The 56,301-nt window shown below is 55.5% G+C and carries 59 protein-coding genes and 1 pseudogene (2 of these 60 cut by a window edge); 24 read left to right on the top strand and 36 right to left on the bottom strand.

All coding sequences use genetic code 11. The annotated features are described in order from the left end of the window. The 9 genes from SP99_RS10980 to sad form a co-directional block, all read right to left on the bottom strand. Nucleotides 1-438 carry the 5' end (the start) of a bestrophin family protein gene (locus tag SP99_RS10980; protein WP_047958591.1) on the bottom strand. 477 nt of this gene lie to the left of the window's left edge, so only the first 438 of its 915 coding nucleotides appear in the window; the start codon lies at nt 436-438; its stop codon lies beyond the left edge, outside the window. Between the two features lie 201 nt (nt 439-639). Then, on the bottom strand, nt 640-2,091 hold the full coding sequence (locus SP99_RS10975; RefSeq protein WP_047958590.1) for a tagaturonate reductase: 1,452 nt from the start codon (nt 2,089-2,091) through the stop codon (nt 640-642). A 117-nt stretch (nt 2,092-2,208) separates the two neighbouring features. Further along, nucleotides 2,209-2,736 (bottom strand): GNAT family N-acetyltransferase, encoded by a 528-nt coding sequence (locus SP99_RS10970; protein WP_047958589.1) that lies wholly within the window; start codon nt 2,734-2,736, stop codon nt 2,209-2,211. An 81-nt stretch (nt 2,737-2,817) separates the two neighbouring features. Continuing rightward, nucleotides 2,818-3,783, bottom strand: a complete 966-nt coding sequence (locus SP99_RS10965) for a sensor domain-containing diguanylate cyclase (RefSeq protein ID WP_025756429.1) — start codon at nt 3,781-3,783, stop codon at nt 2,818-2,820. Between the two features lie 100 nt (nt 3,784-3,883). Next, nucleotides 3,884-5,329, bottom strand: coding sequence for a GGDEF domain-containing protein (locus SP99_RS10960; RefSeq protein WP_047958588.1), 1,446 nt, complete (start codon nt 5,327-5,329; stop codon nt 3,884-3,886). Between the two features lie 107 nt (nt 5,330-5,436). Continuing rightward, nucleotides 5,437-5,799, bottom strand: a complete 363-nt coding sequence (locus tag SP99_RS10955; protein WP_045284389.1) for a DUF4186 domain-containing protein — start codon at nt 5,797-5,799, stop codon at nt 5,437-5,439. Continuing rightward, on the bottom strand, nt 5,799-6,725 hold the full coding sequence (gene glsB / locus SP99_RS10950; RefSeq protein ID WP_047958587.1) for a glutaminase B: 927 nt from the start codon (nt 6,723-6,725) through the stop codon (nt 5,799-5,801). Before glsB ends, SP99_RS10955 begins: the two co-directional genes overlap by 1 nt. Before the next feature lie 62 nt (nt 6,726-6,787). Continuing rightward, on the bottom strand, nt 6,788-8,377 hold the full coding sequence (locus tag SP99_RS10945) for a methyl-accepting chemotaxis protein (protein WP_047958586.1): 1,590 nt from the start codon (nt 8,375-8,377) through the stop codon (nt 6,788-6,790). Between the two features lie 106 nt (nt 8,378-8,483). Then, nucleotides 8,484-9,872, bottom strand: coding sequence for a succinate-semialdehyde dehydrogenase (gene sad, locus SP99_RS10940; RefSeq protein ID WP_047958585.1), 1,389 nt, complete (start codon nt 9,870-9,872; stop codon nt 8,484-8,486). Between the two features lie 98 nt (nt 9,873-9,970). Here sad and ptrR point away from each other — a divergent pair, with 98 nt between their 5' ends. Further along, entirely contained in the window at nt 9,971-10,849 is an 879-nt protein-coding gene (gene ptrR / locus SP99_RS10935) for a putrescine utilization regulator PtrR (protein WP_025756424.1), read from the top strand. Here ptrR and SP99_RS10930 read toward each other — a convergent pair. The 3 genes from SP99_RS10930 to SP99_RS10920 form a co-directional block, all read right to left on the bottom strand. Next, nucleotides 10,803-11,285 carry a GNAT family N-acetyltransferase gene (locus tag SP99_RS10930; protein ID WP_047958584.1) on the bottom strand — a complete coding sequence of 161 codons (483 nt, stop codon included), beginning with the start codon at nt 11,283-11,285 and terminating at the stop codon, nt 10,803-10,805. The two genes, ptrR and SP99_RS10930, sit on opposite strands and share 47 nt — an antisense overlap. A 95-nt stretch (nt 11,286-11,380) precedes the next feature. Continuing rightward, on the bottom strand, nt 11,381-12,172 hold the full coding sequence (locus SP99_RS10925) for a PhzF family phenazine biosynthesis protein (RefSeq protein ID WP_047958583.1): 792 nt from the start codon (nt 12,170-12,172) through the stop codon (nt 11,381-11,383). A gap of 27 nt (nt 12,173-12,199) precedes the next feature. Continuing rightward, entirely contained in the window at nt 12,200-12,988 is a 789-nt protein-coding gene (locus tag SP99_RS10920) for a PhzF family phenazine biosynthesis protein (protein ID WP_047958582.1), read from the bottom strand. A 177-nt stretch (nt 12,989-13,165) separates the two neighbouring features. On the opposite strand from SP99_RS10920, the gene SP99_RS10915 reads away from it, so the two are divergent. Then, nucleotides 13,166-14,362 (top strand): sugar transporter, encoded by a 1,197-nt coding sequence (locus SP99_RS10915; protein WP_047958581.1) that lies wholly within the window; start codon nt 13,166-13,168, stop codon nt 14,360-14,362. An 84-nt stretch (nt 14,363-14,446) separates the two neighbouring features. Here SP99_RS10915 and SP99_RS10910 read toward each other — a convergent pair whose 3' ends face one another. Then, on the bottom strand, nt 14,447-15,112 hold the full coding sequence (locus tag SP99_RS10910) for a MarC family NAAT transporter (protein WP_025756419.1): 666 nt from the start codon (nt 15,110-15,112) through the stop codon (nt 14,447-14,449). A gap of 255 nt (nt 15,113-15,367) precedes the next feature. Between SP99_RS10910 and marR the strand changes: the two genes are divergently transcribed. The 3 genes from marR to marB are packed head-to-tail and all read left to right on the top strand — an operon-like array spanning nt 15,368 to nt 16,457. Further along, a complete protein-coding gene (gene marR, locus SP99_RS10905; RefSeq protein WP_025756418.1) occupies nt 15,368-15,802 on the top strand; it encodes a multiple antibiotic resistance transcriptional regulator MarR in 435 nt (144 codons plus the stop codon). Nucleotides 15,803-15,824: 22 nt separating this feature from the next. Next, on the top strand, nt 15,825-16,205 hold the full coding sequence (gene marA / locus SP99_RS10900; protein ID WP_008502237.1) for an MDR efflux pump AcrAB transcriptional activator MarA: 381 nt from the start codon (nt 15,825-15,827) through the stop codon (nt 16,203-16,205). A gap of 33 nt (nt 16,206-16,238) precedes the next feature. Then, nucleotides 16,239-16,457: a multiple antibiotic resistance protein MarB gene (gene marB / locus SP99_RS10895; RefSeq protein ID WP_047958580.1), complete on the top strand. Its 219-nt coding sequence runs from the start codon at nt 16,239-16,241 to the stop codon at nt 16,455-16,457. Nucleotides 16,458-16,495: 38 nt separating this feature from the next. Here the strand turns inward: marB and eamA are convergent, their stop codons facing one another. Beyond that, nucleotides 16,496-17,395, bottom strand: a complete 900-nt coding sequence (eamA, locus tag SP99_RS10890) for an O-acetylserine/cysteine exporter (protein ID WP_047958579.1) — start codon at nt 17,393-17,395, stop codon at nt 16,496-16,498. Between the two features lie 193 nt (nt 17,396-17,588). Between eamA and ydeE the strand changes: the two genes are divergently transcribed. Beyond that, entirely contained in the window at nt 17,589-18,782 is a 1,194-nt protein-coding gene (gene ydeE / locus SP99_RS10885; protein WP_047958578.1) for an efflux MFS transporter YdeE, read from the top strand. A 55-nt stretch (nt 18,783-18,837) separates the two neighbouring features. Here ydeE and zinT read toward each other — a convergent pair whose 3' ends face one another. The 8 genes from zinT to SP99_RS10845 all read right to left on the bottom strand — a co-directional run bounded on the left by zinT (nt 18,838) and on the right by SP99_RS10845 (nt 26,854). Next, the gene (gene zinT, locus SP99_RS10880) at nt 18,838-19,479 is read right to left on the bottom strand and encodes a metal-binding protein ZinT (protein WP_047959807.1); all 642 of its coding nucleotides are present in this window, start codon (nt 19,477-19,479) and stop codon (nt 18,838-18,840) included. A gap of 52 nt (nt 19,480-19,531) precedes the next feature. Next, nucleotides 19,532-20,230, bottom strand: a complete 699-nt coding sequence (gene urtE / locus SP99_RS10875; RefSeq protein WP_047958577.1) for an urea ABC transporter ATP-binding subunit UrtE — start codon at nt 20,228-20,230, stop codon at nt 19,532-19,534. Between the two features lie 9 nt (nt 20,231-20,239). Further along, the gene (gene urtD, locus SP99_RS10870; protein WP_047958576.1) at nt 20,240-21,037 is read right to left on the bottom strand and encodes an urea ABC transporter ATP-binding protein UrtD; all 798 of its coding nucleotides are present in this window, start codon (nt 21,035-21,037) and stop codon (nt 20,240-20,242) included. Then, nucleotides 21,037-22,110 (bottom strand): urea ABC transporter permease subunit UrtC, encoded by a 1,074-nt coding sequence (gene urtC / locus SP99_RS10865; RefSeq protein WP_047958575.1) that lies wholly within the window; start codon nt 22,108-22,110, stop codon nt 21,037-21,039. Before urtC ends, urtD begins: the two co-directional genes overlap by 1 nt. Beyond that, nucleotides 22,110-23,684: an urea ABC transporter permease subunit UrtB gene (gene urtB / locus SP99_RS10860; protein WP_047958574.1), complete on the bottom strand. Its 1,575-nt coding sequence runs from the start codon at nt 23,682-23,684 to the stop codon at nt 22,110-22,112. Before urtB ends, urtC begins: the two co-directional genes overlap by 1 nt. Before the next feature lie 23 nt (nt 23,685-23,707). Then, complete coding sequence (urtA, locus tag SP99_RS10855; protein WP_047958573.1) at nt 23,708-24,979, bottom strand: urea ABC transporter substrate-binding protein; 1,272 nt, start codon at nt 24,977-24,979, stop codon at nt 23,708-23,710. A 201-nt stretch (nt 24,980-25,180) separates the two neighbouring features. Continuing rightward, nucleotides 25,181-26,284 carry a cobalamin-independent methionine synthase II family protein gene (locus SP99_RS10850; protein WP_047958572.1) on the bottom strand — a complete coding sequence of 368 codons (1,104 nt, stop codon included), beginning with the start codon at nt 26,282-26,284 and terminating at the stop codon, nt 25,181-25,183. 156 nt (nt 26,285-26,440) lie between these two features. Next, complete coding sequence (locus SP99_RS10845) at nt 26,441-26,854, bottom strand: rhodanese-like domain-containing protein (protein ID WP_045284372.1); 414 nt, start codon at nt 26,852-26,854, stop codon at nt 26,441-26,443. Nucleotides 26,855-26,927: 73 nt separating this feature from the next. Here SP99_RS10845 and ftrA point away from each other — a divergent pair, with 73 nt between their 5' ends. After that, nucleotides 26,928-27,935, top strand: a complete 1,008-nt coding sequence (ftrA, locus tag SP99_RS10840) for a transcriptional regulator FtrA (RefSeq protein ID WP_047958571.1) — start codon at nt 26,928-26,930, stop codon at nt 27,933-27,935. Between the two features lie 47 nt (nt 27,936-27,982). Beyond that, the gene (locus SP99_RS10835) at nt 27,983-28,519 is read left to right on the top strand and encodes a dihydrofolate reductase family protein (protein WP_047958570.1); all 537 of its coding nucleotides are present in this window, start codon (nt 27,983-27,985) and stop codon (nt 28,517-28,519) included. Nucleotides 28,520-28,684: 165 nt separating this feature from the next. Here the strand turns inward: SP99_RS10835 and SP99_RS10830 are convergent, their stop codons facing one another. Next, nucleotides 28,685-29,047, bottom strand: coding sequence for a hypothetical protein (locus SP99_RS10830; RefSeq protein ID WP_047958569.1), 363 nt, complete (start codon nt 29,045-29,047; stop codon nt 28,685-28,687). Between the two features lie 244 nt (nt 29,048-29,291). Here SP99_RS10830 and SP99_RS10825 point away from each other — a divergent pair, with 244 nt between their 5' ends. Further along, on the top strand, nt 29,292-29,519 hold the full coding sequence (locus SP99_RS10825) for a DUF2554 family protein (RefSeq protein WP_224752908.1): 228 nt from the start codon (nt 29,292-29,294) through the stop codon (nt 29,517-29,519). Here SP99_RS10825 and SP99_RS10820 read toward each other — a convergent pair whose 3' ends face one another. Together SP99_RS10820 and SP99_RS10815 are read right to left on the bottom strand one after the other, a co-directional pair. Then, entirely contained in the window at nt 29,520-31,484 is a 1,965-nt protein-coding gene (locus SP99_RS10820) for a peptidase U32 family protein (protein ID WP_047958568.1), read from the bottom strand. An 80-nt stretch (nt 31,485-31,564) separates the two neighbouring features. Continuing rightward, nucleotides 31,565-32,092 carry a helix-turn-helix domain-containing protein gene (locus tag SP99_RS10815; protein WP_025756402.1) on the bottom strand — a complete coding sequence of 176 codons (528 nt, stop codon included), beginning with the start codon at nt 32,090-32,092 and terminating at the stop codon, nt 31,565-31,567. Nucleotides 32,093-32,163: 71 nt separating this feature from the next. Here SP99_RS10815 and SP99_RS10810 point away from each other — a divergent pair, with 71 nt between their 5' ends. After that, entirely contained in the window at nt 32,164-33,351 is a 1,188-nt protein-coding gene (locus tag SP99_RS10810) for a benzoate/H(+) symporter BenE family transporter (protein ID WP_269431372.1), read from the top strand. Here SP99_RS10810 and SP99_RS10805 read toward each other — a convergent pair. Then, a complete protein-coding gene (locus SP99_RS10805; protein ID WP_047958566.1) occupies nt 33,331-34,203 on the bottom strand; it encodes a helix-turn-helix transcriptional regulator in 873 nt (290 codons plus the stop codon). The genes SP99_RS10810 and SP99_RS10805 overlap by 21 nt on opposite strands. A gap of 173 nt (nt 34,204-34,376) precedes the next feature. Between SP99_RS10805 and SP99_RS10800 the strand changes: the two genes are divergently transcribed. Next, nucleotides 34,377-35,273, top strand: coding sequence for a DMT family transporter (locus tag SP99_RS10800; protein WP_047958565.1), 897 nt, complete (start codon nt 34,377-34,379; stop codon nt 35,271-35,273). 35 nt (nt 35,274-35,308) lie between these two features. On the opposite strand, the gene SP99_RS10795 is transcribed toward SP99_RS10800, so the two are convergent. Both SP99_RS10795 and SP99_RS10790 read right to left on the bottom strand, forming a co-directional pair. After that, nucleotides 35,309-35,983, bottom strand: a complete 675-nt coding sequence (locus SP99_RS10795; protein WP_025756399.1) for a DUF3313 domain-containing protein — start codon at nt 35,981-35,983, stop codon at nt 35,309-35,311. A gap of 135 nt (nt 35,984-36,118) precedes the next feature. After that, complete coding sequence (locus tag SP99_RS10790) at nt 36,119-37,714, bottom strand: ABC transporter substrate-binding protein (RefSeq protein ID WP_047958564.1); 1,596 nt, start codon at nt 37,712-37,714, stop codon at nt 36,119-36,121. Between the two features lie 111 nt (nt 37,715-37,825). Between SP99_RS10790 and pepT the strand changes: the two genes are divergently transcribed. Beyond that, nucleotides 37,826-39,055, top strand: coding sequence for a peptidase T (gene pepT / locus SP99_RS10785; RefSeq protein ID WP_047958563.1), 1,230 nt, complete (start codon nt 37,826-37,828; stop codon nt 39,053-39,055). Here the strand turns inward: pepT and tehB are convergent. Beyond that, the gene (gene tehB / locus SP99_RS10780) at nt 39,052-39,645 is read right to left on the bottom strand and encodes a tellurite resistance methyltransferase TehB (RefSeq protein WP_047958562.1); all 594 of its coding nucleotides are present in this window, start codon (nt 39,643-39,645) and stop codon (nt 39,052-39,054) included. The genes pepT and tehB overlap by 4 nt on opposite strands. 128 nt (nt 39,646-39,773) lie before the next feature. Between tehB and ydcK the strand changes: the two genes are divergently transcribed. Continuing rightward, nucleotides 39,774-40,754, top strand: coding sequence for a YdcK family protein (gene ydcK, locus SP99_RS10775; RefSeq protein WP_047958561.1), 981 nt, complete (start codon nt 39,774-39,776; stop codon nt 40,752-40,754). On the opposite strand, the gene rimL is transcribed toward ydcK, so the two are convergent. Further along, the gene (gene rimL, locus SP99_RS10770; protein WP_047958560.1) at nt 40,749-41,297 is read right to left on the bottom strand and encodes a 50S ribosomal protein L7/L12-serine acetyltransferase; all 549 of its coding nucleotides are present in this window, start codon (nt 41,295-41,297) and stop codon (nt 40,749-40,751) included. The two genes, ydcK and rimL, sit on opposite strands and share 6 nt — an antisense overlap. A gap of 211 nt (nt 41,298-41,508) precedes the next feature. Here rimL and SP99_RS10765 point away from each other — a divergent pair, with 211 nt between their 5' ends. From SP99_RS10765 to SP99_RS10755, 3 genes are all read left to right on the top strand, one after another. Continuing rightward, the gene (locus SP99_RS10765) at nt 41,509-41,841 is read left to right on the top strand and encodes a site-specific integrase (protein ID WP_156167795.1); all 333 of its coding nucleotides are present in this window, start codon (nt 41,509-41,511) and stop codon (nt 41,839-41,841) included. Nucleotides 41,842-42,011: 170 nt separating this feature from the next. Beyond that, entirely contained in the window at nt 42,012-43,157 is a 1,146-nt protein-coding gene (locus tag SP99_RS24615) for an HNH endonuclease signature motif containing protein (protein WP_047958558.1), read from the top strand. A gap of 8 nt (nt 43,158-43,165) precedes the next feature. Next, nucleotides 43,166-43,690, top strand: coding sequence for a YrhA family protein (locus SP99_RS10755; RefSeq protein WP_053060146.1), 525 nt, complete (start codon nt 43,166-43,168; stop codon nt 43,688-43,690). Between the two features lie 37 nt (nt 43,691-43,727). Here the strand turns inward: SP99_RS10755 and SP99_RS24610 are convergent. The 4 genes and pseudogenes from SP99_RS24610 to SP99_RS10735 all read right to left on the bottom strand — a co-directional run. Then, nucleotides 43,728-43,862, bottom strand: a pseudogene (locus tag SP99_RS24610) (penicillin binding protein PBP4B); the annotation flags it as partial. 137 nt (nt 43,863-43,999) lie between these two features. Further along, complete coding sequence (locus SP99_RS10750) at nt 44,000-45,655, bottom strand: glucan biosynthesis protein D (protein WP_025756393.1); 1,656 nt, start codon at nt 45,653-45,655, stop codon at nt 44,000-44,002. Between the two features lie 242 nt (nt 45,656-45,897). After that, nucleotides 45,898-46,671, bottom strand: a complete 774-nt coding sequence (locus SP99_RS10740) for a transporter substrate-binding domain-containing protein (RefSeq protein WP_025756391.1) — start codon at nt 46,669-46,671, stop codon at nt 45,898-45,900. Nucleotides 46,672-46,693: 22 nt separating this feature from the next. Then, the gene (locus tag SP99_RS10735; RefSeq protein WP_047958556.1) at nt 46,694-47,863 is read right to left on the bottom strand and encodes a pyridoxal phosphate-dependent aminotransferase; all 1,170 of its coding nucleotides are present in this window, start codon (nt 47,861-47,863) and stop codon (nt 46,694-46,696) included. Between the two features lie 114 nt (nt 47,864-47,977). Between SP99_RS10735 and SP99_RS10730 the strand changes: the two genes are divergently transcribed. Then, nucleotides 47,978-48,820, top strand: coding sequence for a LysR family transcriptional regulator (locus tag SP99_RS10730; protein ID WP_047958555.1), 843 nt, complete (start codon nt 47,978-47,980; stop codon nt 48,818-48,820). On the opposite strand, the gene SP99_RS10725 is transcribed toward SP99_RS10730, so the two are convergent. Together SP99_RS10725 and hglS are read right to left on the bottom strand one after the other, a co-directional pair. Next, nucleotides 48,807-50,312 (bottom strand): carboxylesterase/lipase family protein, encoded by a 1,506-nt coding sequence (locus SP99_RS10725; protein ID WP_047958554.1) that lies wholly within the window; start codon nt 50,310-50,312, stop codon nt 48,807-48,809. The two genes, SP99_RS10730 and SP99_RS10725, sit on opposite strands and share 14 nt — an antisense overlap. Nucleotides 50,313-50,355: 43 nt before the next feature. Next, a complete protein-coding gene (gene hglS / locus SP99_RS10720) occupies nt 50,356-51,699 on the bottom strand; it encodes a 2-oxoadipate dioxygenase/decarboxylase HglS (RefSeq protein ID WP_047958553.1) in 1,344 nt (447 codons plus the stop codon). 528 nt (nt 51,700-52,227) lie between these two features. On the opposite strand from hglS, the gene SP99_RS10715 reads away from it, so the two are divergent. The 7 genes from SP99_RS10715 to cydB form a co-directional block, all read left to right on the top strand. Then, nucleotides 52,228-52,413: a con-10 family general stress protein gene (locus SP99_RS10715; protein WP_004150795.1), complete on the top strand. Its 186-nt coding sequence runs from the start codon at nt 52,228-52,230 to the stop codon at nt 52,411-52,413. A gap of 94 nt (nt 52,414-52,507) precedes the next feature. Then, nucleotides 52,508-53,002 (top strand): YciE/YciF ferroxidase family protein, encoded by a 495-nt coding sequence (locus SP99_RS10710; protein ID WP_008502272.1) that lies wholly within the window; start codon nt 52,508-52,510, stop codon nt 53,000-53,002. A gap of 23 nt (nt 53,003-53,025) precedes the next feature. Beyond that, nucleotides 53,026-53,229 (top strand): hypothetical protein, encoded by a 204-nt coding sequence (locus SP99_RS10705; RefSeq protein ID WP_013096662.1) that lies wholly within the window; start codon nt 53,026-53,028, stop codon nt 53,227-53,229. Between the two features lie 25 nt (nt 53,230-53,254). After that, on the top strand, nt 53,255-53,761 hold the full coding sequence (locus SP99_RS10700; RefSeq protein WP_014883791.1) for a ferritin-like domain-containing protein: 507 nt from the start codon (nt 53,255-53,257) through the stop codon (nt 53,759-53,761). 17 nt (nt 53,762-53,778) lie between these two features. After that, nucleotides 53,779-54,651: a manganese catalase family protein gene (locus SP99_RS10695; RefSeq protein WP_047958552.1), complete on the top strand. Its 873-nt coding sequence runs from the start codon at nt 53,779-53,781 to the stop codon at nt 54,649-54,651. A gap of 67 nt (nt 54,652-54,718) precedes the next feature. Next, the gene (locus tag SP99_RS10690; protein WP_047958551.1) at nt 54,719-56,122 is read left to right on the top strand and encodes a cytochrome ubiquinol oxidase subunit I; all 1,404 of its coding nucleotides are present in this window, start codon (nt 54,719-54,721) and stop codon (nt 56,120-56,122) included. Then, nucleotides 56,122-56,301 carry the 5' end (the start) of a cytochrome d ubiquinol oxidase subunit II gene (gene cydB, locus SP99_RS10685; RefSeq protein WP_047958550.1) on the top strand. It continues 831 nt past the right edge of the window, so only the first 180 of its 1,011 coding nucleotides appear in the window; its start codon is at nt 56,122-56,124; its stop codon lies beyond the right edge, outside the window. The genes SP99_RS10690 and cydB overlap by 1 nt, the downstream gene beginning before the upstream one ends.

Here is a 56,301-nt window from a genome sequence, read left to right as displayed (position 1 = left end):
TAAATCATCCGCAGCGAGATAGCGTGACAGTTGCTCAGCGTTCAGTTCCCGGCGCAGGGTCATGCGCAGACAGTTGGCAAAAGCAATTTGCAGTCGAACGAATTCGCCCAGATGCTTATCGTCGGGCAAGGTGTTTTTTACCTCGCGAAACAGCGAGCGTGCCGCTATCATCAGCTGTCCCCAGAGCAGCCGGGCTTCAACGTAGCGGGAATAACAGGCGTTGTTTCTGAAACCCAGAAAGATAGCGATCGCCACGCCGAGAATGCTGAATGGCGCCACGGTAAATTTAATACCCAGCGAGGTATACCACGGCAGCATCAGGATAACGGCGATAGAGAGCAGGAAGTTGAGCAGCAATCGGGTATAGATCTTGGGAAGTACCGAACCGTGCCAGACAAAAATCAGTTGTAGCCAGTGCTGTTTAGGACGAACGATCATAGTGAGTTTCAGGAAAGAAAAGAGCGAGGCTATTAAACGTGATCCCCGTCACCGTTGCAAGCTTGTTAACGGGACATTGCATTTTCTCCCCTGATTAGCGAAAACCGCACGGTGCTGCATGTGTTCTTTTAAAAAAAGGGTAAATAGTATGTTGTAACTAAAAAGGTCGTGCTTAAACCCGGCCGAAGCCGGGTGAATGCATTAGCAAAGCGGTTTAACGGCGGCGCGCATACCCTTCAGCAGAATGGCATCCAGATCCAGCGTCACCTGGTCGACAAGCCCGCTTACCTGTGTCAGGTCCTGTTCCCAGTGTTCGTGTACGCTCAGCACCGACTGCACCAGCGCACGGGTACTCAACTGCCGATCGTCGTGCTGCGCCCAAAGCAGCTGGAAACGCGCCAGCCATGCGGCATCATCCTGCACCGGATAGCCCTCCCCGTTACGCTCCGCGCGGTAAAATGCGATCAGCGCCGCTAAGGCAAAGGTCAGGCGTGCCGGTAATTGCCCCGTTGCCTTCTGCCCTGCCAGCAGCTGCGGCAGGATGCGGGTGCGGTATTTGGTCATGCCGTTAAGCGCGATGGAGAGCAGCTGGTGCCTGATGTAAGGATTACGAAAACGCCCGGTTACCGCACTGGCGAAAGACTCCAGCTCGTCACGCGGCAGATCAAGCACCGGGATGATTTCCTGATAAATCGCTTTTTCGACAAACGCGCACACCTCAGCATCGTTCATCGCCTCGCCTACCGTATCCAGCCCGGCCAGGAAGGCGACCGGGACCAGCGCCGTGTGCGCCCCGTTCAGAATGGCAACCTTGCGCGCTTTATAGGGCTTGATGTCGTCGACAATCAGCACGTTCAACGGGTACTTATCCAGACGAAGCTCGCGGGCAAGGGATGCCGGGCCCTGGATCACAAACAGATAGAAATGTTCAGCCGTGTCCAGGAACCCATCGTGATAACCCAGTTCCGCTTCCAGCACGGCCGCTTCATCGCGTGGGTAACCGGTCACGATGCGGTCAACTAACGTTGAGCAGAAGCTGTTGGCGTCGTTAAGCCACTGAATAAAACCGGCAGGCAGTGCCCACTCCTGCGCATAGCGCATGACGAGTTCGCGCAACGCCTCCCCGTTGTAGTCAATCAACTCACACGGAATGATGACCCAGCCTTTGTCCGGCGCGCCGTTGAAGTGGCTGAAGCGCTCAAACAACAGCCGCGTCAGCTTCGCCGGATAACTCACTGCCGGGGCATCGTCGAATGTGTCACCCGCGTGGTAGCTGATACCGGCTTCGGTGGTGTTTGAGAATACAAACCGCATATCGGGATTGTGGGCCAGTTTCAGGAACGCGTCATAGTCGTCATAGACGCTGATTTCCCGGTTAACGGAGCGGATAAGACGGGCGTCACTCACCGCCTCACCCTGCTCATTCAGACCACGAATAATTGTAGTGTACAACCCATCCTGCGTATTCAATGACGGTGGGAAGTCGCTCTGAATCGGGCGAACAATGACGACGCCGGCGTTGAGGTCGGTATGTTCGTTAAGCAGGTCGAGTTGCCAGTCAATGAAGGCGCGCAGGAAATTGCCCTCACCAAACTGAATAATACGTTCGGGATAGCGCGCACCGGGAAAATCACGACGGTTGAGAGTGTTCACCTTGGGTTCCTTTTATAATTAGTCATACAGCCCGATAAGATTGGTACGATAACTTATCAAAACTTAACGACCAGAAACCCTGTTTTGATCAATCCGCGGTGCGGTTGTGCAAAATTATTATAAGAACTTATAGAACACGGAGGTGGCGCTCATGGCGCCGTCCGGCATCAGCGCATAACGCGGGATCTCGCCAACCTTTTGCCAGCCGGCACGCTGATAGAACGTTTCGGCCCCACTGCCGGTGGAGGTATCAAGCACCAGTACCGATATGTCTCTGGCCCTGGCCTCCACTTCCAGCGCTTCCATAAGCGCCATCGCGGCCCCTTTGCGGCGTGCTTTTTCATGTACCAGCAGCTTCGCCACATCGCCACGATGCGGCTGGTTTTCAGGCTGGTCGGTGATGAGCTGAACGGTACCAATGACCCCGTCCTGCGGGTCGATACAGGCAAGCACGAGACGCTCGTTGCGCCCTGCGCTTTCTGCTATGCCGCGCCAGAAAGCGCGGGCCTTATCAAGGCTAAAAGGGAGCATAAAACTGACGGATGCTCCGCCGTTGACGCAGTTTTCGAGGATCGCTGCCAGCGCATCAAGGTGGAGGAGGATCGCTTCCCGGGAGAGGGTTTTGATTTGCAGTGAGGTATTCATTGTTGTTCCTTACGTTGAATACCCCACTTTGCATTTAACATCTTTTTAACGCAAACGGATCGAACATAGGTTTTTGTGATGTCACCGCGAGCGCTGGCGCTGCTGTTTCATGGCATACATCTTTTCATCAGCGTCCTTGAGCCACTGCTGGAGGTCATTACCATTATGATCGAACTCGCTCAGCCCCCAGGAGAACTGCAGCGACCAGGGGTGTAATTTGCGGGCGTTATAGTTTTCTACCTGCTCCACAAGATACTGCATGGCAATCCAGGCGCCTTGCTCGTCAGTATCCGCGAACAGCACCGCGAACTCGTCCCCACCAAAACGCACCAGCAGATCCGCCTCGCGGAAAGAGGCACGCATCAGCTGCGCCATGGTTTTCAGCGCCTTGTCCCCTTCTTCGTGGCCGTAACGATCGTTAATCTCCTTAAAGTGATCCAAATCCAGCCAGCCGAGCGTCAATGGCTCTGCCCGGCGTCTTGCAACGGAAAGTGTGAACCTGACAAGCTGATTAAAGCCCCGACGGTTGAATAATCCGGTTAACTCATCCGTGGTCGCCGCGCTGATTGCGGCAAATTCATCTTCCGCCAGCGCGCCCAGGTCTCCCAGCACGGCAAGATCGGCCGCGGAGAACTCACGAGGCGCGTAATCAATCAGACACAGCGAGCCGACACTTGCGCCATCACGCAAGCGCAGCGGAAAGCCCGCGTAAAAACGCACGCGTGGTTCACCGGCCACCAGCGGATTATCCGCAAAACGATCGTCCTGGAGCATATCCCCCACCACCAGCGGGGCCTCAGTCAGGATCGTATGGCCACAAAACGAGATATTACGCGGAACGGTGTCGGGTGCCTGCCCGTCGGCCGACTTCACGATGAGCGAATGCTCATCAATGAGATTGACCATTGCCAGCGGCACCTGGAAGAAGCGCTTCGCCAGGCGCGTGAGCCGGTCAAACGCCGGGGAACTGTCGATCTCCAGCAGACCCGATTCACGCAGGGAGTTCAGTCTGTCTGTTTCATTTTCAGGGGTTGCAGGTGCTTTCATAATGTCTCCTGACGTAAAGCGTTACTCAAAGCGTAGCTTAAACAGTGACATTGTCAGTGTTCTTAAGCCGCTTACTATTCACGTCAATGCCTTATGACGATTAACGCAGCTCTGTTTCATGCCCGGGGGTGGCCATTTGCGCGTCCGCCACCCGGGCGCTGGTACGATTTCGACCCGCTTTTTTTGAACGATAGAGATATTCGTCCGCTTCGGCCATCAACGTGTTGAAGACCTCGGTCAATTGCCATGCCTCAGCCTTTCCGCTTCCGAGGCCAATACTGACCGTCAGAGAGAGCGTTTGCTGCCGCCATGTAAAAGGGTGACTGGCCACGGTAGCGCGGATCCGTTCCGCCAGCGCATAGCCGTGTTGTGCGTCGCCGGAGTTAACCACCACCGCGAACTCTTCTCCCCCCATACGCGCGACCATCCCGTCTTCGCCAACCACCTGCTGAACCTGGCGGGCAAACGACGCCAGCACCCGATCCCCACACTCGTGGCCGTAGTTATCGTTAATGCTTTTGAAATAATCAATATCCAGCAGCATCACGGTCAGAAAACGTGAATGGCGGTGCGTCTCTTCGTGTTTTAACGCTTCATACAGCCCGGAACGCGAATAGACATGGGTTAAGAAGTCATAATCCGCCCGCAGTGAAACCTGGCGGATCAGGGAATTAATGGCCGCCATGCTCACGGAAACCATCACCGGACAGATCGCCATCGTGGCAATACCCAGCCGGGCCGAGAACATCATGGGGGTGATAAATGGCGTCGCCACGGCAATATTGATCACCGAATTCGCGACCAGAATGATTTCCGTGGCGCCGGTGATAAAGGTCAGCAGGCAGGTCACGGGCAACGGGTAACGGACCGCACACCAGATAAGCGCAGGCAGCGGAAAGGCGAGACTTCCCGCCCCGCCAATCACCACCGAGGCGGCCACCGAGATCATCAGCGCTATAACCGGCAGAATCTGCTCCAGACGGAACCTGAACTCACGCACGGGCATGCCTACCGTCAGCATACACGGCACCACCAGCACGCCGGTTGAGAACTGCTCGCTGAACCAGTCGGCGAAAAGCGGCCAGAAGGTATGACTGTCTATCCCGACCGACCCCACCGCGCCGAGCAACGCACAAAGCAGCGCGGCAACCAGGCAGTAGTTAAACAGGCGTAACGCGTTAAGCGGATCGGGGGTTTTCTTCATTAACCGCTTGTCGCGCTGAATCAGCACGGCAACCACGACAATAAAGATCATATTTGACAGGTTGATCACCACCGAGGCCATGCCCCAGTTGGTGGTCACCGCGTCGTACAGCAGCATGGCGACATAGCATACCGCATAGTAATGCAGGCGATTGAGGTACACATAACGGGCGAAGATCCCCGCCATGACGCCATTCAGCGGCCAGAACAGCGACAAAGCCTCAACCAGCCGTAATTCCGCCCCCACAAAATAGAACAAGGTGGTGAGTAGAAAGATCGTCGATGCATTTCGCAGCGGCGTATCAACCTGGAACAGCCTGAAAGCGGTAAGAGCAGAACGCATTAAATATCATTCCCTATGATAACGCATGGCAATTATTGCGGTCGTCAGCATGATCGGGGCTCACTTAGGATGCATCTATAACACAATTACAACGGGATCATAACTCGTCAAATCTGGGCGTTCATCTGGCGCACCAGCCAGTGGTGGATCACGCTGACGATGTATTGCTGCTGTTGCGCCGTCAGCGGAACACCCGACGGAATGTTGTGCCACTTAGCCAGACAGCCCCGACAGCAGGTGGCCGTGGCATGCTGGGCGATAAACACCGGATGACCGCGCATGGGCGTCTGTTTGCCGTCGTTTGCGGGGTGTGCAGACGCAAGCCGTTTTTCGACAAAATCAGCGGCATGCTGGTCAATGGTTTCGGGGCCTTTGTCCCAGCAGTAGCGGCGTTCCTTCTCGCCTAAGCGAAAGCGCGAGCGAAATGTCGATCGCGCCAGGCGGGAAAAGAGAGGATCCAGGTCAGACATCAGTAAACGGAACGTCCCAGACGCTGGGTCAGCTTCTCCAGCACCGCCACACCGGCAAGGGAATTCCCCGTTTCATCCAGCTCCGGGCTCCAGACCGCAATCGCCATTTCATGCGGTACAATCGCGACGACTCCGCCGCCAACGCCCGATTTCGCCGGAAGGCCGACACGCCAGGCAAATTCACCGGCGTTTTGATACATCCCGCTGGTTGCCATCAGGGCGTTAACCTGACGCGCCTGAAGGGGCGAGACCACCTCCTGATCGAGATGCGGTGCGTGCCCCTCGTGCGCCAGGAACAGGAACGTCTGAGCCAGTTCAACACAGCTCATCTTCAGGGCGCAGTAATGGAAGTAGTTTTGCAGTACGGTGGCCACATCGTTATGAAAATTACCGAAGGATTTCATCAGCCACGCGATGGCCGCGTTACGGGCAGAGTGCTCAAACTCCGAGCGCGCCACCACCGTATCGTAGGCAATGTCTTCAACGCCTGAAAGCTGACGAACAATCTCAAGCATGCGCTGGCGCGGTGCGCTGAGGCGGCTTTGCAGCATATCGCAGACCACCAGCGCCCCGGCGTTGATAAAGGGGTTACGCGGCTTGCCCTGTTCAAGTTCGAGCTGAAGCAGTGAGTTAAACGGCTGGCCGGAGGGGTCTTTGCCCACGCGCTGCCAGATCTCGTCTTCCTCATACTGGCGCATCGCCGCCACCAGACTCAGCACCTTAGAAATAGACTGAATGGAAAAACGCTCAGTCGCATCACCGGCCTGGTATCGCTGTCCGTCAATGGTACAGATAGCAATGCCCAGCTTATTCCCGCTGACCGAGGCAAGGGCCGGAATATAGTCGGCAACCTTCCCCTTTCCCAATAACGGACGAACCTGCGCCAGAATCTCGTCCAGCATCTCATTATGGATGACCGCAGCCACTCTTTGCTCCTTGCCCTCAGGCTAAAACGGGCTGCGAGTATAACAGAGGCTTATGTATTGCGTCAGGCGCTAAGACGAAAACGCGAAACAGCCTGCAATAAAAGGTCGGATTGCTTTTGCAGACGTTCCGAGGCCTCCGAGGCGTCAGAGACCAGAATATCTGTCTGACGGGAGACGTGATTCAGCGCCTGAAGCTGACGCGTCATCTGATGAATACTTTCCCCCTGGCTGAGCGTGGCGGTGGAGATCTCATTCAGCAAACTGCTTAAATTCCCCACCAGACCGGTGACCTGCTGCAAGTTCTCTTCCATCAGGTTAACGGCACGGGAACCGTCTTCAATACCCCGCAGAGAGCGGTTGATCAGTTCCTGGATGGTCTGCGTCGAGTGGCTGCTCTTTCTGGCCAGAAGCCCAACCTCCCGTGCGACGACGGCAAAACCGCGCCCCTGGTTTCCGGCATGGGCAGCCTCGATGGCGGCGTTCAGCGCCAGGATATTCGTCTGAAACGCCACGCTGTCGATCATCGCCACGATCCCGCGCATCTCTGAGGATCGGTCGACGATCGCCTGCATAGACGCATTCACCGTCGACATCATCTGGTCACCGCCCTCCGCCGCCTGACGCGCCTCATCCGCCCGCGAGCTGGCGAGCCGGGCATAGCCGGTATTGCCTTCTACATGGGTTTCCAGCGCCGCGATATGCGCCGTAACATCCTCAAGCTCTTTCGCCTGACGTGCCGACTGCTGATACAGCTTCTGGTTACCCTGCGCCAGGGCGTCAATATTCTCCACCATGGTGGCCGTGGCATCGCTAACCTGCGTCACCAGCTGCTGCAGGCCGTGCTGCATCGTGGCAATGCTGTCGCTCAGCTGCCAGACTTCCCGGTTAAAGCACCTGACATCCGGCGGCGTGCCACAGAGGTCCCCCGCCGCCAGCTGGTTTATATGTGCAATAAGCCGGCGCAGCGGCGTAATAACCCATCTGGCCATGCCAAACCAGACGGCAACGGCGATGGCCAGTAACAGTACCGGTGCAAACAGGAACAGCGTTTGCAGTCCGGAGAGCTGCGCCATTAAGGTCTGTCGGCCCTGTACGGCCTGCCTCTCGCTTGCCTGCTGATAGCGGGCAAAGTTGTCATTAAAGTCACTCTGAAAAGCCTGAGCCGGTACCGCAAAAAAGGCATCGATGGTGTTGGTTTTAAGCAGACCGTCAGCCTGCTCCTGGATCGCGCCGTAGAAGAGCTGATAGCTGTTCACCAGGGCGTCGTCTTTCGGCGGATTCAGCGCCAGCCAGGCTTTCCACGCCTGCTTAGACACCGTCAGCGCCTTTTGCGCCTCATCCATCAGGCTGTGCCAGCTACCGTCGGAGCCGGTCTCTTTATCCTGCATAAACCAGACCCCGGAGCGGTTAAGCAGGTCGCTTGCGGCCAGCAGAGAGACGCGAGCCAGATCCAGCTTGCTCTGCTGCTGCCAGGCCAGCAGATTGCGCTGCTCGTTGCGCTGGGCTTCGTTCAGGGAGGCGTTAAGCAGAAGTGACGAGGAGAGCTGCAGCGCGGAGAAAAGGCCAATGATGCAAAAGATACCCGTCAGCAGGCCAAACTGACGAGGGATGAGACGCTGCGCAATACGGCGGAAAATTTGCGTTAGGTTCATAATTTTCTTCATTAACAATACGTTAGACGCGAGCGAGTCTACGAGATGAAAATGACAGAACCATTGCAGAGAAATGACAACGGCCCTCGTGATGAGGGCCGAAAAATTACACGCGATCCTTCCACACCGTCTGCACGTTGCAGAACTCGTGCAACCCAAAGTGGGAGAGCTCGCGGCCAAAGCCACTTTTCTTCACGCCACCGAAGGCCACGCGCGCATCGCTGGCGCTAAAGCCGTTGATAAACACGCCACCACACTCCAGCTCGCGCGAGAATTTATCCGCAAGCGCTGCGTCAGCGGTAAAGACGGTGGCAGACAGACCAAAGTCGCTGTTGTTGGCAAGCATCAGGGCATGCTCCGCGTCTTTCGCGACACTAATGGCCGCGACCGGACCAAACAACTCCTGACGGAAAGCCGTCATCTCAGGCGTCACATTGCCGAGTACGGTCGGGGCGTAGTAATTACCCTCACCGCTGATTTTCTCTCCGCCCAGCAGCAGCGTTGCCCCTTCGGCCAGCGTGGCCTGCACCTGTTGATGCAGTTCATCCCGCAGGTCATAACGCGCCATCGGGCCAATATAGTTCTCTTCTTCATGCGGTGCGCCCAGCTTCAGTGCAGCAACAGCCTCGACAAAACGTTGGGTAAAGGTCTCTGCGATACCCTCCTCGACGATAAAACGCTTCGCCGCGGCGCACACCTGTCCGGTATTCTGGTAGCGCCCCGCTACCGCTGCCTTCACGGCAAGATCGAGGTCGGCATCGTTAAGGACGATGAACGGATCAGAGCCGCCCAGTTCAAGCACGCATTTTTTCAGCGCAGCTCCGGCCTGGGCGCCAATCGCCGCACCGGCACGCACGCTGCCGGTGACGGTCACCGCAGCAATACGACTGTCGTTAATCGCCTGGCTGACGCCCTCATTGGTGGCATTCACCCAGCCAAAAACGCCTGCCGGAATACCGGCCTCGGCCGCTATCTGCGCAATCAGTCTGGCCGAGCCGAGCACGTTTGGCGCGTGTTTGAGCAGATAACTGTTTCCTGCCAGCAGGATCGGCACCGCTCCGCGCAGCACCTGCCAGAGGGGGAAGTTCCACGGCATCACCGCGAGGATCGGCCCCAGAGGACGGTATTCGATAACCGCATTATCATTTTCCACCAGCGTGGGTTCCGCGCGCAGCATCGCCGGGCCATGCTCGGCATACCAGTCGCACAGCGCAGCGGATTTTGTGACTTCCGCCCGCGCCTGCAGGATGGGTTTGCCCATCTCACGGGAGATTGTCTGCGCCATCTCTTCCGCGCGGTTTCGCAGCGCGGCACCGAGATCGCGCAGCTTCTGCGCCCGGTGGGCAACGCTTTCGCGTCGCCACTGGCGATACGCCGCGTCAGACTGACAAATGGCGTGGTCAACCTCTTCCGGCGTCGCCCACGGATACGCGGCGAGGGTTTCACCCGTTGCCGGGTTAACAGAGAAGGCATGTGTTGCAGATGAATAAGTCATGGTGTTCTCCACGTATTTCGGTTGATTGATTGTGGCTCACTCTGCTATTTCTTAAAAATGAATAATACTAACCACCTTATTCACGAAACGAGAATGCCATGGACTTAACTCAGCTTGAAATGTTTAACGCCGTCGCGCTGACGGGCAGCATCACCCAGGCGGCGCAGAAGGTGCATCGCGTGCCGTCTAATCTCACCACCCGCATCCGTCAGCTGGAAGCTGACCTGGGCGTTGAGCTGTTTATTCGTGAGAACCAGCGTTTGCGGTTATCCCCCGCTGGACATAACTTCCTGCGCTACAGCAAGCAGATCCTGGCGCTGGTGGATGAAGCGCGGATGGTCGTGGCGGGTGATGAGCCGCAGGGGTTATTTGCCCTCGGCGCGCTGGAGAGTACTGCCGCGGTGCGCATTCCGGAGACGCTGGCGCAGTTTAACCAGCGCTACCCGCGTATCCAGTTTGCCCTCTCTACCGGACCATCCGGAACCATGATTGATGGCGTGCTGGAGGGAACCTTAAGCGCCGCCTTTGTTGACGGGCCCCTGTCGCACCCGGAGCTGGAGGGCATGCCGGTCTACCGGGAAGAGATGATGCTGGTCACGCCGGCCGGACAGGCGGAAGTCTCGCGCGCCGCGCAGGTCAGCGGCAGCGATGTTTACGCCTTTCGCGCAAACTGCTCGTACCGTCGGCATCTGGAGAGCTGGTTTCATGCAGACAGAGCCACCCCTGGCCGTATTCACGAGATGGAGTCCTATCACGGGATGCTCGCCTGCGTGATTGCCGGTGCGGGCATCGCGCTGATGCCGCGCTCGATGCTGGAGAGTATGCCAGGGCATCATCAGATTGAAGCCTGGCCGCTGGCGGAGAACTGGCGCTGGCTCACCACCTGGCTGGTGTGGCGACGCGGGGCGATGACCCGCCAGCTGGAAGCCTTTATAGCGCTGCTAAACGAACGTCTGCAACCAGCGCCTTCTCCATAAACAGGCTGAGCGGATCGTCAACGTACGGGGCAAACGCCGGGCGCATTTCGTATCCGCACTGTTCATAAAGACGCACCGCGGCGTGCTGTTTGATGCCCGTCTCCAGCCGTACCGTATGGCAATGACGGCTCAGGGCCTCATCTTCCAGAGCGGCCAGCAGCATTTCGCCGAGATGTTGCCCGCGATGAGCCGGATCGATATAGACCCGCTTCATCTCTCCCGTGCCGTCACCGTTGAGCACGATGGCCCCGCAGCCAACGGCCTTCAGCTGCGGGTCGCGGATGATCATCAGGATAAGCGAGTCTTCGGCAAGCGCAGACAGGTCGAGCAGATGATTACTTTCGGCGGGATAGAGTTCGCTCTGATAGCGGTCAAGCGCCGCAATCAGTGTGAGGATATCCGGGTGATGTGCAGATTCAGAGGTAATGGAATACATGGCAGGCTCCTTGCTATTGTTCTTTCAATATAGCCTTTCAACATAGCGCAGGCCTGCCAGGGGGCTTCATAGTATTTACTTATCGCGTCACGCTGTTAGCGTAAAAAGATACGTCCTTTCAGATACAGGGTCGCCTGACCGCCAATCAACACCCGGTCGCCCTTCAGTTCGCAGCGCAGATCCCCGCCACGGTACGACACCTGGCGGGCGTTGAGTGTGGTTTTGCCCAGTTTTTCGCTCCAGTACGGGATCAGCATGCTGTGGGCGGAACCGGTCACCGGATCTTCCGGCACTCCTTCCCCCGGACAAAAGAAGCGGCTGACGAAGTCATACTGGTCTCCCGGTGCCGTCACGCAAACCATTTTATCCAGCGGAAGCAGCGCGCCAATATCCGGTGTTAACGCTTCTACCTGCTGCTGGCTCTCCAGCACCACCATGTAATCGCGTCCGACGCGCACCTCTTTCGCCGCTGTAATGCCCAGCGCGCTAAACAGCGCCGCAGGTGGGTTCTCCACAACCTCAGTCGACCACGCCGGGAAGTTCAGCGTCAGCCAGTCGCCGCTGCGCTTGACGGTCAGCTCGCCGACAAAGCGCGTGGTGAAGGTGATTTCGGTATGCGGATAATCCAGGTATTCGAAAATAACGTGTGAGGCGGCAAGCGTTGCGTGCCCGCACAGGTTAATTTCATCCAGCGTGGTGAACCAGCGCAGCTCAAACCCGCCGTCGGTGCGCACGAAAAAGGCGGTCTCAGACTGGTTGTGCTGCTGCGCCATTTTGAGCAGCGTCTCGTCCGGAAGCCACTCTTCCAGAGGACATACCGCTGCGGCGTTACCGCCAAAGGTTTTATCGCTGAAGGCATCCACCAGATAAAAATCAATTTCCTGCATTGTCTCTTCCTCTCTTGTTATGGCTATTTAGCGCAGAAAAACTGTGCCTTTCAGATAAAGCGTGGCCTGACCGCCCATCAGCACGCGGGAGCCTTTCAGCTCACAGCGCACATCACCGCCCCGGGCTGAAACCTGACGGGCAAACAGCCTGGTTTTACCCAGCTTTTCGCTCCAGTAAGGGATCAGCATGGTGTGGGCGGAGCCGGTGACCGGGTCTTCCGGGACGGAGACGCCCGGGGAGAAAAAGCGGCTGACAAAATCATATTCCCCTTCCCCACGCGCCGTCACGCTCACCTTATGCTCACCTGGCGTCATCGCCGAAAAGTCTGGCATGAGCGCTTCGACCTGCTGGCGATTGTCCAGCACGATAAGCCAGGCACGTCCTTTACGGGCTTCAACATAGTGCGTAATACCCAGCGCCGAGAGCATCTCCGGCGGCGGTGTCTCTTCATGGGTTGGGCATGCCGGGAAGTCCAGCGTCAGCCAGTCGCCCTCCCGGCTGACCGTCAGGCGACCGGAGGCGGTATCGAAATGGATCCGTGAATCAGGGAAGTCCAGCTCGGTAAACAGAACGTGCGCCGCCGCAAGCGTAGCGTGACCGCAGAGATTGACTTCGGTAAGCGTGGTAAACCAGCGCAGCTCAATGCCCCCTTTGCTGCAGACAAAAAAGGCCGTCTCAGACTGATTGTGCTGCTGCGCCATTTTCAGCAAGGTTTCATCGGGCAACCATTCCCTGAGCGGGCAAACGGCGGCCGGGTTACCGCCAAACGAGGTCTCGCTGAACGCATCGACCAGATAAAAATCAATCTCCTGCATTGTCTTACCGCCTGTTTTTATTGTGTTGTTCTTTTATATTCAATGAAAAGCACGCTTGCGGCTACCGCTTTCATAAGGTAAATATTGAGATCTGCATCACATAATGGTTGAGTTTTCGCCTTTTGACGTTTTAAGATCGTCTCCTCTTCTTTTCAGCAACGAATCTCCGACATCCCTATGACAACGAACACAGTTTCCCGCAGGGTTGCGTGGCTACGCGTGGTCACGCTGGCCATTGCCGCGTTTATTTTTAACACCACAGAATTCGTGCCGGTTGGGCTGCTGTCTGACATCGCTGAAAGTTTCCAGATGGAAACCGCGCAGGTGGGCATTATGTTGACCATCTACGCCTGGGTGGTGGCACTGATGTCCCTGCCGTTTATGCTGCTGACCAGCCAGATCGAGCGGCGCAGGCTGCTGATCGGTTTGTTCGTGCTGTTCATTGCCAGCCATGTGCTGTCGTTTATGGCGTGGAATTTTACGGTACTGGTCATCAGTCGCATCGGCATCGCCTTTGCCCATGCGGTGTTCTGGTCGATCACCGCGTCGCTGGCCATTCGCCTGGCGCCGGCGGGTAAACGTGCTCAGGCGCTGAGCTTGCTCGCCACCGGTACCGCGCTGGCGATGGTGCTCGGCCTGCCGATTGGCCGCATCGTCGGGCAGTACTTCGGCTGGCGTACCACCTTCTTCGCCATCGGCATGGGTGCGCTGATGACGCTGGTCTGCCTGATAAAACTGCTGCCCGCGCTACCCAGCGAACATTCCGGCTCGCTGAAAAGCCTGCCGCTGCTGATGCGTCGTCCGGCACTGCTGAGTATTTATCTGCTCACCGTCATTGTGGTCACCGCCCACTACACGGCCTACAGCTACATCGAGCCCTTTGTGCAGGTGGTAGCGGGCTTTAGCGCCAACTTTGCCACTGTGTTACTGTTGATCCTCGGCGGTGCGGGCATTATCGGCAGCGTGCTGTTCGGTAAGCTGGGTAACCGACATGCCTCCACACTGGTGAGCAGCGCCATCGGCCTGCTGCTGGCCTGCCTGTTGTTGCTGATGCCCGCCGCGGGCAGTGAGAGCCAGCTGGCGATCCTCAGCCTGTTCTGGGGCGTGGCGATCATGATTATTGGTCTGGGCATGCAGGTGAAGGTGCTGGCTCTGGCGCCGGACGCGACGGATGTCGCCATGTCGCTGTTTTCGGGGATCTTCAATCTCGGGATTGGCGCGGGCGCGCTGGTGGGAAATCAGGTCATCCTGCACGTGTCGATGTCGGCGATTGGCTATCTGGGGGCCATTCCGGCCCTGGTGGCGCTTGTCTGGTCGGTGCTGATTTTCCGTAAGTGGCCGGTGGCGCTGGAGGAACAGGGGCAGCACGGGTGAACCTTCTTGCCGGGTGGCGGCTTCGCCTTACCCGGCCTACAAAACCCGTAGGCCCGTGCAAGCGAAGCGCCGCCGGGCAAGACATCAATGATAGGTCTTAATAATCTCCAGCACGCCGTTAATAATAAACTGCACGCCCATACAGACCAGCAGGAAGCCCATCAGACGGGAAATCGCCTCAATACCGCCCTTGCCTACCCAGCGCATAATCGCGCCGGAGCTGCGCAGAGAGATCCACACGATCGCCCCAATAATCGCAAAAATCAGCGGTGGCGCTACCGTCAGCACCCAGTCCGGGAAGGTTGAACTGTCACGCACCGTCGACGCGGAGCTGATAATCATCGCGATGGTCCCCGGCCCCGCCGTGCTCGGCATGGCAATCGGCACGAAGGCGATATTCGCACTCGGTTCGGTTTCCAGCTCTTCAGATTTGCTGGCCGCTTCCGGTGACTCATGGGCTTTTTGCGCCGGGAACAGCATGCGGAAACCGATAAAGGCGACAATCAGCCCCCCGGCAATACGCAAGCCGGGAATGGAAATCCCGAAGGTGTTCATCACCACCTGACCGGCGTAATACGCCACCATCATGATGGCGAAGACATATACGGAGGCCATCAACGACTGATGATTGCGCTCGGCGCTGTTCATGTTCCCTGCCAGTCCGAGGAAAAGCGCCACCGTCGTTAACGGGTTTGCCAACGGCAGCAAGACCACCAGCCCAAGGCTAATTGCTTTAAGTAAATCCAGCATAGTGTGTTGTTGTCCTTATCCATAGTTAACACCGCAATTATAGGGTGAAAAGGTGACATTCAGCCATCGTTGCAGCGTGACGATTATTTCCTGCCTGAAATGATAATCCTCAGTTATCTATCTGATTTGAAAGACCACAAAAAAAGTTCATGAAACGTTTTAGCAATTCGTGGCATCGGCTGATTCATTCAGTTGACTTATACTTGCCTGAGCAATAATATCTGCCGTGACTAACTACTTGCCAGGGCAACCATTGTGAAAAGCACCAGTGATATCTTTAACGACGTTGTTCCGCTGGGTCGTCTTATTCATATGGTAAATCAGAAGAAAGATCGCCTGCTCAACGACTATCTGTCACCGCTGGATATCACCGCGACACAGTTCAAAGTGCTGTGTTCCATTCGCTGCGAAGTGTGTATCACACCGGTTGAGCTGAAAAAGGTGCTCTCTGTCGATCTGGGTGCGCTCACCCGCATGCTCGATCGTCTCGTCTGCAAAGGATGGGTAGAACGAAGCCCTAACCCGAATGACAAACGCGGCGTACTGGTAAAGCTGACCAGCGATGGCGCGGCCATGTGCGAGCAATGTCATCAATTAGTAGGACAAACACTGCATCAGGAACTAACAAAAAACCTAACGGCAGATGAAGTGGCAACGCTTGAGCTTCTGCTCAAGAAAATTCTGCCGTAATCAGAAAAAAAGAGGTATGACGATGTCCAGACGCAATACTGACGCTATCACCATTCATAGCATTTTGGACTGGATCGAGGACAACCTGGAATCGCCGCTCTCCCTTGAAAAAGTGTCAGAGCGTTCAGGTTACTCCAAATGGCACCTGCAACGGATGTTCAAAAAAGAGACCGGCCATTCATTAGGTCAATATATTCGCAGCCGCAAGCTGACGGAAATTGCCCAGAAGCTGAAAGAAAGCAATGAGCCGATCCTTTATCTGGCGGAGCGTTATGGATTTGAATCGCAACAAACCCTGACGCGTACGTTCAAGAACTATTTTGACGTGCCGCCTCATAAGTACCGCATCACCAGCGTACCCGGTGAATCCCGATACCTGTATCCGTTAAAACACTGTAGTTAATCATCGCCTGTAACAGACGTAACCGAGGAAATCATGAACGTTACCGCCTCCGCCGCCCTCGCCTTGCTGGTGCTCTTCTCCAGCCAGACCTTCGCGGAGCAAACCCCTCGTGCAACGCAGCAAAATAATCCTGATACGATGATTTTGCCGTCAGCACATGACCAGTCGCCTTATGATTTCAACCATATGGGTGCTGGTAGCGACAAATCCGACGAATTAGGCGTGCCTAACTATAATCAGCACCGCCTCTGATTCGTTTTTGCCCCGCCGATGCGGGGCTTTTTTCTTTCTTATCCCCGCACCCGCGCCGTCCGGCGCACGCGCAGGCCAAACACGTTGATGTACAGCCCGGCCATGATCAGCACCGCGCCAAGCAGCTGCAGGGCGCTCAGTTTTTCGTCCAGTAAAATAGCGGCACTGGCCAGCCCAACGACCGGCACCAGCAGCGACAACGGCGCCACGCGCCAGGTTTCATATCGCCCGAGCAGCGATCCCCAGATACCGTACCCGATAATCGTGGCGACAAACGCCAGATAGACCAGCGACAAAATGGTGGTGAGGTCGATTTCAACCAGGCTTGTCAGCATCACTGCCGGGCCGTCGAATATCAGGGACGCGACCATAAACGGTACCACCGGGATCAGCGCGCTCCACACGACCAGAGACATCACCTGCGGACGCGCCTCATGCTGCATGATCAGTTTGTTGAAAATATTCCCGCAGGCCCAGCTCAGGCCAGCGGCCAGCGTCAGCATAAAGCCGAGCAGCGCCACGTGCTGACCATTCAGGCTGGCCTCAATCAGCACCAGCACGCCAAACACCGCCAGCGTAATGCCCGCCAGCTGTTTACCCTGCAGACGCTCGCCAAACACAAACGCCCCCAGAATGATGGTAAAGAACGCCTGCGCCTGTAACACCAGCGAAGCAAGTCCGGCAGGCATACCAAATTTGATGGCGCAGAACAGAAACGCAAACTGGCCAAAACTGATGGTCAGGCCGTAGCCCAGCAGCAGTTTAAAGGGGATCCTGGGACGGGCGACAAACAGCAGCGCCGGGAACGCCACCAGCATAAAACGCAAACCGGCCAGCATCAGCGGCGGCATGTTGTGCAAGCCCAGCTTGATGACCACAAAATTGAGTCCCCATACGATGACCACCAGCAACGCCAGCAGTCCGTCTTTACGCGTCATACCCTGCCCCTGAATTATTAATAATTTGTTAACAGTTCAAGGTAACAGAAAAAAGCGTGCCACGAGAAGATCATTAATTCTGGCAGTCAGGCGAAGCACTTACGGATAAATTGGGTGCTATACAAGGCCCTTATGTCGTGATACTCCTTTCAGGACACAACATAAAAAGCATAAGCATTTGTCGGGCAGGAATATGAAACCATCTCTCCGGCGCTCAACCGCAGCGCTGCTGGCATCGTCATTGTTATTAACCATTGGTCGTGGGGCAACGCTGCCGTTTATGACCATTTATCTCACGCGCGTCTACAGCATGAGCGTCGAGAATATTGGTTACGCCCTGACCGTGGCGCTGACCATTGGCGTGGTGTTCAGCCTGGGGTTTGGCATTCTGGCCGATAAGTTTGATAAAAAACGTTACATGCTGATCGCTATCGTGGCGTTTATCGCCGGCTTTGTGGCGATCCCGATGGTGAATAACGTCACGCTGGTGGTGCTGTTCTTTGCGCTGATCAACTGCGCCTATTCGGTCTTTTCGACGGTGCTGAAAGCATGGTTCTCCGACGTGCTGACCTCCAGTGAAAAAGCCCGCGTTTTTTCCCTGAACTACAGTTTCCTGAATATTGGCTGGACGATCGGGCCGCCCATTGGCACCCTGCTGGTCATGTATAGCCTACAGCTGCCGTTCTGGCTGGCCGCTTTCTGCGCCGCGCTGCCGCTGGGGTTTATCCATTTCTTTGTGCAAAAAAGCGTGGCGTTAGACACCGCCGAAGAGCAGACGGCGTGGCAGCCGTCGGTCCTGCTGAAAGACCGCGCGCTGTTCTGGTACACGCTTTCCGGCCTGCTCGCGTCATACGTCGGCGGATCGTTCGCGAGCTGCATTTCGCAGTATGTTCTGGCCGCACATGCGGACAGTGATTTCGCCGAAAAGGTGGTCGCGGTGGTGCTGCCCGTCAACGCCGCCGTGGTGGTGACGCTGCAGTACGCACTCGGTCGCAAGATCTCAGCCAGCAATATTCGTCCGTTGATGACCGCCGCCACGCTGTTTTTTATCGTCGGCCTGGCTGGCTTTATGCTCTCCGGGGAAAACCTGATTTACTGGGGCATTGCTGCCGCCATCTTTACGCTGGGTGAGATTATCTATGCGCCGGGTGAATACATGCTGATCGACAATATCGCCCCGCCGGGGATGAAAGCCAGCTACTTCTCTGCCCAGGCGCTCGGCTGGCTCGGCGCGGCGGCCAACCCGATGATCACCGGTATTATCCTGACGAATCTGCCGCACTGGTCGTTGTTTGTGATAATGATGGCCGCGATTATTGTGGCGTGGCTGATGATTTTGCGTGGGATGAGCGTCAAGGCATGGTGCGAGTCACCCAAAGCGGCGTAGCGAATGTAGGCCGGGTAAGGCGAAGCCGCCACCCGGCAAAAGCAAAATCAACGGCCTAGTGGTGCAACATCTCCTCCACCACCTGCTGTTTGTACATCTCGTTCGGATAATAGGTCGGCCAGTTTTCCATCTCCTTCAGCAGCGCCTCGTGGGAAGTGTTGCCCATGAAAATGTGAAAGTGTGAAGAGGCCTTCGGCGCGATGGTGTGGTCGCTGAACTGCACAAACTTCGGCGCCTTGCTGCTGGCGTCCTGACACTCAAACAGATAGCGAACGCCCTTTTTGCCGGACGCGTAGGTCAAAATTTTGTAGCCGCTGTAGTCATAACGACAGCTGCTGACCGTTTTGCCTTTATGGAATTCCATCACGTTATTTTCGATGCCGATGGCATCCACATCGGTTGCATACCCCGTGCGGTAGTAGGCTTTCACCTCATCAAAGGTTTTGCTTTTATCCTGTTGTGCTTTCTTCCTGAAGACCGGATCCAGCGAGCCATCCAGCAGGAACGGATAGACGGACTGCCAGGTGCCGTCCCAGTCGGACAGTTTTCTGTCCTTAACATCGTTGTCCTCAAAGACGCCATTCGCCGCCTTCTGTTCCGCTTCGCTCATCGCGTGACCGTGCGAGTGGGCAAACAGCTGGCCGCTGACCAGCAGCGCCCCCAGCGTCATGGCAAATTTCCCAATATGTGCAGCCAAGATAACACCCTCATTCCGTTTTATCAGAGCGAGGATGTTATAATATAACATTTCAGATCGCAACCAGCCCGCGAACGCCTTCCTGCTCCATGTTTTCACCCCGTCCGCGCTGAATGATGGTGCCGCGTGACATCAGCAGGTAGCTGTCCGCCAGGTCAGCGGCAAAGTCATAAAACTGCTCAACCAGCAGGATCGCAATATCCCCTCTGTCTGCCAGCTGGCGGATCACCTGGCCAATCTCCTTAATCACCGAAGGCTGTATGCCTTCGGTGGGTTCATCGAGGATCAGCAGCTGCGGACGGCTCGCCAGCGCGCGACCAATCGCCAGCTGCTGCTGTTGACCACCGGAGAGATCGCCCCCGCGCCGGTGTTTCATCTCTTTGAGTACCGGGAACAGCTGCCAGATCTCCTCCGGCACCTGCTTCGCCTCGCGGGCGGGAAAGCGCGACAGCCCCAGCAGCAGATTCTCCTCCACGGTCAGACGCGGAAAAATCTCCCGGCCCTGGGGGACGTACGCCACGCCCGACTGCACCCGCTGGTGCGGCTTACTGTGGGTGATCGTTTTCCCCTGCCAGATGACCTCCCCGGTTTTCGCCGGGATCAGCCCCATCAGGCACTTCAGCAGCGTGGTTTTCCCTACACCGTTGCGCCCCAGCAGGCAGGTAACTTCCCCGGTGACCGCCTCAAAGCTCACGCCTCGCAGGATATGGCTGCCGCCGTAATACTGATTCAGTTCGTTGACCTGTAACATTCCCTCTCCTTAACGTCCCAGATAGACCTCAATCACCTGCTCGTTGGCCTGCACCTCACGAAGCGAACCTTCCGCCAGCACGCGCCCCTGATGCAGCACCGTCACGTGGTCAGCAATGGTTTCCACAAAGCCCATGTCGTGCTCCACCACCATCAGGGAGTGCTTGCCCGCCAGCGTCCTGAACAACTCAGCGGTATATTCCGTTTCCGCATCGGTCATTCCGGCGGCGGGCTCGTCCAGCAGCAACAGATGCGGGTCCTGCACCAGCAGCATACCAATCTCCAGGAACTGTTTTTGTCCGTGGGAAAGCAGTCCGGCCCGGCGGTCCCGCTCGTTGCTGAGCCGCAATAAAGCCAGCATCTCATCAATGCGATCGCGCTGCTCACCGTTGAGCGTTGCCCGCAGGCTGGCCCAGACGGATTTGTCGGTTTTCATGGCGATCTCCAGGTTTTCCCACACCGTCAGTGCTTCAAAGACCGTGGGTTTCTGGAATTTTCGGCCTATTCCCTGGCGGGCAATCGCCGCAGGCTCCAGCGTGGTGAGGTCGATCGACTGATCGTAAATAGCTCGCCCGCTTTTCGGGCGCGTCTTGCCAGTGATGACGTCCATCAGCGTGGTTTTACCGGCCCCGTTGGGGCCAATCACGCAGCGCAGTTCGCCCACGCCGATATTCAGCGAGAGATCGGTCAGCGCCTGAAAACCATCAAAACTGACGTTGATGGATTCAAGCTGCAGTACCGGGTCGGTCTGTTCGCGGTAACGATCGCCGGGCAACTGGCGGGTGAATAACCCTTCGGCTGGCTGCATTATTTCTCTCCCTTACGAAACAGGCCGTAGACGCCGCGCGGCAAAAACAGCGTGACGGCGATAAAAATCAATCCCAGAAACAGTTGCCAGTATTCCGGCATTGCGACGGTGAAAAGGCTCTTCGCCCCGTTCACCAGCGCCGCGCCAATGACCGGCCCCACCAGCGTGCCGCGCCCACCCAGCGCGACCCAGATCGCGGCTTCGATCGAGTTCGTCGGCGACATTTCGCCGGGGTTAATAATGCCCACCTGCGGGACATACAGCGCGCCGGCCAGGCCACACAGTACCGCGGAGAGCGTCCACACCAGCAGCTTGAACCCGCGCGGATCGTATCCGCAAAACGTCAGGCGGTTTTCGGCGTCGCGAACGGCAGTCAGAATGCGGCCAAACTTGCTCTTCGCCAGCGCAAACCCGATGCCCAGCGCCAGGAGCAGCAACAGCACGGTGGCCAGAAACAGCGCAATACGCGTGGTCGTCTCCGTTACCGCAAAACCCAGCAGCGTGGTGAAGCCGGTAAAGCCGTTATTGCCGCCAAAACCGGTTTCATTGCGAAAGAACAGCAGCATCCCGGCATAGGTCAGCGCCTGAGTCATGATCGAGAAATAGACCCCTTTGATCCTGGAGCGGAAGGCAAACCAGCCAAACACCAGCGCCAGCAACCCAGGGACCATCACAATCAGCACCAGCGCCCAGGCAAAATGCTGGGTACCCCACCAGAACCACGGCAGTTCGCTCCAGGAGAGAAACGACATAAACGCCGGCAGACCGTCACCCGCCGCCTGGCGCATCAGGTACATGCCCATCGCGTAGCCGCCGAGGGCGAAGAAAATGCCATGTCCCAGGGACAACATACCGGCGTAGCCCCACACCAGATCCAGCGCCACCGCCACAATGGCATAGCAGAGGATCTTACCGAGCAGCGTCAGCATCCAGGTTGACAGCGCCAGCGGATGCGTCGCTGGCAGTAAGGCGAAAAACGGCAGTATCAGCAGGCACATCACCAGCAGGCTGCCGGCAATCTGCGTTGTGCGTGGCGCTTTGCGCGCCAGCGTTAAGGTCAGCGGCTGGCTCATCAGTCAATCACCCTCCCTTTCAGCGCAAACAGTCCCTGAGGGCGTTTCTGAATAAACAGCACGATCGCCACCAGAATCAAAATCTTACCCAGCACCGCCCCCATCTGCGGCTCAAGGATTTTATTGAAGATCCCCAGACCAAACGCCGCGGCCACGCTGCCTGCCAGCTGGCCTACGCCACCGAGAACGACCACGAGGAACGAGTCGATAATGTATCCCTGACCGAGCTCCGGCCCGACGTTCCCAAGCTGGGAAAGCGCCACGCCGCCCAGACCGGCAATGCCTGAGCCCAGCCCGAACGCCAGCATGTCGACGCGCCCGGTCGGCACCCCGCAGCAGGCGGCCATGCTGCGGTTTTGCGTCACCGCCCGCACGTTCAGCCCCAGACGGGTTTTATTCAGAATGAGCCAGGTGAAGAACAGCACCAGCAGCACGAAGCCCAGCACCACGATGCGGTTCCACGGCAGGGTCAGGTTGGCAAAAACCTGCACCCCGCCGGAAAGCCATGCCGGGTTGGCCACCTCCAGGTTCTGCGCACCAAACGTCATGCGCACCAGCTGGATTAGCATCAGGCTGATCCCCCACGTCGCCAGCAGCGTTTCCAGCGGACGACCGTACAAATGACGGATCACGGTGCGCTCCAGCACCATCCCGATGCCCGCCGTCAGGCAGAAGGCGACTGGCAGCGCGATGACGGGATAGAGCGCCAGCCACTGAGGCGCCAGTCCTGCCATCGCCTGTTGCACCATCCACGTGGCATACGCGCCCAGCATCAGCATCTCGCCGTGGGCCATATTAATCACGCCCAGCAGGCCGTAGGTGATGGCGAGCCCCAGCGCCGCCAGCAGCAGCACCGACCCCAGCGACAGCCCCATAAACGCCTGACCCAGCAGATCGCCCCACATCAGACGGTGCTGGATCTGGCGAAGGCTCTCCTGCGCGGCTACGCGAACCCCGGCGTCAGGCTCGGTCTGTGTCTGGGTAAACGGAGTCAGTCTGGACGCCACGTCCGGATCGTCGGACTGCCCGAGCCGTTCGACTGCCGTGCGACGGACTTCAGCCTGCGGGCTGGTCAGCTGGAGATTCGACACCGCCAGCAACAGCGCCTGACGCGCCACCGCGTCCGTTTCATCCGTCAACCGTTTTTCCAGAAAGGCGAGCATGCCTGGCTGGGCATCGCGCTGGAGCTGGCGCGCCGCTGCGCGTCTTTCGGTGACACTGTCACTCACAAGCTGATGGGTGGCAATGGCCGTCGCGGCGAGCACGCGCAGCCGGTTCGTCAGACGAACAGCTTTGGTTGGCCCTGCCGCCGCCTGGCTTTCGCCCAGCGGGATGATATCGCCATTGCGTTGTGCAAAGGCGTGCCTTTGCGTGTCAACAAAGAGGTTTTCCTGTTGCAGCGCCTGGAGCAGCGGCAGCCTTGCCGACTCCGGCGAGGCTGCCCACTGCGCCAGCAGTTCCGCCTGCTGGCTGCGGCTGGCGGCAACAAAACGATCGGCATCCGATGCCTGCGCCATCCCTGGCAGCAGTCCGGTAAGCCATACAAGCGCGACGATCGTGCGTATGAAGTTCATGGCTTTCACCCTGCGGGAATGGCTTAGTTGCTGGCGGTTTTCATCGGCTGATCGGGCTTTTTGTCATTCCCGGCGATGAACGGGCTCCACGGCTGAGCGCGTACCGGCTGTTCTGTCTGCCACACCACGTTAAACTGGCCGTTGCCTTCGATTTCGCCGATCATGACCGGCTTATGCAGATGGTGGTTGGTGGCATCCATGGTGAGCGTAAAGCCAGACGGCGCCTTAAAGGACTGACCGGCCATCGCCGCACGCACTTTATCCACATCGGTGGTGCCCGCTTTCTCCACCGCCTGTGCCCACATATGGATGCCCACGTAAGTGGCTTCCATCGGGTCGTTGGTCACCACGGTATCGGCGTTCGGCAGCTTGTGCGCTTTGGCATAGGCTTTATAGTCCGCCACGAAGGCCTGGTTGGTTGGGTTATCAACGGATTCAAAGTAGTTCCACGCCGCCAGGTTGCCCACCAGCGGTTTGGTGTCAATGCCGCGCAGCTCTTCTTCACCCACGGAGAACGCCACGACCGGCACGTCGGTCGCTTTCAGCCCCTGGTTCGCCAGCTCTTTGTAAAACGGAACGTTGGAGTCGCCGTTGATGGTCGAGACCACGGCAGTTTTACCGCCCGCAGAGAATTTCTTAATGTTGGCAACAATGGTCTGGTAGTCGCTATGACCAAACGGGGTGTAAACCTCTTCGATGTCTTTATCCTCCACCCCTTTGGAATGCAGGAACGCGCGCAGGATCTTGTTGGTGGTGCGCGGGTAGACGTAGTCCGTGCCCAGCAGGAAGAAGCGCTTCGCCGCGCCGCCGTCTTCACTCATCAGGTATTCCACCGCCGGGATAGCCTGCTGGTTCGGCGCTGCGCCGGTATAGAAGACGTTCGGTGACATCTCCTCGCCTTCATATTGCACCGGGTAGAACAGCAGACCGTTCAGCTCTTCAAAGACAGGCAGGACGGATTTTCGCGAGACCGACGTCCAGCAGCCGAACACCACCGCCACCTTATCCTGACTTAACAGCTGGCGCGCTTTCTCGGCAAACAGCGGCCAGTTTGAGGCCGGATCCACCACCACCGGCTCCAGTTTCTTACCCAGCACGCCGCCTTTCGCGTTGATCTCATCGATGGTCATCAGGGCGACATCTTTCAGCGGGGTTTCGGAGATGGCCATCGTGCCGGAGAGGGAATGCATGATCCCCACTTTGATGGTATCGGCCGCCTGCACGCCAAAACTCATTCCCATAGCAACGACAGACGCAGACAATGCAAAGGCTTTTAATAAAGTACGACGGTGCATATTTTCACTCCCGAAAAAGAACGCTGTGCGAAGACGTCCGTTACGGCGTGGACGCGGAAATAAATGTCTCAGCGAAGCAGGAGCAAAAAGGATGCCAGAATGGAGAAAGCGTGAATGCAGGGGCTGAAGCGCAGGATGTAAAGAGAACGTCTCAGAATGGCACAGCGCTGCACTTTAATAATGCAGCGCTGAAAAACGGGTTTACCAGACTTCACTGGCGATCTGCGTCACCAGGCGAATTTTGTCCCACTGCTGGGTTTCGCTCAGGCTGTTACCCTCTTCGGTAGAGGCAAAGCCACACTGTGGGCTGAGGCAAATTTGCTCTTTCGCCACGTATTTCGCCGCTTCTTCCAGACGCGCCTTCACCCCTTCCGGGTTTTCCAGCTCGCCATTTTTGGTGGTGATAAGCCCCAGCACCACCTGCTGTTTGCCGGGGCGGACAAAGCGCAGCGGCGCGAAATCCCCGCTGCGGTCGTTATCATATTCCAGGAAGAACGCGTCAACGTTAACCGTCCCGAACAGCACTTCCGCCACCGGCTCATAGCCGCCTTCTGAAATCCAGGTTGAGCGGAAGTTACCGCGGCAGACGTGCAGCCCGATGGTCAAATCGTCCGGTTTGCCCTCCAGGGCCTTGTTCAGCACGCGGGCATAGATACGCGCCAGCTCGTCGGGGTCATCACCGCGCTCGCGGATCTGACGACGCTGGTCATCCGAGCAGAGATAGGCCCAGACGGTGTCATCCAGCTGCAGGTAACGGCAGCCCGCGTCATAGAAGGCCCGAATGGCGTCGCGCCAGGTGGTCGCCAGATCGTCGAAATAGACGTTCAGGTCCGGATACACCGTGGCGTCTATGTCTTTACGACCGCCGCGGAAATGCAGCACGCTCGGGCTCGGAATGGTCATTTTCGGCTCGGCGCTCCCGCTGATGCTTTTCAGATAACGAAAGTCCTCCAGCATCGGATGCTCGCCAAAGCCCAGCTTGCCGGTAACGCGCACGCCGTGGGCTTTGGTTTGCACGCCGTTAAACTGAATGCCCTGCTGCGCATCGTAACGCTCTACGCCCTGCAGACCGTCGAAGAAATCAAAGTGCCACCAGGCGCGGCGAAACTCACCGTCGGTGACCACATTCAGCCCACACGCACACTGCTGCTCAACGACATGGCGGATAGCGTCGTTTTCAATGGCGCGAAGCTGCCCGGCGTCAATTTCGCCGCTGGCAAATTTCTGGCGAGCCTGTTTGATGGCATCCGGGCGTAAAAAGCTGCCGACTACATCGGCGCGGAACGGGGCGTGGTGTCGTTGCATGGAAATCTCCTCAGTCTGCCGGTGATAATTGCCCGCAGTAATAATTCATCTTTTGAAGTTTTAGACTTCTGGATGTCTAAATGTCCAAAAAAGATGTCATACCTGCTTTATCCCGGCAAACGAGAAAATTTCACGGGTGATGAAAAAAATTCATCTTCACAGCGCGGCAGCGGTTTCGCTGCTGGCAAAGGCGTACTTTTCATCTTCCCAGCCGGTGATCCCGCCGAGCATAATTTTGACCGGCAGCCCAAGACGCGCCAGCTTCAGCGCGGCTCTGTCCGCACCGTTACAGTGTGGTCCGGCGCAGTAGACGACAAACAGCGTGCCTTCAGGCCACTGGGCCATGCGCCCGGCGGTAATCTGACTCCACGGCATGTGCACTGCGCCGGGGACGTGACGGCGGGCAAACTGCTCCGGGCCGCCCACCACATGAAGCAGCACGAAGTCCTGCTCCTGGTTGACGATGGCATGATGCACATCGGCACAATCGGTTTCGACGCTCAGACGGCGCAGAAAATGGGTGACGGCTTCCTGCGGCTCAGCAGCCGGAAATTCAGTAACATAGCTCATGATCCTTCCTCATCTTTGGCGTTTGTGTTAACACTACTCTATCCACAAATTCAGCCGGTGAATGCGCTCACGTATGCCAGAAAACAGCAAAAAGATGACAAACTTAAGACAGCATCCCCGCCCGAAGGTGGTGGTGCTGGCCTATGACGGTCTGTGTACCTTCGAATTCGGCGTGGCGGTGGAGATCTTCGGCCTGCCGCGCCCCGAGCTCGGCGACAACTGGTACCGCTTTGCGGTGGCGAGCGTGGATAGCGGTGAACTGCGGGCGACGGGCGGGATCCGTATCATTACCGATGGCGATCTCTCCCTGCTTGAATCTGCCGATCTGATCGTGGTGCCGGGCTGGCGGGGGCTGGAGTCACCGGTTCCGGAGCCGATCTGCCACGCGTTACGCCAGGCCAGCGCGCGGGGCTGTCAGCTGCTGTCCATCTGTTCCGGCGTGTTTGTGCTGGCCGCGTCGGGGCTGCTGAACGGACGTAAAGCCACAACGCACTGGCGTTATATCGACGCACTTAAAGCCCGTTACCCTGAGATCGAGGTGGTTGAGGATGTGCTCTACCAGGACGAAGGCGATATTCTGACCTCCGCAGGCAGTGCGGCGGGGATCGATCTCTGTCTGCATGTCGTGCGACGGGATTATGGCATGGAAACCGCCAACAGCGTGGCGCGCCGGCTGGTTATTCCGCCACACAGGGATGGTTCACAGCCGCAGCAGCTTAGCCGCCCGGTGGCGCAGCTGCGGGAAAGCCAGCGACTTGGCCAGCTGTTTGACTTTTTGCACAAGCATCTTAATGAAGTGCACAGTGTCGACTCGCTGGCGCGTCGGGTTGGGATGAGCCAGCGCACCTTTCTGCGTCGCTTCGAGGCGGCGACGGGAACCACGCCAGCCCGCTGGTTACTCCATGAGCGCCTGTTGCGGGCGAAAGATTATCTGGAAAGCAGCCGGTTAAGCATTGACAGCATTGCTGAACAGACCGGATTTGGTCAGGCATCGACGCTGCGTCATCATTTTCGTCAGCAGTTCGCGCTTTCCCCGGCCCAGTATCGCAAACAATTTTCACGTCCGGATGCTGTCCGCTAAAGCGCCAGTCCGGACATCGGCATTTACGATTAACAAGGGAGCACCTGATGGTCACCACCCACGTTTTTATCGCCGTCAGTCTTGATGGCTACATCGCCCGGGAGAATGACGATATTGACTGGCTGTTGCAGCGCGACGATCCGACCGAAGACCATGGCTATACGGCGTTTATTGCGGACAAAGAGTGGATCGTCATGGGGCGCGGAAGCTATGAGAAGGTGGTGACCTTTGATACCTGGCCGTATGACAGGCCGGTGCTGGTGCTCTCCCGACAGCTGGCCGACACGCCCGTGCCGGAGGCGCTGAAGGGCAAAGTGCAGTTCTCCCGCCGTGCGCCAAAAGAGGTTCTCGACGATCTGGCCGCGCAAAACGTCCATCGCGTCTATCTCGATGGTGGGCGGGTCATACAGTCGTTCCTGCGCGAAGGACTGGTGGCCGATATGGTGATTACTACCGTTCCTGTCCTGCTTGGCTCGGGAAAACCGCTGTTTGGCGCCCTTCCGCGGGATATCGATTTGACACTGGTATCCAGCCGCAGCTTCCCTTCGGGCCTGGTACAGTCGCACTATCGGGTCACGACATAACGCGGGTAGCGCTACTGCTGGCAAAAAAAAACCGCCATTATCTGGCGGTAAATGCTTGCATGGATAGATTTGTATTTTGGTCTCTACGTCCCGACACGTCATGACCGGGCAGCGGATCCCATACAACCTATCACTCTTTATCTCAACGAACCTTAAACAGCCCTGTTAACCCGCCTGGGTATTGATTTGCAAATAACGCATCAGGCCCTGCTCAGCGCTCTGTCTGGCATCATCATTGATGGCCTCAAGATAAAACGAACGCGACACGCCATAAGGCGCTTTTTCGGACGGATAGACCGCAAACTGGAATGTTTTTCCGCGCGTCTTGTGGGTGCAGTCTAATTCCCAGCGTTCTTCGTTAATTTTGATGCTATTACAATCAACGCGTCCATAATCGCTGGTTAAATATGATCCTACGCGAGCTTCTGCAGAGTGAATATATTCAGGTGCGTCATTACTGACATAACGAGCGCCAGCCGCGGCCCCTGCTGCAACCACCACAAGCGCCAACACCATTATTTTTTTCATTTATTAAGACCCGTTCCTTAGCCAGAGAATTCTTATTATATAGGATTTATCTCTAAAATTATTGTCCAGTTTTATACCAGAAATGGCGGTTTATCGGCGGTACCTCAATTTTAAGAAAAGTCTCAATATGGTGTTAATTCGACAAAACCTGACAATGGCTTTGCGTTAATTTGAAGTTTTGAATAATAACATCATGCAATTATTGCCATGATAGTCCGCGTTCTTATTCTGTGGTGAAGAGATAATGAGAAAAGGCCTGGCACTGGTGATGTTGCTCTGCGCCCTGTTTTCGGGGCAGCTTATGGCGGGGCACAAGGGACATGAATATATTTGGGTGAAAAACGTGGAGCATCAGCTTCGTCATGAAGCCGACAGCGATGAATTGCGAAGCGCGGCGGAAGAGTCGGCAGAGGGTTTGCGCGAGCACCACCTGTGGCAGAAATCGCGCAAACCGGACACGCACGTTCGGTAATTAGCTGCCCTTACGTTTCGGCAGGGTTTTCATCAGATCGTCCGGGCTGACGGACGCCACAATACTGCCGGGCGGTGGCATTTTGAAAATGTGGTTTTTCATCTTGCCAATCACATGCATTTCGCACGGACGACAGTCAAATTTAAGGGTCAGGACTTCGTCTCCGTTCACCAGCTGCATCGGGGTGGCCTTCCAGCTTTTGATATTCCCTTTCGCCTGCTTCGGACACAGGTTGAAGGCAAAGCGCAGGCAGTGCTTGGTGATCATCACCGGCACATCGCCCTTCTCTTCATGCGCTTCATACGCCGCGTCGATCAGCTGCACGCCGTGACGATGGTAGAACTCACGGGCTTTATGGTTATAGACGTTGGCAAGGAAGGACAAATGCGTATCCGGGTAAATGGGCGCAGGGACGGTTTCAGCTTTACGGCTGCCGCGCGGATACTGCGCCAGGCGTGCCGCATCCAGCATCTCTGCCGTTTCACGGCGGAACGAATTAAGCAGGCTGTTTGGCACGAACAGCGCGTCCGGCAGATTCACCTCGATGGTGCGGGCGTAGTAAATCGTCTGCCCCAGCTTCGCCACGCCGTCCTTCAGGTTGTTAAGCGCTTTTTCGGCGTTATTGGCCACCTCGAACAGACCGTCGAGCGTGTGGGTCACGCTGATGCCATCTTCACAGGTCATGGTCAGAATCAACTGCTCTTCCCAGCCGCCCAGTTCAATATCCACCGCAATGCGGCGTTCGCTGGAGGTTTTCAGCAGCGCCTGCTGCCAGTTATGATCGAGGTTACGGTTAAGCGCCGCGTTTGGTCGCGCTTTGTAGAGATCGGCCGGCATTTCATTCGGCCAGACGCGGTAGCGATTTTCGCCGGTTTTCTCCACCGTATTGGCTCGGAAGCCCACCACTTCACGCTTGATCATCACGTTAAGGCCATCACCGTTCGCCAGCGGCTCTGTCACTTGAACATCCAGGTGATCCTTCGCCACTTTCAGCACTTCACCGACCGGTAAACCGATAAACTTCGGGGAATCAAACGCGCCGATATCCCCTTTGCGGGCATTGACAAAATAGTCCGTGCTGCCGCGGTGGAAGGTTTTGTCCGTCGACGGAATAAAGAAATGCTCGGTGCGGCCGGCCGACGCGCGCGCCAGGTCACCGCGGTCTTCAATAATCGCATCCAGCATCTGGCGATAGTGCGCGGTGATGTTCTTCACGTAGCTCATATCTTTATAGCGCCCTTCAATCTTGAAGGAGCGCACACCTGCGTCGATCAGCGCGCCCAGGTTGGCGGTCTGATCATTATCCTTCATGGAGAGCAGATGTTTTTCGAACGCCACGACGCGGCCCTGATCGTCTTTCAGGGTATACGGCAGACGGCAGGCCTGAGAACAGTCGCCGCGGTTAGCGCTGCGGCCCGTTTGCGCGTGGGAAATGTTGCACTGACCGGAATAGGCGACGCACAGCGCGCCGTGGATAAAGAACTCAATGGTTGCGTCTGTCGCCTGGTGGATATCGCGGATCTGATTCAGGTTCAGTTCGCGTGCCAGCACGATCTGCGAAAAGCCGACGTCGGAAAGAAATTTCGCCTTCTCTACCGTGCGGATATCACACTGGGTACTGGCATGCAGTTCAATGGGGGGAATATCCAGCTCCAGCACGCCCATGTCCTGCACAATCAGGGCATCGACGCCGGTCTGGTAGAGATCGGTAATCAGACGCTGTGCAGGCTCCAGCTCATCATCATGAAGAATGGTGTTCAGGGTGACGAACACCTTCGCCCCGAAACGGTGGGCGAACGGCACCAGTTCAGCAATATCGCTCAGGCTGTTGCTGGCGTTATGGCGGGCACCGAAGCCAGGGCCGCCAATGTAGACGGCGTCTGCGCCATGAAGGATCGCTTCACGGGCAATGGCGGCGTCGCGGGCCGGGCTTAAAAGTTCAAGATGATGGGATTGCAGGCGCATACTTCGTCGTTATCCGTTATGGTCAAAATGGCGGCTATTGTAGTCAGAAGTATGCGTCAGCGAAACAGTTTTGCGTAGCCTTAGCGGGGATAATGGATCAGCGAATGAAAATGCACCGGCCGGTCGCTGCTGTTACGGTATGCGTGCGGTTTATCACCAGCAAAACGCACACCTGAATCGGCAGAAAGGGTCTGCCACTGTCCCTCAAGTTTCATCTCCAGCTCACCGCTGATCACCACCACATGTTCAATCACCCCCGCTTCATGCGGCGTGGACTCGCTCAGCGCGCCCGGTGCCAGGGTAATGGAGAAATGATCAAACTTCAGCGTTTCGTCCCACGGAAACAGTGGTTTCACCACCATCGCCTGCTGCTGCGGGTCAAAGACGGCCTGCCGGTCCGCCTCCGGGGTGATAAACGCGGAAAACGGTACGTTCAGTCCGGTGGCGATTTTCCACAGTGTCGACACCGTCGGGCTGGACTCATTGCGCTCAATTTGCCCGAGCATGGCTTTTGATACGCCGGTCTCGTCCGCGAGCTTCGACAAACTCCAGCCGCGCGCCTGGCGCAGCGTTTTCAGTGTTGTTGCAAGATGCAGTGTGATGTCCATGTTCCCTCCTGGTGAGGCCCAGCATACCACTTGTACGCTATAACGCACAGTGTTACCTTATCCCGGACGCTATAACGCACAACGGAGTTCCCATGCGCCCTTCCTCTCATTTCATTCCCGTCACGCTGGCGGGCTTCGTCGCCGTTCTGGTGGGTTACGCCAGTTCTGCCGCCATTATCTGGCAGGCCGCTGCCGCAGCGGGTGCCAGCGCACAGCAGATCGCAGGCTGGATGACCGCTCTGGGAATAGGGATGGGCGTCAGCACGCTGGCGCTTTCCTGGTGGTATAAAGCGCCGGTGCTTACCGCCTGGTCCACGCCCGGTGCCGCGCTGCTCGCCACCAGCCTGCATGGCGTTACGCTGGCAGAAACCATCGGCGTGTTCATCTTTGCCAACGCGCTTATCCTGCTCTGCGGCATCACCGGGTTATTCGCCCGGCTGATGAAGCTGATCCCCCATTCCCTCGCCGCCGCCATGCTGGCGGGTGTGCTTTTGCAGTTTGGCCTGCATGCGTTTGCGCATCTTGAAGGGCACTTTTTGCTGTGCGGCAGCATGATTGCGGCATGGCTGCTGGCAAAAGCGCTGGCCCCGCGTTATGCCATCGTGGTTACGCTGCTGGCAGGCGGTATTGTGGCATGGATAAGCGGTGACGTTGTCACCGACAGGCTCACCCTCTCGCTGGTGATGCCTGAATTTGTTGCGCCTACCTTCACCTTCACCAGCCTGGTCAGCATTGGCGTACCCTTCTTCCTCGTGACCATGGCCTCGCAAAATGCACCGGGGTTCGCCACGATGAAAGCGTCGGGATATCCGCTGGCGGTCTCCCCGCTCATCATCGCGACGGGTGGACTGGCGCTGCTGTTTTCGCCGTTTGGCGTCTTTTCCATCTGCATAGCGGCGATAACCGCCGCCATTTGTCAAAGCCCGGATGCACACCCGGATGCGGATAAGCGCTGGCTGGCAGCCATTGCCGCTGGCGGGTTTTATCTGCTGGCGGGGATTTTCGGCGGCTCCATAACCGGCCTGATGGCCGCCCTGCCGCTTAGCTGGATCCAGACGCTGGCCGGTCTGGCGCTGCTGGGAACCATCAGCGGGAGTTTATATCAGGCATTACATCACGAAGCGGAGCGCGACGCGGCCATCGTCACGTTTCTGATGACCGCAAGCGGCGTCACGCTGATGGGGATTGGTTCGGCATTCTGGGGGCTGGTGTTGGGCGGCGTGTGCTATGCCCTGTTCTCACGCGCTCGCCGCACGTAGCTGTGAGGGCGTCATGCCCGTCACGCTGCGAAAGCGGTTGCTGAAGTGGCTGGCGGAGTTAAACCCGCAGGCCAGCGCAATGTCCGTCAGCGGCATGGAGGTATGCTGCACCAGCTCTTTCGCTTTGACCATTCGCCTGTGCATCACGAACTGATGCGGCGCCAGCCCCGTTGACTGGCGGAACATGCGGGCAAAATGGTATTCGCTGAGGGCGGCCTGCGCCGCCAGTTCAGCCAGCGTCAGGGGCTGCCCCAGGTTCTCTTCGATAAAGGCCAGCACGTTGCGCAGAACAAACGGCGATAACCCGCCGGTGACGACCGGCAGTTTCCACTGCACGTTGGCGTAGTTTTGCAGCAGATGAGTCAACAGCAGCGTAGAGGCCGTGCTCAGGGTAAGCTGGTTGGCGTTCTGCTGCCAGTCACAGCCCAGTAAGAACTGGCGATACAGCGCGGTGATCTTGGGATCGCTGCCAAAAATGCGTTCGTCCAGGGTCAGCGACAGCGGCCGCTTGTCCCAGATTTTCTCCCCCACGTCGCGCAGGTGCTCATCGGTACAGTAGAGATGCACAAACGACAGGTCATCCCGGATATCCCACGTTGATTCGCTCTCTTTGGGCATCAAACAGAAACGGTCCGGCCCCCCGCCGTTTTTCCAGCCGCCCGGCGTTTTTTGATAGCTTTCGTAACCGTCCGCCACGTACAGGCTCAGGGTGTGATGGTTACTTTTCACCGTTATCGTATCGTGCTTGTTGTACCACGCGGCCAGCTGAATACCGGAATTCAGCGAGACGGTTCCCCGCAGGACTGCATTCTGTTGGCTGAGCGTTTCAAAGGTATCGTAAGCGTGAGACATAACCGTTAGCGCGTGATGGACAGGGATCTCAGTCTAAGAAGAGTTGTCGCCCGTTGCCAGTCCCCGTGAAAGAAAAAAGCGCAAGATTTTGCAAGTCTCCCGCAAGCCGGTGAAAGCCCTGTGCGGGATGTCGCGCCATACTGCGGGCTTCGGTGGTTTAAGAAGAGAAGAATATGAACGCATTATTATACGGACTGGTGGTGATTATCTGGGGAACCACCTGGATTGCGATTTTCCTGCAGCAGGGGCCGGTGGCGGCGCCGGTGTCGATTTTCTGGCGCTTCGCGGTTGCCAGCCTCACGATGATGGTGGTGTTACTCGCTCTGCGCCGTCTGCGCACGCTGGCGCTACGGGATCACCTGTTTTGCATGCTGCAGGGATGCTGTGTTTTCTGCTTTAACTTCTGGTGTTTTTACACGGCAGCGGCACATATCAACACCGGGCTGGAGTCGGTGATCTTCTCCATGGCCGTGCTCTATAACGCCATTAACAGCTTTATTTTCTTCGGTCAGCGCCCACCGGCGCGCTTCTGGACGGCTGCGGCACTGGGCCTGGTCGGGATCATCACCCTCTTCTGGGACGATCTGCTGGCCAGCGGCTGGAGTGCGTCACTGCTGACAGGCATTGGGCTTTCCGCACTCGGTACCTACGGCTTTTCGCTGGGCAATATGATCAGCATGCGCCATCAGCGCAGAGGCCTCGAAACCATGACCACCAACGCCTGGGCGATGCTCTATGGCACGCTGGTGATGGGCTGCATTGCGCTGTTCAGAGGTGATAGCTTCGTGCCGGAATGGACGCTGAGCTATATGGGCGCGCTGGTCTATCTGGCCCTGTTTGGCTCGGTGATTGCGTTTGGCGCGTACTTCACGCTGGTGGGCCGCATTGGCCCGGGCAAAGCGGCCTACAGCACGCTGCTTTTTCCGCTGGTGGCGCTCTCCATCTCCACGGTGTATGAAGGCTACGTCTGGCATATCAACGGCATTGTTGGATTAGTGCTGATTCTGGGAGGAAATATGGTGATGTTCACGAAACCGGAAACCTGGTTCAGACGCTTGCGGACGGCGTAAATAAAAACGGCCTGCATCACGCAGGCCGTTTTAGATTATTTCGCGGTTTTTTTCACATCAAACATGGTGGCGTCCGTTGCCATGTCATCAACAACCTGCTTCAGCGTCGCGAAGGTCATTGGTGTATTTTCGTTATTCAGCTCTTTACCTTCGCCTTTACGCACGACCTTCATGACCGGTTTATTGGTCGCCGCATCAATCAGCTCACCTTCAAAGTAGAGATGGGTATCCATGGTGCGATGTCCGGTTGCCATCTGCGTACCGGCAACCACCAGCGCAACAGGCACCACTTCATAGAACTGCAGCCCCTCTTTCTGCGAACTCACCCCGGTAATGGCACCGCGGAAAATCAGGCTGTGTTTACCCGGCGTAGTCACAATCGGCTTACGCGTACCAATAGCGGTTTTCATTTTGTTATTGGTGTAATTCAACAGCTCATCAAGCGTTTTTTGCCCGATTTGAGTGGTGGGTTTTGGCGTTGGATAATAGGTAATTGGCGTCCAGATAATACTGTCGTAGTTAGCTTCGTTATAAGCAGGATCTACCCAACGCAGGGTAGGCTTACCTGTCGCGGACGTCGTTTGCTGTAAACCCGAGTAATCTTTTAAAAAGCCAGAATATTGCTCAGGTGCGGCGACTTTTGAAGAACATCCCGCCAACGCCAACAGACCAGTAAGCACTGCAACTTTAAAAAAAGAGTGAGTACGCATGATGATTTTCCATGTTATATGCAAGTATGCACTTGAAGTTATAGCAAAAGTCTGGCGGGTTTGTTGTGACAAAAAATGATGCGGGTAGCACAAATTGCAAAAAGACTGCCCGGCACCTGTCCGGGCAGTGAAAAGTTACTGATTGATATCCACTTGCCAGAACAGATGTTTGCCAAACGGGTCTATTTCATAGCCCTTCACTTCCTTGCGTACCGGCTCGAAAATCGTTGAATGCGCAATCATTACCGCAGGCATCTGGTCATGCATCATCTGCTGCGCCTCTTTATAGAGCGCCACACGTTTATCATGATCGGTTATCGATTTGGCCTCAGCGATGATCTTATCAAACGGCTTGTAGCACCATTTCGCCGAGTTTGAGCCGCCATTCGCCGAGGTGCAGGTAAACAGCGGGCCGAAGAAATTATCCGGATCGCCGGTGGCCGTCGTCCAGCCCATCAGTGCGGCCTGATGCTCTCCACCCTTCACGCGTTTAAGGTATTCACCCCATTCGTAGGTGACAATTTTGGTCTGCACACCAACTTTCGCCCAGTCTGCCTGAATCATCTCCGCCATGCGTTTCGCATTCGGGTTGTAGGGCCGCTGGACCGGCATCGCCCATAAGTCGATGCTGACGCCGTTGGCAAAACCGGCCTCTTTCAGCAGCGCTTTCGCCTTCTCTGGATCGTAGTCGTAATCCTTCAGCTCGCTGTCGGCACTCCAGACGCCCGGCGGCAGCAGGTTCTTCGCTGCCGTGCCGGTGCCGTGGAACACCGCGTCAATAATGGCCGGTTTGTTGATGGCCATCGCCAGCGCCTGGCGGACTTTCACGTTATCCAGCGGCGGCTTTTGGGTATTGAACGCCAGGAAGCCGGTATTCAGCCCTGCCTTGCTCATCAGGTTAATATCTTTGTTCGCCTTCATACGCGGCAGGTCTGCCGGGTTCGGAAACGGCATCACCTGGCATTCGTTCTTCTCGATTTTGGCAAAACGCACGGAGGCATCCGGGGTGATGGTAAACACCAGCCGATCCAGCTTCGATTTCCCCTGCCAGTAGTCCGGGAAGGCGGTAAACAAAATACGAGAATCTTTCTGATACTGCGCCAGCTTAAACGGACCGGTGCCGATCGGCTCCATGTCCACCTTCTCCGGCGTCCCCGCTTTCAGCATCGCGTCGGCATATTCCGCCGACAGAACAGAGGCAAAATACCATGCCAGATCGGCAACAAACGGCGCTTCCGGGTGCGCCAGCGTAAACCGTACGGTGTGGTCATCAACTTTATCAATGGCGGTAATCAGGCTGCCAAACTCCAGGCTTTCGAAGTTGGAGTAGCTGCCGTTTGAGACGTTGTGATAGGGATGGTTGACGTCTTTCTGCCGCATAAACGAGAAAATTACGTCATCGGCGTTAAAGTCGCGGGTCGGCGTGAAGGATTTATTGCTCTGGAACTTAACGCCTTTACGCAGATAGAAGGTGTAAACCTTGCCGTCGTCGCTCACCTCCCAGCGCTCCGCCAGGCTCGGCACCAGCTCCGTGGTGCCGGGTTTGAAATCGACCAGCCGGTTATAGACCGGCACGGCGCTGGCGTCGACGCTGGTTCCCGAGGTGTATAACTGAGGATTAAAGTTTTCCGGCGATCCTTCGGAGCAATACACCAGCGTTTTCGCGGCGACAGCGGAGCTGACCGTCAGCGCCGCGAGTGCCAGCGTGAAAGTTGTAAGTTTGCTTGTCATCGTATATTCCTGTCTTTTTAATTCGACGGCTAATTAATTCTTTTGCCATTTCATAAATAACATTAAAGTGATGTGGCAAACACCCGAAAAATAAATAAGGAACAAATCACTATGGGCTCGCCACTTTCCAGACAATTAACGCACCGCTTTTTTCGCTATCTCGCCATCACCAGCCAGAGCGATCCCAGAGTAAAAACTCTGCCCTCGACCCCGGGCCAGCACGATATGGCGCGGGAACTGGCGCAGGAGCTGACACAGCTGGGTTTAGACGACATTGTGATTGACGAATTCGCCACGGTGACAGCGGTCAAAAAAGGCAACGTACCTGGTGCGCCGCGCATCGGCTTTATTACCCATATTGATACTGTCGACGTGGGATTATCACCGGATATTCATCCACAAATATTAACGTTTACCGGTGAAGACCTCTGTCTGAATAAAGAGAAAGGGATTTGGCTGCGGGTAAAAGAGCACCCCGAAATTCTCGCCTACCCGAATGAAGAGATTATTTTCAGCGACGGAACCAGCGTACTGGGCGCCGATAATAAAGCGGCGGTCACCGTCGTGATGACGGTGCTGGAAAACCTGACGGCAGAACATCAGCATGGGGATATCGTCGTGGCGTTCGTGCCTGACGAAGAGATCGGTCTGAACGGTGCCAAGGCGCTGGATCTGAAACGCTTCGATGTCGACTTCGCCTGGACCATCGACTGCTGCGAACTGGGCGAAATCGTTTACGAGAATTTCAATGCGGCCGCCGCCGAGATCCGCTTTACCGGCGTGACGGCGCACCCGATGTCCGCGAAAGGCGTGCTGGTCAATCCCCTGCTGATGGCGACTGACTACATCAGCCATTTTGACCGACAGCAAACGCCAGAGTGTACCGAAGGCCGCGAAGGCTATATCTGGTTTAACGGCCTCCAGGCCGGGCAGAACGAGGCCGTACTGAAGGCCAATATCCGGGATTTCGATAAAGACAACTTTGCTGCCCGCAAACAGCAGATTGCCGACGTCGCCGCGCGGATTGCCGCCCACTATCCGACGGCCAACGTGGACTATCGCATTGAAGATACCTACAGCAATATCAGCAATGCGATTGGCGAAGACAGGCGCGCTATCGATCTGATGTTTGAAGCGATGGAATCGCTCGGCATCACGCCAAAACCGACGCCAATGCGCGGCGGTACGGACGGGGCGGCGCTCTCGGCAAAAGGTTTACTCACGCCAAACTTCTTCACCGGCGCGCACAACTTCCACTCGAAGTTTGAATTCCTGCCGCTGTCGTCGTTCGAGGCCTCTTACCACACCGCCCTGCAACTGTGTCTGCTGGCCGCCCGTTAAGCGGGCTTGCGGGCCAGCAGAGTGGCAAAGCGCAGTTTAATGCGGTTCCCGTTTTCATCAGTGCGGTGCAGTTCGCCGGGATCTTCGTTGTATTTAATCAGCTCCCAGCCTTCGTAATAGTTGCTCAGCTCACCGCTTTTGAATGCAAACGGGAAACCGACCGTGCAGGGATAATCTGCCGTATCCATGGCGGCGACAATCAGGTTGTAGCCACCCGGCGCAGTGCAGCGCTGCATGTTGGCGATAAGACCCGGGATGGTGTCTGGCTGCAGGAACATCAGCACCACGGTGGAGAGAATAAAATCGTACTCGCCATCAAAGCTCAGGCTGTTGAGATCGTTGATTGCCGTCTGCAGATTCTTAATCCCTTCTGCCGCTTTGATGCGCTCGATATTATCAATGCTCATCGGGTTCTTGTCCCACGCGGTCACCTCGTAGCCGTTGGCGGCGAGATACAGGCTGTTGCGACCATTGCCGCAGCCGAGATCGAGGGTTTTACCAGGCTTCACGATTTTCGCGCTGTACAGCACCTCTGAGTGCGTGCGGGTGAGTCCATATTTTTCTGTGAAGTAATTCTCATCGACGGTCATTGTTTGTCCTGCGTCTCTTTAAAGTGCATTTTGAATGCCATTTTATGGCGTTTGCCGCAGGGTTGCCAGCCCTTCGAAAACCGAAAACTTTGCTACGTTTACTTATGACGCTTATCAGAGACACGAACATGAATAAATATCGCCTCAGCGACGAAACCCGCCTCTGGCAATGGAAAAACGGCGAGACTACCCACTCAACGACGCTGCGACAGATTATCGCCACGGCGGATTTTAACGACGTAAAAGCCGGTACCCGAGGCGGCTGGATAGACGATGAGCGCGCCCTCGCGCAGGACGGTCACTGCTGGATCTACGACGAAAACAGCGTAGTGTTCGCCGGGGCAACCGTGGCCGGCAACGCGCGCCTCACCCTGCCGTGCACCGTGAGCCATGATGCGCATATCGGGGACAACTGCTGGCTGGATGGCGCGGAGGTGAGCCACGGGGCGCGAATAAGTGACAACGTCACCATTCAACAATCTTGCGTGCGGGGTGAATGCCATATTTACGGCGAGGCTCGCGTGCTGCATCACAGCGTGGTCATTGCGGCCAAAGGACTGACGCCGGACCACGAACAGATCCTGCGAATTTACGATAAGGCGACGGTGAGCCAGTCGCGCATTGTCCACCAGGCGCAAATCTACGGTGAGGCGATGGTCAGCTTTGCGTTTGTTGAGCACCGCGCCGAAATATTCGACAACGCCATCCTCGACGGTAACGATCTGAATAACGTCTGGGTGTGCGATTGCGCAAAAGTCTATGGTAACGCCCGGGTGATTGCCGGTCTTGACGACGATGCCATCCCGACGCTGCGCTATAGCTCCCAGGTGGCGGAAAATGCAGTAGTGGAAGGCAACTGCGTCATCAAACATCACGTGCTGATAGGCGGTCAGGCATGGCTGCGCGGTGGGCCGATCATGCTGGACGATAAGGTGGTCATTCAGGGCCGCGCGCGGATCAGCGGTGACGTGCTGATTGAGCATCGGGTTGAAATCACCGACGATGCGGTAGTTGAAGCCTTTGCTGGCGAGAGCATTCACCTGCGCGGCGAAAAAGTGATTAACGGCGCTCAGCGCATTACCCGCACCCCGCTGCTGGGGGCGCTATAGGGCGTAAATCTTGCCGTAGATATTCACATCATCAAAGGCGCCCTTCAGGTATTCCGCTTCCCGCAGACACCCTTCCAGCGTAAAGCCGTTGCGCAGGGCAACGTTGTTGCTGTTCTGATTCGCGACCCGACACTTAATCACAAAACGACGGATCTCACCGCGCTCAGCGTAGTAGCGCATAAACGCCTGCAGTGACTGAGAAAGAATACCCTGCCCCTGATGGTCTTCATCCAGCCAGTAGCCGATGTACCCGGTTTTGTTGGTCGGTTCAATGGTGTTAAACGACAGCACGCCGACCAGCGCATCATCTCTGAAGATCAAAAACATTTTGGCATAGCCGCGCTGGTGCAGCATCTGGTTACTTTGCACGTTGCGGCGGGTATCCTCTTCGCTGACTGCATGATGCGCCCAGTCAAACGCGTTTTGCAGCCAGGTTCTGTTTTTGACGACGAGGTTGTGCAGCTCAGTGGCATAGCGCTCTTCGACGGCGCGAAGTTCGATAGCGTCAGATACCGGGATAATTTCGGATTTTGCTGCGGTCATTGCCCCTCACCCTAACCCTCTCCCTGTGGGAGAGGAATATTCAAAATCATTGACTATAATTTAATCGCAAACTTGTTATAACCTAACGAAGAAAGTTCTTTCTGAGCAAGCAGAAAGATATCCAGAAAGTGATTTCTTTTTCCATAATGTGAACTTTCATGAGCAATTAAAGAAATATAATAGAGAAATAAAAATAAATCCAGTTACGAAAATGGAAAAGCCAACTATAGGACTTAATAGTGATGCATGGAAAAAGCATATGAACGAGTTTACAAAAAAATATTTCTCTCAGCCTTTCACAATGCGCGATATTCGTCGCACATTTAAAACGCCTGGAGGAATGTTACACTTCACAGAAAATGAACGGGATATAGTAAACCAACACGTAAATAAAACCATCAGTAAAAAACATTATGATAAGTATGATTATTTTATTGAGAAGCGTGAAACGACAGAGAAATGGCAAAAAACGTTAGATATATTATTGCAAGATAATGGAGTGGAAATGATACAGCGAGTTATAGAAAAAGAAATCACCTTGTAAACAAAAGTTTAAAAAAAGCACTCCGAAGCATTGAATAAATGATCCGAATTGCAAGACTCAGCAATTCGGATTTTATTTAACTAAATCCGATATGATTTAATTTAGAAAGCTGATATTTATTTTTCACTATTGTAGTCGTTTGTTTAAACTGTAAAACAATAGAGGGAAATATGTTCAGGTTATATAAAATTCGAGAATTTGAGCGCAATGCTACCCTTTTGGACTTCGAAAGAATAGTGAGTCCAAAAAGAGGCTTGGAATTAGCATGTTATTATTATGTATTAGACTACGAAGAGTATAATTCAAGGTTATATTTTGATATACCTAAGAGAAAATGGAATGGAGATAGGCATTTCAGTGGAAAATATAAAAGGAAAAGTTTAGGTTACTATGATCCAATTTATGATGACGTTGAAAGAGAATTGTCACTTGGTCAAATAATCGCTGTAGATAGAGGTGAGTATTGGACTTGGTATAATAATCCTTTTTATTTTGATAATAATGGTGAAATTGTTTATGAATCTTTTATGCCAGGTCCGTGGGAAAGTTCATTCCGTAATACAGTGATGAGTGCATATCATGAAGTATTAGAAAGAAATCGAGGAATAAAACCACGTCCAACACAGAAAATCCAGTATGGTGCGCCCGGTTATGTTGAACCAGAGCAACATGCTCAATCATCTAAGACATTGAATAGCAGAAATGTAGGACGTCTGTTAGCGGCAGGCGGCGTATATAATGGTAACATTGAAGGATTTAGAAAGACTGCTGAACAACTGGGGGGAGAAGCTTTAGAAGGTTATCAAGGAGTTATGACAGATACAAACATTGGGATGGGTATAGCTGCCGCATCTATACTGTTGGTTAAAAACCCAATGGCTAGCTCTGAGTTATCGGGCTATATTGGGAAGGTTAAAAACACAAAAGTATTCATGGACAATGTAAACATTGAAAATATCACTTATATCCGCAGGCCAAGAGAAGAATATATAACATTAAGAAATCAATTCGACAATTCAATTAGAAAAAATTTTCTTAAAAAAATCTCAACAGATGCCTCGGTAACAGACTATTTTAATGAGGAGCAGATTGGAATTTTAGCTCGCGGTGGAGTACCGAAATCATGGCAAGTTCATCATAAACTACCGCTTGATGATGGTGGGGATAATAGTTTTGAGAATTTAATTTTGATGAAAACGAGTCCATACCATCAGGTTTTAAATAATACTCAGGCATTAATAATAAAGCAATTGAGACCTGGGGAAAGTATGGATGTTTTGTGGCCTATGCCAAATGGTTCTATTTATAAAAAGTAGGAGATTGTATGAACATTAATAAACATTATGATATCGATGTATCAATTGATATATTAAAAGCTCGAATTAACGATTTTAAGGAGAATATTGCACCACCACTCAGTAAAGATATGATTGATTTTTTGACAGGAGAAACAGCACCAGAGGAGTGGAGTAAAGTCAAAAAAGTTATTTTTGAAGATATAAAGAAATTATTTGAAGAAAAAAAAGATATAAAGTATTTCTATAGCCAAATGGATGGGTTTGAATATAATGCTGCCACTATATATGGATTCAGCCAGACAGAAGTTAGTGAATTGCTATGGTCCAATATATATCTTAGGAACTTTTACTTTAGAGAAAACGATACGTTTGTGGACCCCGATTTAGCCAAAAATATTGTAATCGGTGAAGATAGCATTTCATATTTTGTTTACGATGCCGTAAATAAAACATTTGAAGTAAGAGATAGAATAGCTACAGATTTTTCAGTCAAAACATATAATAAATTTAATGAACTGTTAGAATATATAATTAAAACTACTGAGCTATGAAAACAAAAAAGGGACTCCTGTCGAGTCCCTTTCTCTTTTATTTCAATGCCCCATAAATCTGATCAACAATCCATCCATATGTTGACGCTGGCAATAAACCGCTGATAAACACATTAGGATTCACGGAAGGATTAGCAACTGGCGAATGCGGCCTGTTACCAAGGATAACGATATGAGCTTACAGCACCCGTAACAGCACCCTATCAAAAATTTTCAATGATGATGTTTTATTTATCTTATTGAAATTTAACCCATATATTTTAAAGGTCTAACCTTAGCCCCTCTCCCACAGGGAGAGGGAATCGATCGTTAACGCATTACCCGGTCATCAACGTACTGACGTTTGTCCGGCGCTGGTGGGAAATACTGATACAGCCAGGTTTCACTGATGGCGTCGCCCTGGCAGCGCAGGAATAGGCGCATATCCACCGGCTCCGTCGAATCCGACGTCGGGTACCAGTCAAACAGAATACGGTATCCGTCAAACGGCTCAACGTAGAGGATCTCCACCTGCTTTGCTTCTCCGCTGGAGAGCGTAATCACTGGCTCGATACCTTTTGGCGCGGCGGCCTTCAGGTCACCGCCGACGAAGTCGATGGCAAAGCGACGGGCCCACACTTTCGGGTAGTTTTCGCCCGGCGCCCAGCCTTCCGGGAAACCGCCCATACCGGTACGGGTCGCGTAAACGTTGGCCAGCGGGGAACGCACCGGCGGCATGGCGCTCCAGTAGAGGCGATATTTGAAGTCCAGCTCATCGCCCGCTTTGACGGCTTTTTCCGGCTGCCAGAAGCAGACCACGTTATCCAGCGTTTCACCCGTGGTCGGGATCTCCATCAGGCCCACCGCGCCTTTTCCCCAGTCGTTACGCGGTTCCACCCACAGGCTCGGGCGTTTGTTATACCAGCCCATCACGTCCTGATAGTGCGAGAAATCGCGATCGAGCTGCAGCAGACCGAACCCTTTCGGGTTTTTATCCATATAGGCATTGAACTGCAGTTTTTGCGGGTTGTTCAGCGGACGACAGATCCACTCCCCATTGCCGCGCCACATCGCCAGGCGATCGGAGTCATGGATTTGCGGGTGAATGGTGTCACACATGCGGCGTTCGTTATTGCCGCAGCTGAACATGCTGGTCATCGGCGCGATGCCGAGCTGCTTAATGTCCTTACGGGCATAGAGGTGGTTTTCCACCTCCATGATCACCTGGCTCTTCTCGCAGTGGATCACGAACTTATAGGCCCCGGTGATGCTCGGACTGTCGAGCAGCGTATACACGGTAAAGGTGGTGTCGCCCGGCTTCACGGTTTCAAACCAGAAGGAAGTAAAGTCCGGGAACTCTTCCGGGGTGTCGGTAAAGGTATCGACCGCCAGACCGCGCGCAGACAGGCCGTACTGGTAGGTGTCATCCACCGCGCGGAAGTAGCTCGCTCCCAGGAAAGAGACGATATCGCGACGCGCCAGCTCAGGTGCCTTAAAGGCGCGGAAACCGGCAAAACCGAGATCGCTTTGCCCTTCCAGCTGTTTGGTATCCACGCCCGTTTCACCGTAGCTAAACAACTCCGGGCGGAAGTGGATCTCGCGCGCCATTGAGGTGGACTGATCCAGCGAGAACATTCGCACGCGGCGGCGGAAGCCCATCCCCATATGGAAGAACTGCACGTCCAGCTGACGCCCTTCAATATTGTTCCACAGCGACTGTTTTTCATCGTAGCGGATGGCGTTGTACGCCTGCGGCGTCATGGTGGCCAGCGTGTCTGGCAGCGGACGTGGCGCACCACCCCATGGGGTTTTCGCCAGGTCATGCGCCATGGATTGCAGGACGGAAAAATCAAAACGACGGCTCTGACCGTCAGCAATGTCAGAGTCAGCAGCGTATGCCGCTCTGGAAAACAGGGAAGCAAGGCCAGATGTGCCGCTCAGGGCTGCCACTGCCAGCGAGCCTTTTAAAAAACGTCTGCGATTCATGCCTGGAAAAACGTCCTTATGGTCGTGTGAATGTGTTTCGCGCCTGGCGAAATGACGGCAAGAAAGAACGCACAGCCTAAACAAAAATGGTTAAGAATCCAATTGTTGGCCGGTGATTATCTGAACAAAGTGAGAAATATTTTCTGTCGACCAGAACGGCCCGAAAGTGATGTAAAGAAAGCCTGGAAAATGTGTATAAAAATGCCCCGTCAGGACATCATCTGACGGGGCTAATGAGGTGGTTATTTTACGCTGACATCGATACCCGGGAAGTACTTATCAGCGAGTTTGGCGATCGTGCCGTCGGCACGTACTTTATCAATCGCGGCATCAAGCTGCTTTTTGGTGGCCTCGTCACCTTTACGCAGCCCAAAGCCGATCCCGCTGCCGAGGATGGTGTCGTCAGACACCGGTTTGCCGATAAAACCAAACCCTTTACCCTGCGGCTTGCTGAGGAAACCTGCCTGCCCGGCCGCGGACATCACCAGCGAGGCGTCGATACGGCCATTCAGCAGATCGCCCCATGCCATATTCTGATCTTTATAAGACACCACGGTGACACCCTGCTTTTCCCAGTGCTCTTTGGCATAGGTTTCCTGGATGGATCCCTGCAGCACGCCGATGGTTTTGCCCTTCAGCCCTTCTGGCGTCGCCTCAACCGCCGTCCCGGCCTTGCCGACGAGCTGTGACGGGATACGGTAAATCGGCTGGGTGAAATCAATGCTCTTGCGGCGCTGTTCGGTGATATTCATCGCCGAGTTGATGGCGTCAAATTTCTTCGCCACCAGCCCCGGGATCAGCGCATCAAATGAGGTTTCCACCCAGCTGCACTTCAGCGCAGCCGCTTTGCAAATGGCATTCCCCAGCTCAACGTCAAACCCTTCCAGTTCGCCTGCCGCATTGCGGCTCTCAAACGGCGGATATTCCGCTTCCAGACCGTAACGCAGCTCGGTGGCCGCAAAGGAAGAAAATGTACACAGCAATCCCATGCCGACAACTAACGCGCGTAATTTCATCTCATACTCCTCAGAGCCTATCTCAGCGTGGTTTGACCCGACACAGGGCTTGGGCACCTGCCCGTAACGTCGCCTCATCTTTCGCAAAAGAGAGACGAATCAATTTATTATCCGTACCGTCCGCATAAAACGCCGACAGTGGAATGGTTGCAACGCCGTACTCAACGATCAGCCGTTTCACCAGCTCGCTGTCGCGCTCGTCGCTGAACCCGCTATAGTCCGCCAGCATGAAGAATGAACCGGCGCTCGGCAGCAGCGTAAACGGCGAATCGGCCAGCAGGCTGTGCAACAGGTCGCGCTTACGCTGGTAAAACGCCGACAGCGACAGCCAGGTTTGCGGATCGAGCATATGTTCAGCAAATGCGTGCTGCATTGGCGTATCGGCAGAAAACATCAAAAATTGATGCACTTTACAAATCTCATCCATCAGCACCGCCGGAGCAACACAGTAACCCACGCGCCACCCGGTGACGTGATAGGTTTTTCCGAAAGATGAGATAATGACGCTGCGCTCCGCCAGTTGCGGATGCGTGGCCATCCCGTGGTGCGGCTCGCCGTCAAACACGACGTGTTCGTACACTTCATCAGACAAAATAATGATGTCGGTATTGCGCGTCAGCGCCGCCAGCTGATTCAGGTCGCTGGCTGAGAAGACCTGCCCGCTCGGGTTATGCGGCGTATTGATGATGATCATCCGCGTGCGCGGGGTAATGGCGGCGCGAACTTCGTCCCAGTTGACGGCAAAATCCGGCACCGTGAGCCTGATAGCGATCGGGGTGGCCCCCTGCAGGCGAACGATCGGCGCATAGCTGTCAAAGGAGGGTTCGAAGTAGATCACCTCATCGCCCGGATGCACCAGCCCGCTTATCGCCGAGTAGAGCCCTTCGCTGGCGCTGGCGGTCACCAGCACCTCGTGGCCCGGGTCATATTGCGTGCCGTAGAGGGCGGCAATTTTATCGGCAATGCGCTCTTTGAGCGCCTGCAGACCGGTCATCGCCGCGTACTGGTTATGCCCTGCCTCCATTGCGCGAGTGACGCCCGCAACAAGCTTCGGGTCGCAGGAGAAATTCGGTGCGCCCTGAGAAAGGTTAATGGCGTTATGCTGCGCTGAGAGCTGGCCGATAACGGTGAAAATGGTGGTTCCCACATCTGGCAGTTTGGAGCGCGTCTGTACCGGCGTTCGTAAAGTCATCCTGTTACCCTTCTCATGGTCTTTGCATAACTATTCAAACAACAAGTTGATTGTCGGGACAATCGAATTGTTGTCATAATAGCCATGAGAAAAATGCATAGCTGAGGTGTATCCATGTCGCGCCGTTCGCTCCCGCTCAATGCCATTGACGCATTTTTAGTCACCGCGCGTCATCTGAATCTTACGCACGCCGCCGCGGAACTTTGCCTGACGCAGGGGGCCGTCAGCCGCAAGATTGCCTCCCTTGAGACGTGGTTTGGTTTTCCGCTGTTTGAACGCCACGCTCGCGGTTTGCGTCTCTCCCCGCAGGGCAGCGCCCTGCTTCCGGAGCTGCAGTCCGCCTTTGAACAGCTGCTGGCCGTGGCGGACCAGGCCCGGAGCCAGCAAACCGTGATCCGGCTCAAAGCCCCGACCTGCGCGATGCGCTGGCTGGTGCCGCGCCTGCTGGAGGTGGAGCGCGAACAGCCGGATCTGCAAATCGCTCTCATCACCACCACCGATCATAACGTCAATTTCAAAACCGAATCCTACGACGCGGCCATCGTGTTCGGCACGCACATGAGCGCAGGCGATCTGCTGTTCGAAGAGGCGCTCACGCCGGTGATAAGCCCGGTGCGCGCGGGTGCAGCATTGGGTGCGTTGACGTTCCTGCACCCGACGCGGGATAAGACCGACTGGTCGTTATGGCTCACAAAACAGGAAGGGCCCGGCTTTGTCATGCACAAAAATCAACACTTCGACACCATGGATCTGGCGATCACGGCCGCCATTCAGGGGCTGGGGGTTGCCATTGCTGACGAAACGCTGGTGGCTGAAGATGTCCGCGCCGGAAGGCTGATGCGGCCCTATGAGACAAGCATTAAAACCGGCGCCAGCTACCGGCTGGTGCTGCGCGAAACGCCTGACGCGGAAAATGGTCTGGCGGCGTTTCGCGCATGTCTGCTTAATCGAGACTGACGTGGTGCTTCATCACCCGTTTAAAGAGACTCATGCGGGCGCGCATAAAGCGGTTTTCAAGCCTGAAAGCTGCATGTTTATTCACACCAATGCGTAACAAAACGTCCCGCCCTTTGCGGCAGGCGGGCCAGTGCGTCGGTCCTGGCAGGATCTCGCGAAGCCCAGCTTCTCGCGCAAAGCTTACCCAGTAGTCGGCCACCTGGGCCGCAAACTGCAGATCCCGTTCATTGACATACTGACGTGAAGGTTCCACCTGGCCGAGCGTGTCGAAGACATAGGGAACCTCGTTGCCGTGCCAGGCACCGTTGACATAGGTGTCATGTTCCGCTTCCGCGACATAGTCAAACCAGTAGCGCCAGCATAATCCCCCCACGCGCTGCTGAGCCTGCATCACCACATACCCCATGGTGGTAAACGCCATGTCGCGGCATACCTGCCTGCCCAGCTCTTCATCGCCTTTCACGCCGGGATAGAGCAACTTAATCAGCCCCAGCCCGAACCGCCGCTCCCGGCGAAGCTTCTGGATTTGCCCCGCGAGATCGATGCCAAACACCGCCATCACGCTGGCCTCGTCGCTGTTAGAGCCAATCATCACCGGCACAGGGTGCTGACGGGCTGCGAAAAAAACGTCCAGCATCGCTTCCGGCAGCACGCAATCCCCGACGATGGGCGCCGGCGCGACGTTCAGCGGCGCGGTTAACGGCCAGAGCGACTCGGGTGGAATGGCGCGCAGCTCCTCGGCCGTTGCGTTCTTGAGACCAAAATGGGCGGCCAGAGCTTCTCCTTTCTGCAGCGCCTGTTCACGCGGCGTGTCCGGCAAGGTGTAGCCACTTTGCACTATCGCCTTATGGAACAGCCCCTTTGCCAGGGGCGATGCCAGCAGCGACAGCACGCTGCGCGCGCCAGCAGATTCACCAAACAGGGTTACGTTAGCCGGATCGCCACCAAACGCGGCGATATTGTCCCGCACCCATTCGAGGGCGGCGATCTGATCCAGCAGGGCAAAATTATGCACCACGCGATCTTCTTCCCCTTCCAGCGCCGGATGGGCGAAAAAGCCGAGATGACCGAGACGGTAATTGAGGGTCACAACCACCACGCCACGTCCTGCCAGAGCGGTGCCGTTGTACGGTGGCAAGCCACCTGCGCCAATGGTAAACCCGCCGCCGTGCAGCCAGACCATTACCGGGAGCGGCGTTGCGCGGTCAACCGGAGACCAGACGTTAAGATAGAGACAATCTTCAGAAAACTGGCCCGGATCGCCGCCGCCCAGCGTCTGGCAATACTCGCTGCTTTGCCAGCATGAAGGCGAAAAAGCCGTGGCCTCGCGAAGGCCCTCCCAGCGAGCAGGCGGCTGCGGTGAACGCCAGCGCCCGTTGCCTACCGGCGGCGCGGCGTAAGGGATCCCGTACCACGCATGCACGTCATTATCAGTAAAACCAGCCAGTGCGCCGTAGCGCGTTTCAACCACAGGGGCGGAAGGAGTTTGCATAACGACCTTATTTTTTCCAACACACCCCAGCAGAGTAACGATTTCAGAGCAAACCGCAACGCTGTTTGCTGCGCGTTTCAGCCTCCTCATAGAGGGCAAACTCGTCATACACCGGGCAGCCCAGCGCCGCTTCAAAGGCATCGCGGCTGGCGTTACCGTGGCTGCGCGCCTGGGTTTCATTCCCTAGATTAGACTGGAAGATCCCGGCAGCGCTGACCGGAAGGAAATCTTCGTAGGTGATCGGCTGGGCGACAACCCATCCGCGCTCTATCAGCGGCTGCGGATCGTCGCCAGGCCGGAACGCATGCCGATGCGCTTCCCCGGTTGGCGTCAGACGATAGCGGAAATAAGCCAGCTCCTGACGGCGCATTAACAGCTCGCTGTCCGGGAAGGCGCTAAAAATCTCCTGCAGATGCAGCTGATGCGTCAGGTTATCTTTGCCGGTACCGGCCTGGGCAAGCAGGCTATCGTACAGTTCACGGCCTTTCGGGGTCAGGGCCACGCCGCGCTGCTCAATCTCACCGAAGCGTGCGGTGTGGGTGCCTTTATGTTCCCCGGCAAACAGCACCGGCTCCTCCAGAGCTTTAAAGCTGGTTTGACGCAATAAGACAGGCACCTCGCGACGAGGCGGCCCTTCAATCAGAATTTTGGGTTCAATGCCGTACTTCGGCATCAGCTCCTGCACCCGGTCAATATCCAGCGTGCGCGGCGTCAGGTGGTTAATGTGACACCCCGGGAAGCAGACCACATCAGCAATCAGCCGGTGCTCGTTATGCAGCGCCAGATAGGTTTCCTGATCGACCGTTGCATGGCGGTGCCAGCGGAAGGTTTCCAGCGCCTCCTGCACAAACTCGTGTGCCTGTGCCTGCGTAAACTGCCCTTCTGATTCGTACAGATCGAGAAGCGCCAGACAGCGCGGGGTAAAGATGTTCCGGTGAGACAGGATTTCCGCCGCACGCTCGCGCAGCGCGACGTTTTCAATCAGCTCAAGTCGCAGCAGCGAGGTAAAGATACGGAACGGATTACGGCACAGCGCCGCATCATCAATCGGGCGAAACGCTGTGGAGTGAACGGGCACCCCCGCCTGAGAGAGATCGTAATAGCTGACCGGGTACATGCCCATGATGGCAAACATACGGCGCAGGGTAGAAAGTTCTTGCGCCGTGCCGACGCGGATGGCCCCGTGACGCTCCACATTCAGGCGCGCAAGCTCATCGGCGTTTGCCAGTTGTTCATGTAGTAGTGGGTTATTTTCCAGAACCGCCAGGTTTACGTCCGCAACCAGTTCAAGCAAGGTGCCGTACTGCGGAACTTCCTGCTGGTACATCGCCGACATAGCCTGCGAAAAGTGTTCCCGAATGTCATCAGCCGTGATGGTGTTCGCCATGATGTCATGCCTCCAGTGAATATTACCTGGAGTGTAGAGAAACCCGTTCCTTCCGGGGGGAAGAATTTCGGATTTGTGATCTTAAGACGACAGTGGTCAAACCGTGTGCTACTGGCCTCTGAACACGCCTCAACGAAACCGCCCTTTCGCGCCTGACGCTTTTATCCAGGATTTTCCTTATAATTATTTATGGTTTCGCTTACTAGCTATAAAGGAGTACTTTTTGATTTTCTCCTGACTGCAAATTAACCAATTTGCGTGCGCCATTATTTTTATCCTCACCTTTCAAATTTTTAGCTCGAAGTTAGGAATAATCTTAATGGTTGTTTACAAGTCCTTCCTGCCTATCCATATTTCCTGCTCAAGCGAAGCGCAAATTTACAAATATTTAAAAATAACGCAACCGCAAATAGCAAAACGCATTTGACGGATCGCCCACAGCGACTAAAGTTATTACTCGAACGACGAGTGATACGGAATATTTTCGTATCGTACTGACATAACCAATATATGACTATGAGGTTTAATATGGCAGAGCATCGTGGTGGTTCCGGTAATTTCGCTGAAGACCGTGAAAAAGCATCAGAAGCTGGACGTAAAGGTGGCCAGCATAGCGGTGGTAATTTTAAAAACGATCCGCAACGCGCATCTGAAGCGGGTAAGAAAGGGGGACAGAACAGTCACGGCGGAGGCCGTAAATCTGATAACTCCTGATCTTATTTAATACTCTTTTAATAAAACCAGAGAGCATGCTGCGGGCTGAAAAGCTCGCAGTACCCTTTCATTATTTTACCGGAGCGTAATTATTATGAATATGAAAAGTGTTGAGGATGTCTTTATTCATCTTCTATCTGATACCTACAGCGCAGAAAAACAGCTTACCCGAGCGCTGAGTAAGCTCGCCCGTGCCGCGTCCAGTGAGAAACTGAGCGCAGCTTTCACCGCACACCTTGAAGAGACGCAGGGTCAGATTGAGCGTATCGACCAGATCGTCGAACAGGAAGACGGTATCAAGCTCAAGCGTATGAAATGCGTCGCGATGGAAGGCTTAATTGAAGAAGCCAATGAAGTCATCGAAAGTACGGAAAAAAATGAAGTCCGTGATGCCGCATTAATTGCCGCTGCGCAAAAAGTGGAGCATTACGAAATCGCCAGTTACGGTACCCTTGCTACTCTCGCTGAACAACTGGGCTATAAAAAAGCCGTTAAGCTTCTTGCCGAAACTCTGGAAGAAGAAAAAGAGACCGACCTTAAACTCACCGACCTGGCCGTTGGAAATATTAACCAAAAAGCGCAGAAATAACGCGATAACACAGGTTAAATAAAATGAGCATCAGTCCCAGGACAATTAAACGGTGCCATTTAACGGCAGCTATAATATGGTTCATTCTCGCTATTCCTTCCGTAATATGGTGGAAGAACAGCGTGCTATGGGTCATTATCATCAGCATTTACGCCAATATTGTTGGCCATTTATCTGGCTACAGTGCCGCGCGTGCCGATCAGGCTGCTGAAAGTGAGACCAAATAAGCGAACCCATTATGAGGATACAATGATGAATCACGTAGAACACTACCACGACTGGCTACGCGATGCCCATGCGATGGAAAAGCAAGCCGAATCTATGCTGGAATCTATGGCCAGCCGTATCGATAATTATCCTGATGTTCGCGCCCGAATTGAGCAACATATTAATGAGACAAAACGGCAAATCACATTGCTGGAAGAAATCCTCGACCGTAATGATATTTCTCGTTCGGTTTTAAAAGACTCAATGAGCAAAATGGCGGCGCTGGGTCAGTCCATTGGCGGCATGTTCCCGTCTGATGAGATCGTGAAAGGCTCGATCAGCGGCTATGTCTTCGAGCAGTTTGAAATCGCCTGTTATACCTCCCTGCTGGCGGCGGCTAAAAAAGCGGGCGATACCGCCTCGATCCCCGCGATTGAGACCATCCTCGCCGAAGAGCGCGAAATGGCCGACTGGCTGATTCGCCATATCCCGCAAACGACGGAACAGTTCCTGCTGCGTTCAGACGCGTCGGGTGTCGAAGCGAAAAAATAACCCGCAGGAGAGTGAGCATGTTTCGACACGTTAAACAGTTGCAATACACGGTTCGCGTAGCTGAACCTAACCCGGGCCTGGCCAATCTTTTACTGGAGCAGTTTGGCGGGCCGCAGGGCGAACTGGCCGCCGCCTGCCGCTACTTTACCCAAGGCCTGAGCGATGACGATCCGGGCCGTAAAGATATGCTGATGGATATCGCCACCGAGGAGTTAAGCCACCTCGAAATCATCGGTACTCTGGTGGGGATGCTGAATAAGGGCGCGAAAGGCGCCCTGGCGGAAGGGGTGGAAAATGAGGCTGAGCTGTACCGGTCGATGACCGAAAACGGTAACGACAGCCACATCACCTCCCTGCTTTACGGCGGCGGCACCCCGCTGACCAACTCGGCGGGAGTGCCCTGGACGGCGGCCTACGTCGACACCATTGGCGAGCCAACGGCGGACCTGCGTTCAAACGTGGCAGCAGAAGCCCGGGCGAAGATTATCTACGAGCGGCTGATCAACGTGACCGACGATCCCGGCGTCAAGGATGCGCTGGCATTTCTGATGACCCGTGAGGCGGCGCATCAGCTCTCCTTTGAGAAGGCGCTGCAGTCCATTCGTAATAACTACCCGCCGGGAAAACTGCCGCCAATCGAGGAATTCACCAACAAGTACTACAATATGTCTGAAGGTGGAGAGGTTCGCGGAAGCTGGAACAGCGATAAGCATTTCGATTACGTTGAGTCACCCCAGCCTGCGGTTGACGGCGGAGATGGCAGCGCAAGCGTGACGCTCACGACCGAACAGGCAACCCTGGTTAAGGCGATGTCTGCCCGCACGAAGTCCGATCCACACGCCGACCCTTTGACCGGCGCCGAGCTGGGCGCAGGTAAGAAAAAACCGTAATCGGTTTTGCCAGGCAGCCTGAACTGCCTGGCAATTCTCGTGCCCCATCGTTTCAGAGGTACGGACCATGTTCGAACTCGATGCATTTCATCTGGCCAGAATTCAGTTCGCATTTACCGTCTCATTCCATATCCTTTTTCCCGCCATCACAATTGGGCTTGCCAGCTATCTGGTGGTGCTGGAAGGGATGTGGTTGCGCACCAGAAACGACGTCTGGCGATCGCTTTATCATTTCTGGCTCAAGATCTTTGCCGTTAACTTCGGTATGGGCGTCGTCTCCGGGCTGGTCATGGCGTACCAGTTTGGCACCAACTGGAGCGGATTCTCCCAGTTCGCGGGCAGTATTACCGGCCCACTGCTGACCTACGAGGTGTTAACCGCCTTCTTCCTGGAAGCCGGTTTCCTCGGCGTCATGATGTTTGGCTGGAATAAGGTTGGTCCGGGGCTGCATTTCTTCTCAACCTGCATGGTCGCACTCGGCACGCTGATGTCGACCTTCTGGATCCTCGCCTCCAACAGCTGGATGCACACACCGCAGGGCTTCACCATTCAGAACGGCCAGGTTATTCCGGAAGACTGGCTGGCGATCGTGTTTAACCCCTCCTTCCCGTACCGTCTGATCCATATGGCTATCGCCGCCTTCCTGAGCAGCGCCCTGTTTGTCGGCGCATCGGGCGCGTGGCATCTGCTGCGCGGTAACGATACCCCCGCCATCCTCACCATGTTTTCCATGGCGATGTGGATGGCGCTGCTGGTCGCTCCCATCCAGGCCGTCGTCGGCGACATGCACGGTCTGAACACGCTGGAGCACCAGCCGGCAAAAATCGCGGCCATTGAGGGGCACTGGGAAAACCCGCCCGGCGAAGCCACCCCGCTGCTGCTGTTCGGCCTGCCGGATATGAACGAGGAGCGTACCAAATACGGCCTGGAGATCCCCGCCCTCGGCAGCCTGATCCTGACCCACAGTCTGGATAAACAGGTTCCGGCCCTGAAAGATTTCCCGAAAGAGGATCGTCCTAACTCCACCATCGTCTTCTGGTCGTTCCGCATCATGGTCGGGATGGGCCTGCTGATGATTACGCTGGGTCTAATCAGCCTCTGGCTGCGCTATCGACATCGACTGTTTCACTCCCGCCCGTTCCACTGGTTTGCGCTCTGTATGGGGCCTGCCGGTCTGCTGGCGCTGCTCGCCGGCTGGGTAACCACCGAAGTGGGCCGTCAGCCGTGGGTCGTCTACGGCTATCTGCGCACGGTCGATGCGGTATCGCTGCACAGCACCCTGCAGATGAGCATCAGCCTGCTGGCGTTCATCGTCGTCTACTCGTCGGTGTTTGGCGTGGGCTATGTTTATCTCATCCGGCTGATTAAGAAAGGCCCTCAGCCTGTTGCCACGCTGACGTCAAACACGTCGGGCACGCCTGCCCGTCCGCTGTCTGCCGCGGAGTCTGTTCCGGAAGAGGAGAGGATCTGATGGGCGTCGATATCTCAGTGATCTGGTTTGCCATCATCGTGTTCGCCACACTGATGTACATCATCATGGATGGCTTTGATTTGGGGATTGGCCTGCTGTTTAACTTCGTCGGCGACGCCAGAGAGCGCGACGTGATGGTTAACAGCGTAGCGCCCGTCTGGGACGGCAACGAAACCTGG

The organism is Enterobacter sp. BIDMC92, assembly GCF_001030225.1.
In the GTDB taxonomy this organism is placed as follows: domain Bacteria; phylum Pseudomonadota; class Gammaproteobacteria; order Enterobacterales; family Enterobacteriaceae; genus Enterobacter; species Enterobacter sichuanensis.
The sequence above is the reverse complement of the archived record's forward strand: the minus strand, read 5'-3'. Positions and strand labels throughout refer to the sequence as shown.

Coding starts and splice junctions, on each gene's coding strand:
- SP99_RS10970 (WP_047958589.1), bottom strand. CDS start 2,736: ATGAATACCTCACTGCAAATCAAAACCCTCTCCCGGGAAGCGATCCTC.
- SP99_RS10965 (WP_025756429.1), bottom strand. CDS start 3,783: ATGAAAGCACCTGCAACCCCTGAAAATGAAACAGACAGACTGAACTCC.
- SP99_RS10960 (WP_047958588.1), bottom strand. CDS start 5,329: ATGCGTTCTGCTCTTACCGCTTTCAGGCTGTTCCAGGTTGATACGCCG.
- SP99_RS10955 (WP_045284389.1), bottom strand. CDS start 5,799: ATGTCTGACCTGGATCCTCTCTTTTCCCGCCTGGCGCGATCGACATTT.
- SP99_RS10945 (WP_047958586.1), bottom strand. CDS start 8,377: ATGAACCTAACGCAAATTTTCCGCCGTATTGCGCAGCGTCTCATCCCT.
- sad (WP_047958585.1), bottom strand. CDS start 9,872: ATGACTTATTCATCTGCAACACATGCCTTCTCTGTTAACCCGGCAACG.
- ptrR (WP_025756424.1), top strand. CDS start 9,971: ATGGACTTAACTCAGCTTGAAATGTTTAACGCCGTCGCGCTGACGGGC.
- SP99_RS10930 (WP_047958584.1), bottom strand. CDS start 11,285: ATGTATTCCATTACCTCTGAATCTGCACATCACCCGGATATCCTCACA.
- SP99_RS10925 (WP_047958583.1), bottom strand. CDS start 12,172: ATGCAGGAAATTGATTTTTATCTGGTGGATGCCTTCAGCGATAAAACC.
- SP99_RS10920 (WP_047958582.1), bottom strand. CDS start 12,988: ATGCAGGAGATTGATTTTTATCTGGTCGATGCGTTCAGCGAGACCTCG.
- SP99_RS10915 (WP_047958581.1), top strand. CDS start 13,166: ATGACAACGAACACAGTTTCCCGCAGGGTTGCGTGGCTACGCGTGGTC.
- SP99_RS10910 (WP_025756419.1), bottom strand. CDS start 15,112: ATGCTGGATTTACTTAAAGCAATTAGCCTTGGGCTGGTGGTCTTGCTG.
- marA (WP_008502237.1), top strand. CDS start 15,825: ATGTCCAGACGCAATACTGACGCTATCACCATTCATAGCATTTTGGAC.
- marB (WP_047958580.1), top strand. CDS start 16,239: ATGAACGTTACCGCCTCCGCCGCCCTCGCCTTGCTGGTGCTCTTCTCC.
- eamA (WP_047958579.1), bottom strand. CDS start 17,395: ATGACGCGTAAAGACGGACTGCTGGCGTTGCTGGTGGTCATCGTATGG.
- ydeE (WP_047958578.1), top strand. CDS start 17,589: ATGAAACCATCTCTCCGGCGCTCAACCGCAGCGCTGCTGGCATCGTCA.
- urtE (WP_047958577.1), bottom strand. CDS start 20,230: ATGTTACAGGTCAACGAACTGAATCAGTATTACGGCGGCAGCCATATC.
- urtD (WP_047958576.1), bottom strand. CDS start 21,037: ATGCAGCCAGCCGAAGGGTTATTCACCCGCCAGTTGCCCGGCGATCGT.
- urtC (WP_047958575.1), bottom strand. CDS start 22,110: ATGAGCCAGCCGCTGACCTTAACGCTGGCGCGCAAAGCGCCACGCACA.
- urtB (WP_047958574.1), bottom strand. CDS start 23,684: ATGAACTTCATACGCACGATCGTCGCGCTTGTATGGCTTACCGGACTG.
- urtA (WP_047958573.1), bottom strand. CDS start 24,979: ATGCACCGTCGTACTTTATTAAAAGCCTTTGCATTGTCTGCGTCTGTC.
- SP99_RS10850 (WP_047958572.1), bottom strand. CDS start 26,284: ATGCAACGACACCACGCCCCGTTCCGCGCCGATGTAGTCGGCAGCTTT.
- SP99_RS10845 (WP_045284372.1), bottom strand. CDS start 26,854: ATGAGCTATGTTACTGAATTTCCGGCTGCTGAGCCGCAGGAAGCCGTC.
- ftrA (WP_047958571.1), top strand. CDS start 26,928: ATGCCAGAAAACAGCAAAAAGATGACAAACTTAAGACAGCATCCCCGC.
- SP99_RS10835 (WP_047958570.1), top strand. CDS start 27,983: ATGGTCACCACCCACGTTTTTATCGCCGTCAGTCTTGATGGCTACATC.
- SP99_RS10830 (WP_047958569.1), bottom strand. CDS start 29,047: ATGAAAAAAATAATGGTGTTGGCGCTTGTGGTGGTTGCAGCAGGGGCC.
- SP99_RS10825 (WP_224752908.1), top strand. CDS start 29,292: ATGAGAAAAGGCCTGGCACTGGTGATGTTGCTCTGCGCCCTGTTTTCG.
- SP99_RS10820 (WP_047958568.1), bottom strand. CDS start 31,484: ATGCGCCTGCAATCCCATCATCTTGAACTTTTAAGCCCGGCCCGCGAC.
- SP99_RS10815 (WP_025756402.1), bottom strand. CDS start 32,092: ATGGACATCACACTGCATCTTGCAACAACACTGAAAACGCTGCGCCAG.
- SP99_RS10805 (WP_047958566.1), bottom strand. CDS start 34,203: ATGTCTCACGCTTACGATACCTTTGAAACGCTCAGCCAACAGAATGCA.
- SP99_RS10800 (WP_047958565.1), top strand. CDS start 34,377: ATGAACGCATTATTATACGGACTGGTGGTGATTATCTGGGGAACCACC.
- SP99_RS10795 (WP_025756399.1), bottom strand. CDS start 35,983: ATGCGTACTCACTCTTTTTTTAAAGTTGCAGTGCTTACTGGTCTGTTG.
- SP99_RS10790 (WP_047958564.1), bottom strand. CDS start 37,714: ATGACAAGCAAACTTACAACTTTCACGCTGGCACTCGCGGCGCTGACG.
- pepT (WP_047958563.1), top strand. CDS start 37,826: ATGGGCTCGCCACTTTCCAGACAATTAACGCACCGCTTTTTTCGCTAT.
- tehB (WP_047958562.1), bottom strand. CDS start 39,645: ATGACCGTCGATGAGAATTACTTCACAGAAAAATATGGACTCACCCGC.
- ydcK (WP_047958561.1), top strand. CDS start 39,774: ATGAATAAATATCGCCTCAGCGACGAAACCCGCCTCTGGCAATGGAAA.
- rimL (WP_047958560.1), bottom strand. CDS start 41,297: ATGACCGCAGCAAAATCCGAAATTATCCCGGTATCTGACGCTATCGAA.
- SP99_RS10765 (WP_156167795.1), top strand. CDS start 41,509: ATGGAAAAGCCAACTATAGGACTTAATAGTGATGCATGGAAAAAGCAT.
- SP99_RS24615 (WP_047958558.1), top strand. CDS start 42,012: ATGTTCAGGTTATATAAAATTCGAGAATTTGAGCGCAATGCTACCCTT.
- SP99_RS10755 (WP_053060146.1), top strand. CDS start 43,166: ATGAACATTAATAAACATTATGATATCGATGTATCAATTGATATATTA.
- SP99_RS10750 (WP_025756393.1), bottom strand. CDS start 45,655: ATGAATCGCAGACGTTTTTTAAAAGGCTCGCTGGCAGTGGCAGCCCTG.
- SP99_RS10740 (WP_025756391.1), bottom strand. CDS start 46,671: ATGAAATTACGCGCGTTAGTTGTCGGCATGGGATTGCTGTGTACATTT.
- SP99_RS10735 (WP_047958556.1), bottom strand. CDS start 47,863: ATGACTTTACGAACGCCGGTACAGACGCGCTCCAAACTGCCAGATGTG.
- SP99_RS10730 (WP_047958555.1), top strand. CDS start 47,978: ATGTCGCGCCGTTCGCTCCCGCTCAATGCCATTGACGCATTTTTAGTC.
- SP99_RS10725 (WP_047958554.1), bottom strand. CDS start 50,312: ATGCAAACTCCTTCCGCCCCTGTGGTTGAAACGCGCTACGGCGCACTG.
- hglS (WP_047958553.1), bottom strand. CDS start 51,699: ATGGCGAACACCATCACGGCTGATGACATTCGGGAACACTTTTCGCAG.
- SP99_RS10715 (WP_004150795.1), top strand. CDS start 52,228: ATGGCAGAGCATCGTGGTGGTTCCGGTAATTTCGCTGAAGACCGTGAA.
- SP99_RS10710 (WP_008502272.1), top strand. CDS start 52,508: ATGAATATGAAAAGTGTTGAGGATGTCTTTATTCATCTTCTATCTGAT.
- SP99_RS10705 (WP_013096662.1), top strand. CDS start 53,026: ATGAGCATCAGTCCCAGGACAATTAAACGGTGCCATTTAACGGCAGCT.
- SP99_RS10700 (WP_014883791.1), top strand. CDS start 53,255: ATGAATCACGTAGAACACTACCACGACTGGCTACGCGATGCCCATGCG.
- SP99_RS10695 (WP_047958552.1), top strand. CDS start 53,779: ATGTTTCGACACGTTAAACAGTTGCAATACACGGTTCGCGTAGCTGAA.
- SP99_RS10690 (WP_047958551.1), top strand. CDS start 54,719: ATGTTCGAACTCGATGCATTTCATCTGGCCAGAATTCAGTTCGCATTT.